The sequence below is a fragment of the Aestuariivirga sp. genome, from assembly GCF_041738905.1.
Classification (GTDB): Bacteria; Pseudomonadota; Alphaproteobacteria; order Rhizobiales; family Aestuariivirgaceae; genus Aestuariivirga.
On sequence record NZ_JBGSOZ010000185.1, the window covers coordinates 1 to 53,829 of the forward strand.

General features: G+C 62.6%; 55 protein-coding genes. 30 read left to right on the top strand and 25 right to left on the bottom strand.

The genetic code is table 11. From position 1 onward, the window contains the following. Positions 1-309: response regulator (locus tag ACEW8Q_RS17370; RefSeq protein WP_373505314.1), on the bottom strand; the 309-nt coding region annotated here is incomplete at its 3' end. Positions 310-500: 191 nt separating this feature from the next. Between ACEW8Q_RS17370 and ACEW8Q_RS17375 the strand changes: the two genes are divergently transcribed. From ACEW8Q_RS17375 to ACEW8Q_RS17395, 5 genes are read left to right on the top strand one after another with little or no spacing between them, the layout of a single operon-like run. After that, complete coding sequence (locus tag ACEW8Q_RS17375; RefSeq protein ID WP_373505315.1) at positions 501-1,694, top strand: aminotransferase class V-fold PLP-dependent enzyme; 1,194 nt, start codon at positions 501-503, stop codon at positions 1,692-1,694. A 12-nt stretch (positions 1,695-1,706) separates the two neighbouring features. After that, positions 1,707-2,903, top strand: a complete 1,197-nt coding sequence (locus ACEW8Q_RS17380) for a malate--CoA ligase subunit beta (RefSeq protein ID WP_373505316.1) — start codon at positions 1,707-1,709, stop codon at positions 2,901-2,903. Next, positions 2,900-3,787 (top strand): succinate--CoA ligase subunit alpha, encoded by an 888-nt coding sequence (gene sucD / locus ACEW8Q_RS17385; RefSeq protein ID WP_373505317.1) that lies wholly within the window; start codon positions 2,900-2,902, stop codon positions 3,785-3,787. Before ACEW8Q_RS17380 ends, sucD begins: the two co-directional genes overlap by 4 nt. A gap of 9 nt (positions 3,788-3,796) precedes the next feature. Beyond that, positions 3,797-4,174, top strand: coding sequence for a helix-turn-helix transcriptional regulator (locus tag ACEW8Q_RS17390; RefSeq protein WP_373505318.1), 378 nt, complete (start codon positions 3,797-3,799; stop codon positions 4,172-4,174). 20 nt (positions 4,175-4,194) lie between these two features. After that, a complete protein-coding gene (locus tag ACEW8Q_RS17395; protein WP_373505319.1) occupies positions 4,195-5,172 on the top strand; it encodes a CoA ester lyase in 978 nt (325 codons plus the stop codon). A gap of 22 nt (positions 5,173-5,194) precedes the next feature. On the opposite strand, the gene ACEW8Q_RS17400 is transcribed toward ACEW8Q_RS17395, so the two are convergent. Genes ACEW8Q_RS17400 through ACEW8Q_RS17410 form a run of 3 tightly spaced genes read right to left on the bottom strand, consistent with a single transcriptional unit; the run spans position 5,195 to position 8,347 of the window. Then, positions 5,195-6,229, bottom strand: coding sequence for an ELM1/GtrOC1 family putative glycosyltransferase (locus tag ACEW8Q_RS17400; protein ID WP_373505320.1), 1,035 nt, complete (start codon positions 6,227-6,229; stop codon positions 5,195-5,197). After that, complete coding sequence (locus ACEW8Q_RS17405) at positions 6,219-7,400, bottom strand: glycosyltransferase family 4 protein (RefSeq protein WP_373505321.1); 1,182 nt, start codon at positions 7,398-7,400, stop codon at positions 6,219-6,221. The genes ACEW8Q_RS17400 and ACEW8Q_RS17405 overlap by 11 nt, the downstream gene beginning before the upstream one ends. An 8-nt stretch (positions 7,401-7,408) precedes the next feature. Then, complete coding sequence (locus tag ACEW8Q_RS17410; RefSeq protein WP_373505322.1) at positions 7,409-8,347, bottom strand: hypothetical protein; 939 nt, start codon at positions 8,345-8,347, stop codon at positions 7,409-7,411. 103 nt (positions 8,348-8,450) lie between these two features. Here ACEW8Q_RS17410 and ACEW8Q_RS17415 point away from each other — a divergent pair, with 103 nt between their 5' ends. From ACEW8Q_RS17415 to ACEW8Q_RS17430, 4 genes are all read left to right on the top strand, one after another. Beyond that, entirely contained in the window at positions 8,451-9,563 is a 1,113-nt protein-coding gene (locus tag ACEW8Q_RS17415) for a mitochondrial fission ELM1 family protein (RefSeq protein WP_373505323.1), read from the top strand. A 45-nt stretch (positions 9,564-9,608) separates the two neighbouring features. Next, positions 9,609-10,922 carry a sugar-transfer associated ATP-grasp domain-containing protein gene (locus ACEW8Q_RS17420; protein ID WP_373505324.1) on the top strand — a complete coding sequence of 438 codons (1,314 nt, stop codon included), beginning with the start codon at positions 9,609-9,611 and terminating at the stop codon, positions 10,920-10,922. A gap of 86 nt (positions 10,923-11,008) precedes the next feature. Beyond that, entirely contained in the window at positions 11,009-11,923 is a 915-nt protein-coding gene (locus ACEW8Q_RS17425) for a sulfotransferase domain-containing protein (protein WP_373505325.1), read from the top strand. Between the two features lie 16 nt (positions 11,924-11,939). Continuing rightward, complete coding sequence (locus ACEW8Q_RS17430) at positions 11,940-13,655, top strand: ABC transporter ATP-binding protein (protein WP_373505326.1); 1,716 nt, start codon at positions 11,940-11,942, stop codon at positions 13,653-13,655. Here ACEW8Q_RS17430 and ACEW8Q_RS17435 read toward each other — a convergent pair. The 5 genes from ACEW8Q_RS17435 to ACEW8Q_RS17455 all read right to left on the bottom strand — a co-directional run bounded on the left by ACEW8Q_RS17435 (position 13,640) and on the right by ACEW8Q_RS17455 (position 18,545). Continuing rightward, positions 13,640-14,557: a sulfotransferase domain-containing protein gene (locus tag ACEW8Q_RS17435; protein WP_373505327.1), complete on the bottom strand. Its 918-nt coding sequence runs from the start codon at positions 14,555-14,557 to the stop codon at positions 13,640-13,642. The two genes, ACEW8Q_RS17430 and ACEW8Q_RS17435, sit on opposite strands and share 16 nt — an antisense overlap. 8 nt (positions 14,558-14,565) lie before the next feature. Beyond that, positions 14,566-15,432, bottom strand: a complete 867-nt coding sequence (locus ACEW8Q_RS17440) for a sulfotransferase domain-containing protein (RefSeq protein ID WP_373505328.1) — start codon at positions 15,430-15,432, stop codon at positions 14,566-14,568. Positions 15,433-15,445: 13 nt separating this feature from the next. Then, the gene (locus ACEW8Q_RS17445; RefSeq protein WP_373505329.1) at positions 15,446-16,360 is read right to left on the bottom strand and encodes a hypothetical protein; all 915 of its coding nucleotides are present in this window, start codon (positions 16,358-16,360) and stop codon (positions 15,446-15,448) included. An 89-nt stretch (positions 16,361-16,449) separates the two neighbouring features. Beyond that, positions 16,450-17,451 (bottom strand): ELM1/GtrOC1 family putative glycosyltransferase, encoded by a 1,002-nt coding sequence (locus ACEW8Q_RS17450; RefSeq protein WP_373505330.1) that lies wholly within the window; start codon positions 17,449-17,451, stop codon positions 16,450-16,452. 2 nt (positions 17,452-17,453) lie between these two features. Continuing rightward, complete coding sequence (locus tag ACEW8Q_RS17455; protein ID WP_373505331.1) at positions 17,454-18,545, bottom strand: site-2 protease family protein; 1,092 nt, start codon at positions 18,543-18,545, stop codon at positions 17,454-17,456. A 126-nt stretch (positions 18,546-18,671) separates the two neighbouring features. Here ACEW8Q_RS17455 and ACEW8Q_RS17460 point away from each other — a divergent pair, with 126 nt between their 5' ends. Beyond that, entirely contained in the window at positions 18,672-19,547 is an 876-nt protein-coding gene (locus ACEW8Q_RS17460; protein ID WP_373505332.1) for a phytanoyl-CoA dioxygenase family protein, read from the top strand. 20 nt (positions 19,548-19,567) lie between these two features. Next, on the top strand, positions 19,568-20,572 hold the full coding sequence (locus ACEW8Q_RS17465) for a LacI family DNA-binding transcriptional regulator (RefSeq protein WP_373505333.1): 1,005 nt from the start codon (positions 19,568-19,570) through the stop codon (positions 20,570-20,572). Position 20,573: 1 nt separating this feature from the next. Here the strand turns inward: ACEW8Q_RS17465 and ACEW8Q_RS17470 are convergent, their stop codons facing one another. Beyond that, on the bottom strand, positions 20,574-21,257 hold the full coding sequence (locus tag ACEW8Q_RS17470; protein ID WP_373505334.1) for a GntR family transcriptional regulator: 684 nt from the start codon (positions 21,255-21,257) through the stop codon (positions 20,574-20,576). 87 nt (positions 21,258-21,344) lie between these two features. On the opposite strand from ACEW8Q_RS17470, the gene ACEW8Q_RS17475 reads away from it, so the two are divergent. The 10 genes from ACEW8Q_RS17475 to ACEW8Q_RS17520 all read left to right on the top strand — a co-directional run bounded on the left by ACEW8Q_RS17475 (position 21,345) and on the right by ACEW8Q_RS17520 (position 31,488). Continuing rightward, positions 21,345-22,394 carry a sugar phosphate isomerase/epimerase family protein gene (locus ACEW8Q_RS17475; protein ID WP_373505335.1) on the top strand — a complete coding sequence of 350 codons (1,050 nt, stop codon included), beginning with the start codon at positions 21,345-21,347 and terminating at the stop codon, positions 22,392-22,394. Next, positions 22,394-23,536 carry a Gfo/Idh/MocA family protein gene (locus tag ACEW8Q_RS17480; RefSeq protein ID WP_373505336.1) on the top strand — a complete coding sequence of 381 codons (1,143 nt, stop codon included), beginning with the start codon at positions 22,394-22,396 and terminating at the stop codon, positions 23,534-23,536. Before ACEW8Q_RS17475 ends, ACEW8Q_RS17480 begins: the two co-directional genes overlap by 1 nt. A 132-nt stretch (positions 23,537-23,668) precedes the next feature. Beyond that, on the top strand, positions 23,669-24,760 hold the full coding sequence (locus ACEW8Q_RS17485) for an ABC transporter ATP-binding protein (RefSeq protein ID WP_373505337.1): 1,092 nt from the start codon (positions 23,669-23,671) through the stop codon (positions 24,758-24,760). A 47-nt stretch (positions 24,761-24,807) separates the two neighbouring features. Next, positions 24,808-26,241, top strand: coding sequence for an ABC transporter substrate-binding protein (locus ACEW8Q_RS17490; protein ID WP_373505338.1), 1,434 nt, complete (start codon positions 24,808-24,810; stop codon positions 26,239-26,241). 76 nt (positions 26,242-26,317) lie between these two features. Next, positions 26,318-27,379, top strand: a complete 1,062-nt coding sequence (locus tag ACEW8Q_RS17495; RefSeq protein WP_373505339.1) for a carbohydrate ABC transporter permease — start codon at positions 26,318-26,320, stop codon at positions 27,377-27,379. A gap of 2 nt (positions 27,380-27,381) precedes the next feature. Continuing rightward, the gene (locus ACEW8Q_RS17500; protein ID WP_373505340.1) at positions 27,382-28,326 is read left to right on the top strand and encodes a carbohydrate ABC transporter permease; all 945 of its coding nucleotides are present in this window, start codon (positions 27,382-27,384) and stop codon (positions 28,324-28,326) included. Between the two features lies 1 nt (position 28,327). Further along, positions 28,328-29,416, top strand: a complete 1,089-nt coding sequence (locus ACEW8Q_RS17505) for an ABC transporter ATP-binding protein (protein ID WP_373505341.1) — start codon at positions 28,328-28,330, stop codon at positions 29,414-29,416. Continuing rightward, positions 29,413-29,853, top strand: a complete 441-nt coding sequence (locus tag ACEW8Q_RS17510) for a hypothetical protein (protein WP_373505342.1) — start codon at positions 29,413-29,415, stop codon at positions 29,851-29,853. The genes ACEW8Q_RS17505 and ACEW8Q_RS17510 overlap by 4 nt, the downstream gene beginning before the upstream one ends. Before the next feature lies 1 nt (position 29,854). Continuing rightward, complete coding sequence (locus tag ACEW8Q_RS17515; RefSeq protein WP_373505343.1) at positions 29,855-30,799, top strand: carbohydrate kinase family protein; 945 nt, start codon at positions 29,855-29,857, stop codon at positions 30,797-30,799. Next, positions 30,796-31,488 (top strand): SDR family NAD(P)-dependent oxidoreductase, encoded by a 693-nt coding sequence (locus ACEW8Q_RS17520; protein ID WP_373505344.1) that lies wholly within the window; start codon positions 30,796-30,798, stop codon positions 31,486-31,488. Before ACEW8Q_RS17515 ends, ACEW8Q_RS17520 begins: the two co-directional genes overlap by 4 nt. Positions 31,489-31,574: 86 nt before the next feature. Here ACEW8Q_RS17520 and ACEW8Q_RS17525 read toward each other — a convergent pair whose 3' ends face one another. Further along, positions 31,575-32,345, bottom strand: coding sequence for an SDR family NAD(P)-dependent oxidoreductase (locus ACEW8Q_RS17525; protein ID WP_373505345.1), 771 nt, complete (start codon positions 32,343-32,345; stop codon positions 31,575-31,577). Positions 32,346-32,419: 74 nt separating this feature from the next. Between ACEW8Q_RS17525 and ACEW8Q_RS17530 the strand changes: the two genes are divergently transcribed. Further along, complete coding sequence (locus ACEW8Q_RS17530) at positions 32,420-32,749, top strand: L-rhamnose mutarotase (protein ID WP_373505346.1); 330 nt, start codon at positions 32,420-32,422, stop codon at positions 32,747-32,749. Between the two features lie 106 nt (positions 32,750-32,855). Here the strand turns inward: ACEW8Q_RS17530 and ACEW8Q_RS17535 are convergent, their stop codons facing one another. The 3 genes from ACEW8Q_RS17535 to ACEW8Q_RS17545 are packed head-to-tail and all read right to left on the bottom strand — an operon-like array spanning position 32,856 to position 35,839. After that, complete coding sequence (locus ACEW8Q_RS17535; RefSeq protein WP_373505347.1) at positions 32,856-33,782, bottom strand: SRPBCC family protein; 927 nt, start codon at positions 33,780-33,782, stop codon at positions 32,856-32,858. A 12-nt stretch (positions 33,783-33,794) separates the two neighbouring features. After that, positions 33,795-34,988: a Tm-1-like ATP-binding domain-containing protein gene (locus ACEW8Q_RS17540; RefSeq protein WP_373505348.1), complete on the bottom strand. Its 1,194-nt coding sequence runs from the start codon at positions 34,986-34,988 to the stop codon at positions 33,795-33,797. Beyond that, positions 34,985-35,839, bottom strand: coding sequence for a sugar phosphate isomerase/epimerase family protein (locus ACEW8Q_RS17545; RefSeq protein ID WP_373505349.1), 855 nt, complete (start codon positions 35,837-35,839; stop codon positions 34,985-34,987). Before ACEW8Q_RS17545 ends, ACEW8Q_RS17540 begins: the two co-directional genes overlap by 4 nt. Positions 35,840-35,938: 99 nt before the next feature. Between ACEW8Q_RS17545 and ACEW8Q_RS17550 the strand changes: the two genes are divergently transcribed. Continuing rightward, positions 35,939-36,691 (top strand): DJ-1/PfpI family protein, encoded by a 753-nt coding sequence (locus ACEW8Q_RS17550; RefSeq protein ID WP_373505350.1) that lies wholly within the window; start codon positions 35,939-35,941, stop codon positions 36,689-36,691. A 52-nt stretch (positions 36,692-36,743) separates the two neighbouring features. Here ACEW8Q_RS17550 and ACEW8Q_RS17555 read toward each other — a convergent pair whose 3' ends face one another. Then, complete coding sequence (locus tag ACEW8Q_RS17555) at positions 36,744-37,586, bottom strand: urease accessory protein (protein ID WP_373505351.1); 843 nt, start codon at positions 37,584-37,586, stop codon at positions 36,744-36,746. Positions 37,587-37,604: 18 nt separating this feature from the next. On the opposite strand from ACEW8Q_RS17555, the gene ACEW8Q_RS17560 reads away from it, so the two are divergent. Continuing rightward, entirely contained in the window at positions 37,605-37,841 is a 237-nt protein-coding gene (locus ACEW8Q_RS17560; RefSeq protein ID WP_373505352.1) for a hypothetical protein, read from the top strand. Positions 37,842-37,848: 7 nt separating this feature from the next. Here the strand turns inward: ACEW8Q_RS17560 and ACEW8Q_RS17565 are convergent, their stop codons facing one another. Genes ACEW8Q_RS17565 through ACEW8Q_RS17585 form a run of 5 tightly spaced genes read right to left on the bottom strand, consistent with a single transcriptional unit; the run spans position 37,849 to position 42,286 of the window. Continuing rightward, on the bottom strand, positions 37,849-38,592 hold the full coding sequence (locus ACEW8Q_RS17565) for an MBL fold metallo-hydrolase (RefSeq protein ID WP_373505353.1): 744 nt from the start codon (positions 38,590-38,592) through the stop codon (positions 37,849-37,851). A 4-nt stretch (positions 38,593-38,596) separates the two neighbouring features. Beyond that, the gene (locus tag ACEW8Q_RS17570; RefSeq protein ID WP_373505354.1) at positions 38,597-39,610 is read right to left on the bottom strand and encodes an ABC transporter ATP-binding protein; all 1,014 of its coding nucleotides are present in this window, start codon (positions 39,608-39,610) and stop codon (positions 38,597-38,599) included. Then, entirely contained in the window at positions 39,607-40,380 is a 774-nt protein-coding gene (locus ACEW8Q_RS17575; protein WP_373505355.1) for an ABC transporter permease, read from the bottom strand. The genes ACEW8Q_RS17570 and ACEW8Q_RS17575 overlap by 4 nt, the downstream gene beginning before the upstream one ends. Further along, on the bottom strand, positions 40,380-41,219 hold the full coding sequence (locus ACEW8Q_RS17580; RefSeq protein ID WP_373505356.1) for an ABC transporter permease: 840 nt from the start codon (positions 41,217-41,219) through the stop codon (positions 40,380-40,382). Before ACEW8Q_RS17580 ends, ACEW8Q_RS17575 begins: the two co-directional genes overlap by 1 nt. After that, positions 41,216-42,286: a spermidine/putrescine ABC transporter substrate-binding protein gene (locus ACEW8Q_RS17585; RefSeq protein WP_373505357.1), complete on the bottom strand. Its 1,071-nt coding sequence runs from the start codon at positions 42,284-42,286 to the stop codon at positions 41,216-41,218. Before ACEW8Q_RS17585 ends, ACEW8Q_RS17580 begins: the two co-directional genes overlap by 4 nt. Positions 42,287-42,367: 81 nt before the next feature. On the opposite strand from ACEW8Q_RS17585, the gene ACEW8Q_RS17590 reads away from it, so the two are divergent. The 6 genes from ACEW8Q_RS17590 to ACEW8Q_RS17615 all read left to right on the top strand — a co-directional run bounded on the left by ACEW8Q_RS17590 (position 42,368) and on the right by ACEW8Q_RS17615 (position 49,581). Further along, on the top strand, positions 42,368-42,994 hold the full coding sequence (locus ACEW8Q_RS17590) for a TetR/AcrR family transcriptional regulator (protein ID WP_373505358.1): 627 nt from the start codon (positions 42,368-42,370) through the stop codon (positions 42,992-42,994). Between the two features lie 138 nt (positions 42,995-43,132). Continuing rightward, complete coding sequence (locus tag ACEW8Q_RS17595) at positions 43,133-44,956, top strand: radical SAM protein (RefSeq protein ID WP_373505359.1); 1,824 nt, start codon at positions 43,133-43,135, stop codon at positions 44,954-44,956. 107 nt (positions 44,957-45,063) lie between these two features. Further along, the gene (locus ACEW8Q_RS17600; RefSeq protein ID WP_373505360.1) at positions 45,064-46,422 is read left to right on the top strand and encodes an aspartate aminotransferase family protein; all 1,359 of its coding nucleotides are present in this window, start codon (positions 45,064-45,066) and stop codon (positions 46,420-46,422) included. A gap of 103 nt (positions 46,423-46,525) precedes the next feature. Further along, positions 46,526-47,719, top strand: coding sequence for an EAL domain-containing protein (locus ACEW8Q_RS17605; protein WP_373505361.1), 1,194 nt, complete (start codon positions 46,526-46,528; stop codon positions 47,717-47,719). A 14-nt stretch (positions 47,720-47,733) separates the two neighbouring features. Further along, on the top strand, positions 47,734-48,561 hold the full coding sequence (locus tag ACEW8Q_RS17610; RefSeq protein ID WP_373505362.1) for a TIGR01459 family HAD-type hydrolase: 828 nt from the start codon (positions 47,734-47,736) through the stop codon (positions 48,559-48,561). Between the two features lie 12 nt (positions 48,562-48,573). Then, positions 48,574-49,581: a bifunctional riboflavin kinase/FAD synthetase gene (locus ACEW8Q_RS17615; RefSeq protein WP_373505363.1), complete on the top strand. Its 1,008-nt coding sequence runs from the start codon at positions 48,574-48,576 to the stop codon at positions 49,579-49,581. Here the strand turns inward: ACEW8Q_RS17615 and ACEW8Q_RS17620 are convergent. The 5 genes from ACEW8Q_RS17620 to ubiA form a co-directional block, all read right to left on the bottom strand. After that, entirely contained in the window at positions 49,578-50,474 is an 897-nt protein-coding gene (locus ACEW8Q_RS17620; protein ID WP_373505364.1) for a DMT family transporter, read from the bottom strand. The two genes, ACEW8Q_RS17615 and ACEW8Q_RS17620, sit on opposite strands and share 4 nt — an antisense overlap. Before the next feature lie 114 nt (positions 50,475-50,588). Continuing rightward, positions 50,589-50,867 (bottom strand): DUF4170 domain-containing protein, encoded by a 279-nt coding sequence (locus ACEW8Q_RS17625; protein WP_373505365.1) that lies wholly within the window; start codon positions 50,865-50,867, stop codon positions 50,589-50,591. After that, complete coding sequence (locus tag ACEW8Q_RS17630) at positions 50,864-51,649, bottom strand: 3'(2'),5'-bisphosphate nucleotidase CysQ (protein WP_373505366.1); 786 nt, start codon at positions 51,647-51,649, stop codon at positions 50,864-50,866. The genes ACEW8Q_RS17625 and ACEW8Q_RS17630 overlap by 4 nt, the downstream gene beginning before the upstream one ends. Beyond that, positions 51,636-52,958, bottom strand: a complete 1,323-nt coding sequence (locus ACEW8Q_RS17635) for a TldD/PmbA family protein (RefSeq protein ID WP_373505367.1) — start codon at positions 52,956-52,958, stop codon at positions 51,636-51,638. The genes ACEW8Q_RS17630 and ACEW8Q_RS17635 overlap by 14 nt, the downstream gene beginning before the upstream one ends. After that, positions 52,955-53,827 (bottom strand): 4-hydroxybenzoate octaprenyltransferase, encoded by an 873-nt coding sequence (gene ubiA, locus ACEW8Q_RS17640; RefSeq protein WP_373505368.1) that lies wholly within the window; start codon positions 53,825-53,827, stop codon positions 52,955-52,957. Before ubiA ends, ACEW8Q_RS17635 begins: the two co-directional genes overlap by 4 nt. Positions 53,828-53,829: the final 2 nt, after the last annotated feature.

The window sequence follows — 53,829 nt, forward strand, 5'->3', positions numbered from 1 at the left end:
GGCGGCGGCACCCGCAGCCATGGCGCGGCGCGGCACGTCCGGATCGTTCGAGGCGGCATAGACGATGATTCGCGGCGCCTGCGGGCGGTCGCGCAGGATGGCGAGCAACCGTTCGGCGCCCAGTTGCGGAATGGTCCATTCCACGATGCCGAGGTCGACCGGTACACGGAGGCAGGTCTCGAGAAAGCCTTCTGCCGTCTTGCTGGTGGCGACAAGGCTGAAGCGGCGGTCGCGCTCGAAGAGCTCGGCCAGGGCCTGAAGCATCAAGGTATTGGGATCAGCGACAATGAGGCTTCGGACGTCGGACATGACATACCTTATCAGGCAGGTGTCATTTCTGACAAGTGGAGTTTACAGCTATAAAGTATGGGAGAATTACAACACCTTTGGATGCCGAAAGGCTGGTACTTGGGGTGTTTTCAGATTGTCCCCACCCGGCCATAAGGGAAACATGGAGCCGGATCGATAGCCGGACAGAAGCCAACAATGGGAGATTAGCAGTGCCGGGACTCAAGGGACTTTTCATTCCGGGGCCGACCAATGTGCCCCAGGCCGTCCGCCTTGCCATGGATATCTCCATGGAAGACCAGCGCGCGCCGGATCTTCCCGCTTTCACGCTGCCTCTCTTCGAGGACGTGAAGAAGATCTTCAAGTCGAAGGATGGACAGGTGTTCCTGTTCCCGGCCTCTGGCACCGGCGGCTGGGAAGCCGCGATGCTGAACACGCTGTCGCCCGGCGACAAGGTTCTGATCGCCCGCTTCGGCCAGTTCTCGCTGCTCTGGGCCGACATGTGCCAGCGTATGGGCCTTGAAGCCGATGTGGTCGACGTGCCGTGGGGCGAGGGCGTCCCGGTCGAAATCTTCGCGGAGAAGCTCAAGGCCGATCACGCACATGATTACAAGGCCGTGCTCGTCACCCATAACGAAACCGCCACGGGCGTTACCAGCGATGTGGCAGGCGTCCGCAAGGCCATGGATGCCGCGAACCATCCCGCGCTGCTCTTCGTCGACGCCGTGTCGTCGCTGGCCTCGATCGACTTCCGCATGGATGAATGGGGTGTGGACGTTTGCGTGTCGGGCTCGCAGAAGGGCTTCATGATGCCGGCGGGCCTCGCCATCCTCTGCGTGTCGCAGAAGGCGTTGGCGATGCGGAAGCAGGCCTTGATGCGCCGCTGCTACTTCGATTTCGATGACATGATGCGCACCAACAAGGACGGCTTCTTTCCCTATACGCCGCCGCTCCACATGCTCCGTGCACTGAGGGCCGCGACCGACCTGCTGCTCGCCGAAGGCCTCGACAACGTCTTCGCACGCCACTTCCGCCTTGCGGAAGGTGTGCGCCAGGCGGTCGATGTCTGGGGCCTCAAGCTCTGCGCGAAGGAGCCCAGGTGGCATTCCGACACTGTGAGCGCCATCATGTTGCCCGAGGGCTTCGACTCGGCCGCACTCGTGCGCCATGCCTACACGGCCTACAATCTCTCGCTCGGCATGGGGTTGAACAAGGTGGCGGGCAAGGTCTTCCGCATTGGCCACCTGGGCGACCTCAACGAGATCATGTGCCTCATGGCCATCTCGGGCTCTGAAATGGCGATGCGCGACATGGGCATTCCCGTCGAGGCTGGTTCCGGCGTCGCCGCGGCCATCGAATACTACCGCGGCGCCGCAGCCAAGGCCGCGCTGAAGAACGCCGCATAAGGACCAACGATCATGGATATTCACGAGTATCAGGCCAAGGAAATCCTGGCCCGCTTCGGAGTGCCTGTGCCGAAGGGCGCGCTGGCCTATTCCCCCGAACAGGCGGCCTACCGTGCCCGCGAGATCGGCGGCAAGCTATGGGTCGTCAAGGCGCAGGTTCACACCGGCGGGCGTGGCAAGGCGGGCGGCGTCAAGCTCTGCCGCACCGAGGACGAGGTTCTCGAAGCCGCCGACGAACTCCTCGGCAAAAAGCTGGTCACGCATCAGTCTGGCCCCGCCGGCAAGATAGTCTATCGCCTCTATGTCGAAGGTGGCGTTGCGATTGCAAAGGAACTTTATCTTGGCTTCGTGCTCGACCGGAAGTCCGAGCGCGTGATGGTCGTCGCCTCCTCGCAAGGCGGCATGGAAATCGAGGACATCGCGGCCGAGAAGCCGGAATCGATCGTCAAGGTCAGCGTCGAGCCGGCTGTCGGCATGCAGGCCTTCCAGGCCCGTGAAGTGGCCTTCGCTCTTGGCCTTGCGCCGACGCAGATCCAGTCCGCAGTCAATGCCATCCTCGGGGCCTACCGCGCATTCGAGGAACTCGACGCGACGATGGTGGAGATCAATCCGCTGATCGTCACCGAGGACGACCACGTGATGGCGCTCGATGCCAAGATGACCTTCGACGACAACGCCATGTTCCGCCATCCGGCTCTGGCGGAACTCCGCGACAAGAGCCAGGAAGACCCGCGCGAGACTCACGCCAACGATCGCGGGCTTTCATACGTCGGCCTCGCCGGCAAGATCGGCTGCATTGTCAATGGCGCAGGCCTCGCGATGGCGACGATGGACATGATCAAGCTTGCGGGCGGCGAACCGGCGAACTTCCTCGACATCGGCGGGGGTGCCACGCCGGACCGCGTGGCCAAGGCCTTCAAGCTCGTGCTGATGGACAAGAACGTGGAGGCGATCCTCGTCAACATCTTTGCCGGTATCAACCGATGCGACTGGGTGGCGGAAGGCGTGGTGCAAGCGCTGGAGAAGAACCCCGTGAACGTGCCGGTCATCGTGCGCCTCGCCGGAACCCATGTGGAGGAGGGCCGCAAGATCCTGGCGCGCTCAGGCCTTCCCATCATTCGCGCAAACACGCTTGCCGAAGCCGCCGAGCGCGCAGTCTCCGCCTGGAAGAACAACAACGCCGTAGCCTTGAAAGTTGTGAACGCATGAGCATCCTTCTCGATCGCACGACGCCCATTCTTGTGCAGGGCCTCACCGGAAAGATCGGCTCCTTCCACGCGAGGGAAATGCTGGACTACGGCACCAACATCGTTGGCGGCGTCACCCCCGGCAAGGGCGGCACCAGCATCCATGGCGTGCCCGTGTTCGATACCATGAAGGACGCCGTGGCGAAGACAGGCGCCACGTCCTCGATCGTCTTCGTGCCGCCGCCCTTTGCCGCCGATTCCATCATGGAAGCGGCCGACGCAGGGGTGAGGTTTTGCGTGTCGATCACCGACGGCATCCCGGCGCAGGACATGATCCGGGTGAAGCGCTACATGCGCCGCTACCGTTCGGAAAACCGCATGCGCCTCATCGGGCCCAATTGTGCGGGCGTCATCTCGCCCGGCAAGGCGCTGCTCGGCATCATGCCCGGCAACATCTACCTGCAAGGCAATGTCGGCATTGTCGGGCGTTCGGGCACGCTGGGATATGAAGCGGCCGCGCAGATGAAGGAGCTCGGCATCGGCGTGTCAACCAGCGTCGGCATCGGTGGCGATCCCGTCAACGGCTCGTCCTTCAAGGACATCCTCGAACTCTTCGAGGCTGACCCCGAGACCCATGCCGTTGTGATGATCGGCGAGATCGGCGGCCCGCAGGAGGCCGAGGCTGCGGAATACATCCGCGACCACATGACGAAGCCCGTCATCGCCTATGTCGCGGGTTTGTCGGCGCCAAAGGGTCGCAAGATGGGCCATGCCGGCGCCATCATCTCGGCCTTCGGCGAGGGTGCTTCGGAAAAGGTGGAGTTGCTGCGCGACGTGGGCGTGGCCATTGCGCCGACGCCCGCCGAGATCGGCAGCACCGCCCACAAGGTTCTCAAGGCCGCATGAGGATTCGCCATGACATTGTCACTTGAACCTCCGCTGCAGGCAGGGCGCAAGCAGTCCGCGGCGGGTCCGGTGACGATCGTGCCGGACCTCCGCTCGTACCGTTATGACCCGAAGTCGGTGCGGCTCTCGCCCATGCAGATGCTCGTGGTGCAGCTCGTGTGCTGCGGGCTCGCCGACAAGGAGATCGCTTTTATAATGGGCGTCAGTTGCGCCACCGTGAAGGCGCATATGTCGCGCGCCATCAAGGACATGGGATTGTTCCGCCGCCATCAGCTGGTGCGCTTCATCTTCGAAAACGGCCTGTTCGATCCTGAGCGGGCGCAGTCTGAAATCCTGAAGCGCCGCTCCGCCAAACTTAATCCGCAGGACGCCGCGCGCGCCGCCTGACCCCGACACAAGGAATCGACATGAGTTTCTTCACGATCGAACAGGCGCCCGCACGCCTGAACCGCAGCGAGCTGGCCGTGCCGGGAAGCCAGCCGCAGATGTTCGAGAAGGCGGCAAAATCCGCTGCCGACGTCGTGTTCCTCGACCTTGAGGATGCGGTGGCGCCAGACGACAAGGCGCAAGCCCGCAAGAACATCATCCAGGCCATCGGCGATATCGACTGGGGCTCGAAGCAGCTCTCCGTCCGCATCAACGGTCTCGACACGCACTACATGTATCGTGATGTCGTCGATGTGCTGGAGCAGGCGAGCGAGCGCCTCGACCTCATCATGATCCCGAAGGTGGGCACGGCCTCCGACGTCTATGCCGTCGACATGCTGGTGACACAGGTGGAGACCGCCATGGGCCGCAAGAAGCGTGTGGGCTTCGAGCACATCATCGAGACGGCACTCGGCATGCAGAACGTGGCCGAGATCGCCGCCGCCTCGAAGCGGAACGAGTCGCTGCACTTCGGTGTCGCTGACTACGCTGCATCCACCCGCGCGCGTACCACGTCCATCGGAGGTGCCAACGCCGACTATGCGGTGTTGACCGAGCCGCTGGACGATGGCTCACGCCAGACCCATTGGGGCGACATGTGGCACTATGCGATTGCCCGCATGGTGGTGGCCGCGCGTGCCAACGGATTGCGGCCTGTCGATGGTCCCTTCGGCAATTTCTCCGATCCTGACGCATTCAAGGCCGCGGCGCGCCGTGCCGCCGTTCTGGGCTGCGAAGGCAAGTGGGCGATCCACCCCTCGCAGATCAGTCTTGCCAACGAGGTGATGAGCCCGTCGGAGGTCGAGGTGACGCGCGCCCGCCGCATCCTCGAAGCGATGAAGGAGGCGGAAGCGCAGGGGAAGGGTGCTGTCTCCCTCGACGGCCGCCTCATCGACTATGCGTCCATCCGCCAGGCCCAGGTGCTGGTGGAGAAGGCCGCGCAGATCGCGGCGAACTGACGGACGATTGATGGCGGGCAGGCTACTTCAGCATGGCCCGCAAGCTGTCCGCCGCCATGAGGAGGTCTTGACGGGACATGTCAGGATCTGGCGGGGGCAGGGGCATTCCAAACCAGCCGATGCGATTTTCCTCGACGAGTTTCGCGAAGAGCAGGTGGCGGTCGGCGCTCGCTTCCATGACACCCGCATCGAACAGCCATTTGACGGGCGCAAGAAGCGGAGACGGCGCGGCGACGGCGTGACGGTAGAGCCACTCCGCTGCGTGCCACATGACGGTTCGCTTCTGTGGCAGGCGATAGACCGCGACGGGCTTTGAAGCATCGAGCGCGTCTGCCACCATCGAGACCGAATCGCTGGTGACGACGATCTCGTCTGCGGCCATCAGCAGCGGACGGTAGAGATTTCCGCCTTCGCCGAAGACATGCAGCCGGTGCGGCGCCTTGATGGCCCGGCGGAAAACGTCGACTGACGCATGGTTCGTGCGCGGGCTGGTGTGAACAGCAAGCGTTCCGCCGCGCGTATCTGCGTGGGCTTGCAGCTCCGCAGCAAGACGTTCAGCCGTGGCGTCATCGAGCATATCCGGAAAAGCTGACCCGCCCACGATCAAGGCGATGAGCGGCCTGGTTCCAGAGAATTCATATGCTGATACCGTCTCGGAGAAACTCGCGCCCGCCAGCGGCATCTGGAGTTCGACGATGTTGGCGGCGGGCGGCAGCCTGTATTGCGCGGTGGTGAGCACGAGATCGAAATCCGCTGGGTCGCCCGCAGGCCTGCCAAGGCAGACGGTTCTGATCTTGCCGCCGGATTGCCGCTTCAACCGCCGTGCGATGGCACAGGGCAAGGCCTCCGCGCACATCACCACATCCGGCCAGGGCGGCGAAAGCGCGTCCGACGTGGGTTTCAGCAGAACGGGAGCCAGCGCGGGAATTTCAGGCTTCGCAAAGGAGAGACGCTTCACCTCGCAAGGCCAGCCAACAGCGTCCGCCAGGGCGAGCATCTGGTCGAGGTCGCCCTTGCGGCCCTTCGACAATATCCAGAGCCGGGGCTCAGCGCCCATGCTGCTCGGCGCGGGCTTCGCGCAACACCTGGCGGTAGCTGTCGAGCAGCCCGGAGAGGATCGCGTCCCAGCTGAATTGCAGGGCACGTTCCCGCGCAGCCAGCCCCATGCGCTGGCGCAACGCATTATCCATCACGAGCATTTCGATGCGCTGGCTCAATCCCTCTTCATCGCGGGCGCTGACGAGGAAGCCTGTTTCACCGTCCATCACCAGCGAATTGCTGCCGCTGGCAATCGCATTGACAGCGGGAAGGCCGCTCGCCATCGCCTCCAGCGTCACGTTGCCGAAGGTTTCGCTCTCGCTTGGAAAGAAGAAGATATCGGATGAGGCATAGGCCCGCGCCAGGTCCTCGCCATGCAGGAAGCCCGGGAAGACCCCCGCTGGCAGTCCGGCTTTCATCGCGGACATCTCGGGCCCGTCTCCGATGACGAGCGGCCGTACCCGAAATCCCTTTGCGGCGAGCTTGCTCAGCACACGGACGAAGATCGCCGTGTTCTTCTCCTTCACCAGCCGCCCGGCAAAACTGACCGCGATCTCGTCATCGGCAATGCCCAGCGATTGCCGCCACGCCATGTCGCGCTTCGCGGGCGAGAACAGCTCGCTGTCGACGCCGCGCGCCCAGACCTCGACGTGGCTCGACTGGCCATCCGCGCGGATGATCTCCGCCATCGATTCGGACGGCGGATAGACGCGCCGCACGCGGTTGTAGAAATTCCGCATATAGCGCCGCCCCAGACCTTCAAGAAAGCCAAGCCCATAGTGCCGGAGGTAAGTATCGTAGCGCGTGTGATATGACGCGACCACCGGCACGCCCCAGCGCTCCGCGAGCTTGAGCGCCCTGTAACCGGCGATATCCGGTACAGCGATATGGAACAGCGTCGGGCGGAAGGCCTTCAGCCGCTCCTGAGCAGCTTGCGGAAAGCCCAGCGAGATACGGTATTCGGATCGTGTCGGAATGGCCATCGACGGCACCGCCACAAGATCGCCCACCGATTCGAAGGCGGGCTTGTCCGCCACCGGCGCGAAGACCAGCACCGGCACGCCCCGCTTCAACAGGAAGGCGACAAGCCGGTTCAGCGTCAGCGCCACGCCGTCCTTGATGTAATTGTAATTGCCCGTGAACAGAGCCACCCGCAATTCGGGTTCCGCTGGCCCTGTGCTGGGGTTCACGATTGTGCTCAGGCCGCGGCCTTGACCGGCTGCAGCGGCGGCACCTGCTTCATCACCTCGTAGGAGTCGTGGCGGATGAAGTTCTTGCTCATCGCTTCCTTGATCTGCGCGTCGGAGACGAGGCCCTTCTCATAGGCTTCCTTGAGGAGCCCGAAGAAGAAGGCTTCCTGGTTGCGGTCCGGATGGCGCGAGTAATGGCCGAGCAGCGCGTGGTCGCCGAACAGCTTGCGGCGCATTCGCATGATCCAGCCGATCACCGGCACGAACTCGGTCGGCGTATAGTCGACCTTGAGGCCGGTCTTCCACGGCTGGGTGCGCCGGCGCGTGTTGTGGATCATCTTGGTGGCGGGCGTCAGCTTGTCGAAGTCGTTCCACTCGTCCTCGAACGTGCCGATGGTGTTGCGGTCTTCCATCAGCAGCGAGATCCAGTTGTGGTAGTCGCGCTTGCCCTCGAAAAGCTCGTTGAAGCCCTTCTCCACGTCCCAATGCTTCAGCTTCTCGCAGTCGAGAAGCATCACGCTGGAGGCAAACGCCCCGTTCTTGAACTTGGAGCCGCGGCACATGATGGCCTTGCCCTGCATGTCGCGGGTCAACAGTTCCCACACATCCTGCACGGCGAACACATCCGGATCGACCACGAGGGCGCGGCCCTTGTAGCCCATCAGCTGCGGCGGCAGGAAGCGCGTCAGCGTGAAGGACTGGAGATCGTTCTCGTGCCATGTGCGCTGCACGCCATGGCGCATGTAGGTCTGCCCTTCACGCTTGGCGAACCACGGATAGTTCTCCTGCTGCATGACGGTGACGTCGAACTTGTCGGCATGCGCGGAATTGCGCTTCATCGAGAAGGCCGAGACGATCGCGCCGATCGACTGCTTCGAATTGGTCTGGATGAAGATATGCGGCCGGACTGCCGCATCGCTCTGGGCCGGTGCCTGGTTGGCTTCCATGGGAATCCCCGAAACTATTGCTTACAGGCCGCCCCTGTATCATGTACTCCCCCAAGGTTCAAACGCCGCGGTTGCGCGGCTCTCTGTCACAAGGTTCAAGTCTTTGCATATCCAAGGGAATCCGGCTCCCGCGCAGCATCAGCCGACGGTCTGGATCCTGGCGAGTCCGCATTCGGGCGACAATACCCAGCTGATGGCGCTGGCGGAAGCGCTCGGCTGGCCTTTCGAGGTGAAGCGGATGGTCTACCGGAAACGCGAGGAACTCCTTCGATTTCTGGGGCTTGCGACACTCGCGGGCGTGAATGCCGCAAAATCCAGCCCATTGTCGCCACCCTGGCCCGACGCCGTCATCTGCGCCGGCCGAGGGGCCGAGGCCGTGGCCTTCTGGATCAGGAAACACGGCAATCCCTCGCTACGCATCATCTTCGTGGGAACGCCCTGGAACGATCCGAAGCACTTCGACCTCGTGATCACGACACCGCAATATGGTTTGTCCGACGAGCCGAACATCCTGCACAACATGTTGCCCGTCCATGGCGTGACGCCCGCGCGTCTCGAAGCTGAGGCCGCGCGCTGGGCCAGCCGTCTCGCGCATCTGCCGAAGCCTCATCTAGCCGTGCTCGTTGGCGGCAGCAGCGGGCCATATATCTTCACCAGCGAAGCAGCAGCACGGCTTGGCCGCGAGGCAAGCCGCATGGCGGCCGAAACGGGCGGTTCGGTTCTGGTCACCACCAGCGCCCGCACGCCGGTGCCCGTGGCCGATGCACTTGCCGCCGCGCTCTCGGCCCCGGCCTTCATGTTCCGCTGGAGCCGGAACGCGGAGGACAATCCCTTCCATGCGTTCCTTGGCCTTGCAGACCACATCATCGTGACCGCCGATTCGATCTCCATGCTGGCGGAAGCCTGCGCCACCGGAAGGCCGGTCTCGCTCTTCGACATCGAGCAGGGCCCCTATGCCATGCGTGCGGAGGAAGGTTCGAAGGAAAGCCTGCCGCCCATCCATGCCAGAGGGCGCACGCTCGACGCGACCGCGTTCCGCCTGCTGATGAACCATGCGCCCGTGCGCTGGTCGCGAGACCTTCGCGTGGTTCACCGGCAACTGGTGCAGAGTGGACTGGCGAATTGGTTGGGAGACGAGCCTGCCCGCGCCCGCGCGCCTATGGAGGCGGGGCTCGGCCGCGCGGTCACTCGCATCCGCGCGCTTTTTGACATATGAGCCCCACCGATGACTGACACGATACACGACAGCAGCAAACGGACAATGGGCGACCGACTCACGTCGATCCGTGGCGCGGCATGGAAAGGTTTCCTGCGCTGGGCGGAGGACTTTGCCTATGATGTCTCGGGCCTGCCCATGGCGCTTCGCCATATCGGCAAGGGCCAGACTTCTGAAAACATTCCGCCTGCGGATTATCTTCATCGGTTCTATGCCGCGCAATATTGGCGGCTGCCGATGGGACCGCTGAAGGCAGCAGTTTCGGCGGTCACATGGCCCCTGGCACTCGGCGTTGCAACGACGATCTTCACCAGCCGCAATGGGAAACTCATCGCCGCGCGTTCCGGCGTCAGCGTGGGCAAGCAGGTGATGGGCCAGGTCGAAATGGCCGCCAGACATGCCATCGCGCCCTTCTGGTATTACATGTTCGAGCTGCACCTCCCTGAAAGGAAGAAGCAGGCGGCGCTGTACCTGACAGCCCACGAAACCATCGGCCCCGCCTATTCGCTGCTGCAGCCTCAGCCCGGTGCCGATGGCATGGACGACAAGATCTGGTTTGCCGAGCATTGCCATGTGTCAGGCGTGCGGGCCGTTCCTGTGCTCATGCATTTTTCTGGTGGCGAGCGTCAGCCGCTGAAAGGCGGCAGCGATGTGTTGCCCGAATCCGATCTCTTCGTGAAGCCGCGCTCAGGCTCGGGCGGGCATCGCATGGAGCGCTGGGACTATCAGGGCGATGGCCGCTATCGCAACGCCTTCGGAGACGTTCTCTCGCGTGACGAATTGATGGACAAGCTGGCCCGGCAGTCTCTGAAGGATGACTATCTGGTTCAGCCGCGTCTTGCCAATCACCCGGAGCTGGACGACATCTCGAATGGCGCGCTGGCGACGGTCCGCCTCCTCACCTGCCGCAACGAGCAGGGCAGGGCGGAGGCCACCAATGCGGCGTTCCGCATGGCCATCGGCAATTCGGTGGTCGACAACTTCCATCAGGGAGGACTGGCGACCGCCGTCGATCTCGAGACGGGCCGCATCGGCATTGCGTCCGACATCGGCATCAGGCCGGATGTCGGCTGGCGCGATACACATCCTGTGAGTGGCGCAACGTTTGCCGGCCGCATCCTGCCGCACTGGAGGGATGTAATGGACCTCGCCGTCCGCACCCATGAGGCTTTCCCCCATCGCATCGTGGTGGGTTGGGACGTCGCCATGCTGAAGGATGGCGCCTGCATCATCGAGGGCAATGGCAAGCCCGATCTCGACATTCACCAGCGTGCCGAGCGGGGTCCGCTGGGCCAGAGCCGCATTTCCACGCTTCTGGCCTTCAACGTGCAAGAGGCCCTGAAGGCCGGGAAGGCTTGATGCTGCGGTGCAGCAGGACATTGAACCGCAAGCCCTGAGGTGCTAACCCGCTGCCGTCACGCGTCAAAAAAGCAGCCAGCCGTTCAATGCAATTGCCCACCGTATTCCATCTGCGCACCGGTCTCCGGCATGTGGTGTCCGCCGCCTCATCCGTGGCGATGCCGCGCGATGCCGGCGTCCGGCTGGAGCGGCGCCTGCGGGGCTGGGAAGACGCGAAGAAGCTGCCCCATGCCGATGGCGTCATCGTCTCCTTCGGCAAGAGCGGCCGCACCTGGTTCCGCGTCCTCATCTCGCGCTACTTTGCGCACAAGCATGGCTTGGCGGAAGGCAGCATGATGGAGTTCGACGAGTTCCATCGCGCCAACCCGAAGATCCCCGTCCTGTTCTTCACCCATGACAATTACCTGAAGGACTATGTGGGCCACGACCGCAAGTTCGAGCTTTATGGCAACTCGCGCGTCGTCCTCATGGTGCGCGACCCGCGCGATACGGCTGTCTCGCAATATTTCCAGTGGAAGCACCGCATCGTTCCGCGCAAGAAGGTCATCAACGGCTATCCGCTGGAGGAAATGGACGTCCACTCGTTCATCACCGGCGAGGCGGCGGGCATCCCCAAGATCATCGAGTTCATGAATGCCTGGGGCCGCGATCTGGCGCGTTTCCCCAATCTGCTGCTGGTGAAATACGAAGACCTCAAGTCCGACACGGCGGGCCAGCTTGGCCGTGCGCTGGTCTTTCTGGGGCAATCTCCCACCGATGCCGAACTCGCCGATGCCGCTGAGTTCTCGTCGGTCGAGAACATGCGGAAGATGGAGCAGGACAATGCCGGCAAGTTCATCGCCAATGCGCGGCTGAAGCCGGGCGATGCCAGCGACCCGTCGAGCTTCAAGGTCCGCCGCGCCAAGGTTGGCGGCTGGCGTGACTACGTGACTGCGGAACAGGCGGACGCCATCGACGCCATGGTGCGCGAGCGCCTCGATCCCGTCTTCGGCTACAAGTGAGCGGGACAGCCGTTACATGCTGAAGACGCTGAAGCTCTTCTTCACGACCAAGGAAACCAACCCCTATCTCGTGGTGCTGTGCCTGCTGCTGGCGAGCCTCGCTGAAACCGTGGGCATCGGCACGCTGCTGCCCATCATCTCGATTGCCTCCGGTGGCGGAACCACCGGCAACTCGCTCCTCGGAAACATAGTGAGCGGCTTCTTCGGCAAGCTCGGCCTCGACATGAGCCTCGGCACACTGGTGCTTGTCGTCGCCGGCTTCATGGTCCTCAAGGCCGGGCTCGCCTTCACCGCCATTTCCTATGCGACCTATTCGGCGGCCCGCGTGGCGATGGGCCTCCGGCACCGCTTGGCGAATGCCATCTTCAATGCGCGCTGGAGCTATTTTTCCGACCAGAAGAGCGGGCGGCTTGCAAATGTCATCGGCGGCGAGACGAGCCTTGCCGCCGAGTCCTATGTCAATTCCGCGAACATCGTCGCGGCGTCGATCCAGGCCGTGGCCTATACGGTCATCGCCTTCATCATCAGCCCCACGCTCGCCGTGCTGGGCATCGCCACCGGTATCACGCTCACCTTCATCCTGCAGCGCTTCGTGAAGGCGGCGCGCAAGGCCGCCTACCGGCAGACCGACACCACCGGCATCCTGCTCAACGACATGGTCGATGCGCTGGCCAACATCAAGCCGCTCAAGTCGATGAACCGCCAGCAGCCGATGCTGGAGACGATCTCGCGCAACTTCAACAAGCTGCGCAAGACCTTCATCGCGCGCGAACTGGCAAAGACCGGCCTTGCCAACAGCGGCGACGCGATCATCGCCGTCATCGCGGCGGTGGGCATTTTCGTGGCCAGCACCTATCTCAAGGTGCCCTTCGCGGAACTCGTGGTGAGCGCTCTCATCTTCAACCAGATCGTTTATGTTTCGGCCCGCCTCCAGCGCATGATCCAGATCGCCGCGCGCTTCGAGAGTTCCTATGTGCGGACCATGGAAGCCATCACCGAGGCCGAGTCCTCCCGCGAGCCTGCGAGTGGCCTTGGCGTTCCGGAGATCGGCGAAGGCTGCCGCTTCGAGAACGTGAACTTCTCCCACGGCACCCGCCGTATCCTCTCCGACGTGAGCCTCGATATCCCCGCCAATGCCATCACCGTGCTGAGCGGGCCGTCGGGAGCGGGCAAGACCACCATCATTGATCTGCTGATCGGCCTCTACAGGGCCGAAAGCGGAAAGATCTTCATCGGCAACGCGCCGATCGAAGAAGTCGACCTTGCAGCATGGCGAACCCAGATCGGTTATGTACCGCAGGAGCTGAGCCTGCTGCACTCGACTGTCCGCGCCAACCTGACGCTCGGCGACACGCGCATCGGCGATGCTGCCATCGCCGCCGCCCTCGAACAGGCCGGGGCGACCGACTTCGTCTCGCAATTGCCGCAGGGGCTCGACACCGATGTGGGTGAAATGGGCAGCAAGCTTTCGGGTGGACAGCGCCAGCGCATTTCCCTTGCCCGCGCGCTGGTTCACGCGCCGCGCGTTCTTGTGCTCGATGAAGTGACGAGTGCGCTCGATCCCGAGACGGAAGCCGGCATCGTGCAGAACATCGGGCGCCTGCGCGGCATCTACACGATCGTCGCCATCACTCACCGGCCGGCCTGGACGGAGATTGCCGACAGGCTCTACCAGGTCTCGGGCGGTCAGGCGGAGCTTGTGCCGGTGAGGGCGCTTCAGCCGGGAGGCTGACCTTCGCCGCCAAAGCTGTAGCCGAATGTGGGCGAAAGCAATTCCGCGGCGATCCGTTCTACTTCCGCGATGGTCTCGGGCTTCAGGTAATCCACATAGCCTCCAACCTTGCCGCGCCGGACCTTGAACGAATTGGGATCATCGGCATTGCGGGGCTTCAGCGCGGCATTGGCGATGGTGCCGCTGCGCTCCTGCTCCTTGAGGTTTTCGAAGCTCGACGCGGCCACGGCCTTCGCGATGGTCTCAGCGCTGAAGCCGCCGCCCAGGAACTGGTTCACCCGTTCCATTTCGCGGGCGGCATCCGCGCGCATGTCCTCGTAGCGGACCATCAGCACCTGCGGATTGCCGTCGAGCAGTGTCGCCCATTCGTTCATGAAGGTGACGATGTTGCGGACCGACCATTTGGAGGTCAGCACGAACTGGTCGATGGGCAGCTCGTCCATCGAGGCGGGAATGCCCTGCATGGCCCGCTTCTCTGGCTTCGCGCGTCCGCCGAAGAGATGGAAGTAGGTCGATATCGTCACATCGATCGGATTGCGGACGAGGAACACGATCTTCTTGCTGTCGAGGAAAGCCTTCGGCTCCTGTGAGCCCGCGATCTCGGCGATGAACTTGCCGTGGAACCACGAGATGACCGGCACCTGCGCATTGAGGCGATGGAAATTGTCGTCCTTGAGGAGCGTGTTCCCGTCGAGCCCATGGGTGCTGGCGTAGCAGCGCGACAGCATGATGCGGAACCATGTGCGTCCGCTCTTGGGGTAGGAGATGACGACGATTCCCGACTGCCCGATCCTCTGGCGCAGGATGCGGGTCTTGAACCACTTGTAGACCTTGACCTGCTGTTCGGCGGGAAGCAGCCCGACCAGCCTGTGCCTCAGATTGGATGCCCTGGAGGATGCCATGGGATGCTTCAGCCGGCCGCGGCAGGCGCAGCCGCGACCTGCCCGTATCCGAGCCGTGGCGCCAGCGTGTTCTGCACCAGCGTATCGATGGCCTTCACTTCGTCAGCCGAGAAATAGTCGACATAGCCGCCGACCTTGCCGCGCCTCACCTTGTAGGAGTCCTGATCCGACTGGTCGGTGGGCGTCAGGATGTCGACGCCGAACGAGCCCTCGGCCTCCATCGCCTTCATCTTCTCGAAGGCCGCGAAGTCGACGGCGCTCCGGATTTCCTCCGCTGTGGCGGCCGCATCGACCACGCTCATCACCCGCGTGAATTCCTTGACGGGATCGGCCTTGAGGTCCTCGTAGCGCAAGACCAGCGCTTGAGGGTGCGTCTCCAGCGCGGCGCTCCAGAAATTCATGAAATCGATGATCTTCGGCAGGCCATAGGCCGGGTTCATGACGAAGGCGAACATGCCAGCCGTCTCGATGTTGTCCGGAATGCCGAAAGCCGTACGCTCGAAATCGGTCGACCGCTTGGCGAAATGGAAATACAGCGACACGACGACATCGCGCGGGTCGCGCAGCAGCATCACCACCTTGCGGCCCTCGATTCCTTTCAGGAACCTGTCGCGTGGCAGGCCGAAATTGTCCATGGCGACGAAGATTTTCGGTGCCGCCCCGGCGAGCGCGCCGAATTTCCGGCTGCCGATGAGATGCGACCGTGGCAGGTCAAGCCGCGCGCGGTAGACCTGCGTGATCATCACCCGAAGCCAGGTGACGCCGCTTTTCGGATAGCGCAGCAGGATCACGTCCGCCTGCGCGAACTTCTCCAGCTTCTTCCGGTTCCAGCGCTTGTACTTCAGCCACCGCGAGAGGCTGGAAAACAGGTTCACTCTGTCACCGCTCTCACGCCGCAAACAGCGGCCGCTCGTCGAGCGTCGGCGTCACCCTGATGAGGTCGAGCGCATCGTGGCGCACATGGTTGTGCTTCATCTCGTTGCGGATCATCGCTTCCGTCACGATGCCCTTCTCGTAGCACTCCTTCAGCAACGCGAAGAACAGCCGTTCCTGGTTCGGGTCCGGGTGGCGGTCATAGGTGCCGAGCATGCCATAGTCGCCGAACAGCGCGCGGCGCACGCGATGATAGATGTTCTTGGGCTTGAGCGATCCCTTGGACTCCGGCGGGCGGTAGTCGACGGGCAGGCCCGACTTCCACGGCTGGGTCTGGCGCTTGGTGTTGTGGATCATGCGCGTCTGGGGGGTCAGCTTGTCGAAGTCGTTCCAGAAGGTCTCGAGCAGGCCGATCGAGTCCTGCGGCTCGGTCTGCAGCGTGATCCACTTCATGTAGTCGCGCTCGAAGCGGAACATCTCCTCGAAATTCTGCTCCACCTTCCAGTGGGTGAGCTTGGCATTGTCGAGCAGCATCACGCTCGAGGCCCAGACATCGGCCTTGGTGCCGGCGCGATGCCGCGCGAGGATAGCTTTTCCCTGCATGTCGCGGGCAAGCAGGTCCTTGATGTCGCTGATGCAGAACACATCGGGATCGACCACCAGCGAGCGGCCCTGGTAGCCCATGATCTCGGGCGGCGTGAAGCGCAGCACGGTGAAGGACTGGAGGTCCTCGTTCAGCCATTCGCGCTTCAGCCCGTCGCGCAGGTAGAGTTGGCCTTCCTTGGCCCGCATCCAGGGGTGGGTGCGGGTTTCGACGAGCTTCACCTCGAAGCTCGACGGGTCGGAGGCAAAGCGCTCGAAGGAGTATTTCGAGACGATGGCGCCGACGATCTGCTTTTCGTTGGTGTGGATGAAGACGCAGGGTTTCATGGTTCAGGCTTCCTGTGATCGTCCCGGGCGTGTGGCCGCAGCCGGGGTTGAATCTCGCGCATGCTGCATAGCAAAATGCGGCCTCCCGCTCAACCTCGGCTCAGGACAAGTTGTCTCAGCCTCTCCGCCACTCTGTCCGTATCATCGGGCGGCGGGGCAACGGGTGCACGGAGCGGTTCGCCCAGCATCACGGCATGGCCGCCGTCGATCAGGTGGCGCGCGGCGGCATCGAGGTCGCGGGCGCGGCCCAGCCCAACCGCATCCAGCATTCGGGTGAAAGCGGAATTGCCCTCCGGCGCGGCAATGGCAATGGGTTTGCCGAGGCGCGCCACCTCGGTCAGCATGGACAGGCTGTCGGACGTGATGGTGAAGCTGTCGCCATGCGCGAGGAGGCCCATATAGGGGTTGTCCCTGGCATCCGGCGACCAGCGGAACATGGCATCCGCAGGCGTGAGTTCAGCTGCCACGGCATCGGCAGCGGATGGCGGTGTTCGCCGCGAGGTGCTGACATAGATGCTGCCGGACCCGGCATGCGAGGCCCGCATGCGCCGCACGATGCCGGCGGCAAAACCGGGATCGAGCTTGCCACGCCCCATGTCGCCTCCGAGCAGCAGCACATGCAGCGGCTTCGGCATCCGGCCAAGAGTCTCGGCAAATTCCACGCGGCCTTGCTCGATGCGCTGCGGGTCGGCTGCGATGAGCGGCAGGCCGATGCGGCAGAGGCGGGGCGTATCGGCCAGCTGGTAGTAGGTGGGGGCCACGATCAGGTCGAACTGGTCATGCTGGCCCTTGGGCGCATTGAAGAGTGCGATCTTCGTCAAGCCGCCCGATTGCTGCTTGATCCACAGGGCGGGAAGCGACAGCCGCCGCCCGATGGTGATGACGAGATCGGGCCAGGGCGCCTGAAGCGCGTCTGACTTCTGGAGGTCGACGATGTCGAGCGAGGCCGTGACCCTGGGCTTGGCCGTCTCGAATCCGGGCTTGAGCACGATGCGCTTTAGCTCATGAGGAAGCCCCACGGCATCAACCGCGCGGAGTACCTGGAGATTGTCGCCGGTCTTTGAGCCGGCCAGCACCCAGATCGCGGCCAAGCTCAGCTCCGCCGCTTGAAACGCCAGCCGGGCTGGGCGCTTTCCACCATCATCATCTCGGCAATGTTCTCGAGCGTCAGGATGCCGGTCACCCGGCCAGACGCATCGGCCACCACATCCGCCCTGGCGCCGCGCGACCGCATCCGGGCAAAGGCCTCGACGAGAGGCTGTTCTCCGCTGATCGTTGCGCATTCTCGCATCACCTCGCCCACGGCCACCGTGGGGCCATGGTCACGCAGGCCGGCGAGCATCATGTCGCGGTCGAGAAGCCCGATCACGCGGGAGGATCCATCCATCACCGGAAACTCGCGCTGCGGCGAGGCCAGCAGGTTGTCGACGGCAAGCGACAGTGGCGCTGTGGCGGGAAGGGTCAGCGGTGCCGGTTCCATCGCGTCCTTCACCCTGAGGCGCGAGGCGAAGCCGGTGAAGGCGGCGGACTGCGCTTCGGAACCCGCTGCGAAATATATGAAGAAGCCCACCAGCATGAGGATCGGATTGTAGAACAGGCCAAGCAGGACGAAGAGAAAGGCAAAGCCCTGGCCGATCCGGGCGGCAAGTGCGGTGGCCCTCGGCTTACCCATGTTCATGGCGAGCAGCGCGCGGAGAACCCGCCCGCCGTCCATCGGAAAGGCGGGAATGAGATTGAACAGGACGAGCATGCAATTGACCAGCAACAGGCGCTGGGCGAGACTCGCCGTGTCGAAGTCGATGACGAAGGCGTTGCGCAGTCCCAGCCCGAAGACCGCCATCAGTGCGAGCGCGATCACCACGTTGACCAGCGGCCCGGCGATGGCGACCAGCAGTTCCTGCACGGGTTTGTCCGGCATGCGCTCCATGTTGGCGATGCCGCCGATGGGCGACAGGATCACCTCGGGCGTTTTCACGCCGAAGCGCCGGCCCATCATGATGTGCCCGAACTCGTGCAGAGTGACGCACAGGAAGACGAGGATGATGAACACGACGGAATCGACAGCCGCAGCCGTTCCCCCGGCCAGGTAATCCGCAGTCCCGATCCAGACCAGGAACAGCAGGAAGGTGAAATGCAGCCGGATGTTCGTCCCGGCAATGCGTCCGATAGTCAGTGACCAGCCCATGCGCCTTACATAGACCTCCGCAGCCACAGTGCAACAGGCAAGGTTTCGCTTGACGAAACGTTTAGCTAAACGTTTAAAGTAAACTCAGCGACAAGACTGAAGACATTGCAACCGGGAGGAATCACCATGTACACGAGGCAGGCCCTGAGGGAGCTTGGCGTCACGCCGGACACGTTGTCGGCGGCGCAGAAGAAGCAGTTCGACGAGCAGGGCTTCTTCATCGTGGAGAACGTGCTGACGCCTGAGGACTGCGAGGCGATGCGCGCCGAATTCGAGCGCATTCACGCCGCCGAGAACGAGAAGGGCGGCCACGAGGTTCATGTCGAGCCGGGCGCGCGCCGCATCTCCAACATCTTCAACAAGACCGAGGTGTTCGACAAGTGCCTCTGGGTACCGGAGGTTCTGGCAGCGTCCGCCTATCTGCTGGGCGAGATCAAGCTGCATGGCGCCAACATGCGCGACCCCGTGAAAGGCTACGGTCACCAGGACCTTCACGTCGACGTGCCGAAGAACTTCGATGACGACTGGTGGGTCGTGAACTCGATGATCATGTTCGACGAGATGACGCTCGACAATGGCCCGACCCGCGTGGTTCCGGGCTCGCATCTCTGGGCTCCCATCAACGTGCCCTATGTCAACATCGGCGACTGGGAGCCGGCCCCCTTGTCGCCCGAGGAGGAGGCGCGCATCCCCAAGGATCTCTCTGCGCCCTATCCCGGCGAAGTGCTGGTGCAGGCGCCGGCGGGTTCCGCCATCATCTGCAATTCCTCCATGTGGCACGCGGGCACGCTCAAGAAGACCGACAATCCGCGCCGCATGCTGCACCTCACCTATACGCGCCGCGATCTGCCGCAACAGCTCACCCAGCTCGACTACCTGACGCCCGAACTCTACAACCGCATGAGCCCGGTGAAGCGCTATCTCATGGAAATTGAACCGTCGAAGCCGGGCGACGGAATCCTCCGCCAGCCCAAGAAGGACCACAAGGGCTGGTGGAACTGATGGCCTGAGGGCGCTGCGTCATGGCAACGATGAAGGACGTGGCACGCCTCGCGGGCGTGTCGATCGCCACCGTGTCCTCCACCCTTTCGGGCCGCAACTTCGTGAGCCCCGAGCTGAAGGAGCGGGTGCTCGCCGCCATCGAGGAACTTGGTTACGCGCCGAACGCGATGGCAAGCGGATTGAAGCGCGGCACGTCTTCACTGATCGGCCTCGTCGTTCCGGACATCACCAATCCGTTCTTCACCGAACTCGTTCACCACATTCAAAGCCGTGCCTTGGAAAACGGCTTCAACGTCATTCTGGGCGTAAGTGACAACGATGCCGTGCGCGAGGCGGAATTGCTGCGCCACATGCGCACGCAGCAGGCCGCGGGCAGCATCGTCATTCCTTGTGGCGGCGAAGAGGATTGCCGGAGGCTCGGGCAGAACGGGAGCGGCATGCCTCTCGTTGCCGCCGATAGCGCGCCGCTTGGAATGAAACTCGATACCGTGGTGCTCGACAATCGCAAGGCCGCCGGGATTGCAACCGCGCACATTCTGTCACATGGCCATGAGCGCATTGCGATTCTGGTTGGCCCCTCACATCGCTTTGTCAGTCATGAGCGGTTTCTGGGCTTTCAGGCCGCTCTCGAACAGCGCGGCGTCGCCTTCAGCGAGTCTCTGGCGAAGCGCGGCAACTTTCAGGTCGATGCCGCCCGGGAAGCTGTCCTGGCATTGCTCGCCAGCAGGCCGCGGCCCACCGCGATCTTCGTGTCCAACAACCTGATGATGATCGGCTTGCTGCAGGCCGTGGCGCAAGCAGGCTTGAGCGTGCCGAAAGACATCTCGGTGGTGTCGATCGATGATTTTCCCTGGGCCACCGGCGTGACGCCCGGCCTCACCACGGTTCGCCAGCCGGTCAAGGCCATCGCGATCTCTGCCTTCGATTGCTTGGCCGCGCGCATCGCGGGCGACGAGGGCGAACCGCGCCGCATCGTCCTCGATCCTGAGCTCGTGGTGCGTCAGTCGTGTGCCGCGCCCGCGTGACCTATACCAGTCCTGGGCCGTCCAGTTCGGCCAACGTGCTGCGGTAGGCGGCATCGAGATGGGCCTTCATGGCAGCGCTCGCCTTGGCGGGGTCACGGCTGTTCAGTCCACGGATGATCTCGCGATGCTGTTCCAGCGTGGCTTCCGCCTGGCCCGCACGCGGCAGCATCAGGTGGCGGCAGCGGTCAAGCTGCGCCTTCGAGATCTCGATTGTTTCCCACAGTCGCGGCAGGCCGGGAATCCCGGTGATGTAGCGATGGAACTCGTCGTCGCGTGAGATGGCCTCAACGAAATGCCGCCGCTCCAGCGCGCGGGCATGCATCATCAGGATGTCGGCCAGCCGGTCGGCGTGGTCCTGCGTCATGCGGGCGGCGGCCTGCGCAGCACTTTCCATTTCGAGCGCCCGCCGAATCAGGAAGGATTCCTCGATTTCCTTGCGGTCGATCCTGGCTGCGCGGGTGGCGGACTGTGCCACTACGTCGACCAGGTGCTCGTCGGACAAGCGCTTCACCGCTTCGCGCACCGGTGTGCGGGAGACATGGAGCTGGGCGGCGATGGCCTTCTCGTCGATCACTTCGCCGGGCTTGATGGCGCCCGTCAGCAGCAGGCCTCTGACCATCGGATAGATCTGCTCGCGCAGGGGACGCGACCGGTCGAGGCGGATCGAGGAGAGATCATAGCTCATTCTGTCATACTAATATAACAGTTCTGGACAGCAAGCGGGATTCCTGTCTAAGATTTCAAAAAACATTGATCCGCACGGGAGGACTGTATGGCGGCGAAGAACAATTTTCCCAAGCTTCACAATGCGATGTGGCCTGGTTTGGTGGGGCGTGGTTCGCCTGATATTCCGGCGATCGACCTCGACACCATGATCGACATGACGGTGAAGGCCGAGGTCGATGGCGTCAAGTTCGACGGGATCGACATCTTCCACGCCGCGCCCCACACCAACATCGACTTCACCGACGACGAAGTGAAGAAACTCGCCGCCAAGGCGCAGAAGAACAATCTCTCGATCGGCTCCATCGTTGCGCCGGTGTGGCCGCCCGTTGGCGGTGGCTCTGCCATGGGCTCTTCGGCTGACCGCAAGAAGTTCGTCGCCAATGTCGAGAAATCCTGCCGCCTCGGTGCCCGGCTGCGCGACCTTGGCGTGCGCCATTACGGCGTGATCCGCATCGACTCCGCGACCAGCACGGCGGAATGGGCGAAAGACCCTGTGGCAAACACCAAGAAGATTGCTGCCACCTTCCGCGAGGCCTGCTCGGTTGCCGCGGATTATGGTGAGCGGCTCGCCTGCGAAGGCGAGATCTGCTGGGGCGGCATGAACTCCTGGAGGGACATGGTCGACACGCTGGAGGAGACCGATCGCCCGCAGACCATCGGCTTCCAGGCTGACATGGCGCACACGCTGCTCTTCACCATGGGCTACAACGCCCCGAAGTCCCGCCTGCTGCCCGCCAAGTATGACTGGAAGGACAAGAGCCTTCTGGATGAAGCGCTGAAGAAGATGACCGATGCGCTGAGGCCGTGGACCATCGACTTCCATGTCGCCCAGAACGACGGCACCGTGAAGGGCCTCGGCTATCACGACAAGACCGGCCATCACTGCACCGTTGATGACAGACAAGGCAAGCTCAACATCACCAAGCACGCTGGTTACTGGCTGCGCGACGGCAATGGCGAACTGGTCAAGGCATTCCGTCACATCTGCTGGGACGGCTGCATGTTCCCGCCGGACGTGATGATGAATTCCAAGACCTGGACAAACATCCTCACCGCCATGATCAAGGTGCGCGACAAGCATGGTTGGGTGGCGTGATGGCGAAGAAGAAACTCAATATCGGCATGGTGGGTTATGGCTTCATGGGCCGCACCCACTCCAACGCCTTCTCGCAGGTGCCGCACTTCTTCGACCTCGGCTACCAGCCGGTTCTGAAAACCATCTGCGCCCGCAGCGCCGACAAGGCCAAGGCCTTTGCCGAGCAATGGGGCTATGAGGGCAGCGCCACGGATTGGCGGACACTCATCGATGACAAGTCCATCGACCTGATCGACATCGCAAGTCCCAACGACACGCACATGGAAATTGCCATCGCCGCTGCTCAGGCCGGCAAGATGGTGATGTGCGAGAAGCCGCTCGGCCGCTCTGCCGCCGAATCGCAGAAGATGGTCGATGCCGTCGAGAAGGCCGGCGTCGCCAACATGGTATGGTACAACTATCGCCGCGTTCCGGCCGTGACGCTGGCAAAGCAACTGATCGACGAGGGCCGCCTCGGAAAGATATTCCACTACCGCGCCAAGTTCCTGCAGGACTGGACCATCTCGAAGGACTTGCCGCAAGGCGGCCAGGGCCTCTGGCGGCTCGATGTCGGCGTTGCGGGCTCGGGCGTGACGGGCGATCTTCTCGCGCATTGCATCGATACCGCGATGTGGCTCAACGGCGGCATCAAGAATGTCTCGGGCCTGACGGAAACCTTCATCACCGAGCGGCACCACACCATCACGGGCAAGACCGAGAAAGTCGGCATCGACGACGCCAGCCTCTTCCTCGCGCGGTTCGACAATGGCTCCCTCGCCACCTTCGAGGCCACGCGCTATGCCCGTGGCCACAAGGCGCTCTACACGCTCGAGATCAACGGCGAGCATGCGTCCATCGCCTGGGATCTGCACGACCTGCACCGCCTTCAGTATTTCGACCATCGTGATGAAGGCCGCACGCGCGGCTGGCGCTCCGTGCACATCACCGATGGCGACCATCCCTACATGGCGAAGTGGTGGGTGCCCGGACTGCAGATCGGCTACGAGCACACGTTCATTCACCAGGCGGCCGATTTCATCGATGGACTGACGAGCGGCAAGCCCGCTGCGCCCACCTTCCGCGATGCGCTCGCAACCGATCTCGTCACCGATGCGGTGTTGAAGTCGGCGCGCACCGGGCAATGGGAGAATGCCAAGGGATAGCAATCCCTTGCATGAATATTGTGCAAGCGCCTCCTGCGTGTTTTTACGTGAGAGGCGTCTTGCAAATCGTGAGAGACAATATAGTCTGCCGGTTCAAACAAGAGCCGACAGGCCGTTCGACGGGGAGTGGGAATGACAGCAAGCGACAAATCGGCATTGCGCCTTTCCGGGATTTCGAAATCCTATGGGAAAGTGCGTGCGCTGAGCAACCTGTCATTCGATGTGGCAGAGGGCCGCTTCTTCGTGCTGTTCGGGCCCAGTTCCGTCGGTAAGACGACAGCGCTCCGCACCATCTCCGGCCTTGTGCCAACCGATGCCGGACGCGTGGAAATTTTCGGCAAGGACGTGACCACGGCGCCGATTGCAGGCCGCGGTGTCTCGATGGTGTTCCAGTCCTTCGCGCTCTATCCGCATCTGACGGTTTACGAGAATTTCGCCTACCCCTTGAAAGAGGAAGGCGTGGGCCGCGAAGAAATCGACCAGCGGGTGAAGGAAACCGCTGCAATGCTGAAGCTGACGCACCGTCTGGAGCGCAAGCCCAACACGCTGTCGGGCGGCGAGCAGCAGCGCGTGGCACTCGGCCGCTCGTTGATCCGGCGCCCGAAGATCCTTCTCCTTGACGAGCCGCTGACCAATCTCGACGCCAAGCTCCGCCACGACATGCGTGCCGAGCTGAAGCGCCTGCATCGCCAGTTTGGCATGACCATCGTCTACGCGACGCCCGACGAGCTCGAAGCCCTCTCGATGGGCGAGGAGATCGCGGTGATGCGCGATGGTGCCGTCGTGCAGCGCGGCACGCCGGATGAACTCTACGAGCAGCCGTTGGACACCTATGTCGCGGGCAAGATCGGTTCGCCGCACATGAACATGATCAAGGCCACAATCGGCAATGACATGGAAACCTTCGATACGCCGCTCGGCAAGATCGTCTCGACGCGCAAGGTGAAGGCGGGACATGCGGGCGAACAGGCCCTTGTCGGCATCCGCCCGAACGATCTCAGGATCGCCGCAGCCGGTGAGGCGTCGATCGCCTCGAAAATACATCTGATTGAGCCCTTGGGCGACGTCACCGTGGTTTCGGTCGATGCCGGCGGCGAGACGCTCCGCATCGTGCTGCCAGAAGCCAGCGCCACGTCGCTGAAGCCGGGCGATGCGATGCCGATCACCTTTGACCACAACAAGATCCACATCTTCCGTGCCGCAAGCGGACAGGTAATGACCTGACGTAAAGGGCCTGAAGCAATCCGGTTAACCATGGGAGGAAACCTGACATGACCGTGATGACGAAACTGAAAGCGCTCGCGACAGCCTCTGGCTTCGCGGCCACTCTGCTGGTGGGAGGCGCAACCATCGCCTCCGCCGAGGAGATTACCCTGACGATGGCAGTGCCCGACTGGCCGCCGACGCGCATCATGAAGAAGATGTTCGACGAGCAGTACAAGCCAGCCTCGGGCAACACCGTGAAGCTCGAAGTCGACTTCATTCCGTGGCCGGACTTCTACACCCGCGTCAATGCTTCGCTCACCTCAGGCGAGCAGAAGTACAACTTCGCGGTGTCGGACTCGCAGTGGCTCGGCGCCTTCGTCGAAGGTGGCTACTTCCGCAAGGTGAACGATCTCATCGACGCCGATCCGGAACTGAAGGCGACGATGGACCAGATGCATCCGGCGGTCGTCGCGGCCTACTCGACCTATCCGCACAAGACGCCGAACTACTACGGCTTCCCGCAGTTCCCCGATGTGATCGTGAACTTCGCCCGCAAGGACGTGATCTGCAACGAGGAAGAGCAGGCGGCGTTCCAGGCGAAGTTCAGTGTCAAGCTGCCCTGCACCGGCGAAGAGCTGGATGACATGGACTGGGACATGTTCGAGAAGGTCGGCCAATTCTTCATGCGCAAGAAGGGCGACAAGCTTGCCGGACAGGTGCTTGACGACGACTTCTACGGAATCGCCTATCAGGCCGGCAAGGGCTACGACTTCTCGTCGATGCAGATCAACGGCTTCATCTGGCAGTATGGCGGCAACACCTGGGATGAAACCCAGATCCCCAACGGCCAGGCCGAAGGTGTCGTGAACTCGGAAGCCGCCGTGAAGGCTCTCGACCACTACCTCCGCCTGATCCAGTACATGCCGCCGGTGGCCAAGACCGGCACCATGGACATCTTCAAGTCGGACGAGCTGTTCCGTGAAGGCAAGGTCGCCATGAACCTTGACTGGATCGGCCTCGGCGAAGCCTCGCTTGACCCGAAGTCCTCCAAGGTCTCCGACAAGCTGGTGTTCGGCATGATGCCGGGCCTCCGCGGACCGGACGGCAAGATCATTCGCTGGTCGAACATCGGCGGTCAGCCCTTCGTGCTGACGACCTGGACGACCGACGCGCAGATCAAGGAAGCCATGGGCTTCGTGAAGTGGTGGCTGTCGCCTGAGATCCAGCACCAGTTCGCAGCCGGTGGTGGCCAGTCTGCCATCAAGGCCGTGTACGAGGATCCGAAGTACGTGACCTATCGTCCCTGGAACCGTGCATGGGCTGCCTCGCTCGATTGGCAGAAGGACGTCTGGCATGTGCCGCAGTTCTTCGAACTGCTCACCCAGCAGCAGGACCAGTTCGACCTTGCCATCACCGGCAAGCAGGACGCCAAGACCACGCTGGATAACATCGCCAAGTTCCAGCAGAACCTCCTGAAGGAAGCTGGCCTGATCCAGTAACACGCTTAACCGGTGACGCGGGGAACGCCATGTTCCTCGCGTCTTCCTTGTTCCCTTTCCGAGAAGAACTCCGCCGATGACCTCGACGACCGCGACCGCCGCACCTCCAGCCTTCATGAGTGTATCGCCCGACAACTGGAGGCTCGCGCTCGTTGCCGGCATCGTCGTGTCGATCGTCGCCATACTCGTGCTGCCAGCAGCCGCCTCGTTCTGGGTGGTCGGCATCATGGTGGCGCTCATCGCCGCGGCCTCGGCCATCAATGCCTATCGCCGCCGCTACTATGGCGGCCTCCTCGTGGCCCCGGCCATCGCCGTGCTCTTCGTCATGAACATCTTCCCGCTGCTGTGGTCGCTTGGGCTTTCGTTCTTCGCCTATCAGTCGAACCAGCAATCGATCCGCTTCGTCGGCCTCAACAATTACATCAAGGTCCTCACCAACGAGCTCGCTGCCAAGGACAACTGGGACGCGCTCACCAACACGGCGCTGTTCGTGGTCCTCACCGTGTCGGCCCAGATGGTGATCGGCTTTCTTCTGGCGCTTCTCTTCGCCAAGCAATTTCCGCTCCGCAAGTACCTGCTCATCCTGGTGCTCACGCCCATGATGCTGTCGGTCGTCGCGGCTGGCGTGTTCTTCACCTACTACTATGATCCCACATTCGGCATTCTCAGCTACGTGATGGGCGAGATCACCGGGAACCAGTTCATCCTCATGGACAACAAGGCCGGTGCCGTCGGCGGCATCGTCTTCGCTGACGCCTGGATGTGGTCACCCTTCGTGATGCTTCTCGTTCTCGCAGGCTTGGTCTCGGTGCCGAAATATCTCTACGAGGCCGCAGCCATCGACCGCGTGTCCGGCTGGCGCCAGTTCTGGACCATCACCTTCCCCTATATCCGCGGCCTGCTCATGCTTGCGCTGCTGTTCCGCACCATCGAGGCCTTCAAGATTGCCGACCTGGTGATCCTGCTGACCAAGGGCGGCAATGATACGATGACCATTTCATATCATCTGATCCGCATTGCCAATGAGCAGAACAAGACCAGCGAAGGCGCTGCGATTTCCTACGTCATGCTGTTCATGGTGATCGTGCTGACCAACCTCTATCTCTACCTGGCCAATCGCCGCAGCCACGGAGCCTGATCATGTCCTCATCAACCTCTTTCATGGAACGGCTGGGTTTCCGCAAGGCGAGCGGAGTGGGTGAAGCGGGCTGGGGCCACACGCTGATCGTGGCCATCGTCTCCCTGATATATTTCATCCCCGTGCTCTTCATCATCTTCACCGCGATCAAGCCGCAGGATCTGGCGCTGTCAGTTCCGCCAACCCTGTCTCCGACCTCGCTCTTCGGCCTGATCCCTGAGAAATATGTGTTCTCGCCCACGCTCGAAAATTTCGGATCGGTCTTCTCGCGGTCGATGACGGTCGGTGGCGCACCCGAGAACACCGGCTTCGACCGCTACTTCTTCAATTCCATTGTCATTGCCACGGTGTCGGTGTTGCTGGCGCTGGTCATCGGCACGCTGGCGGCCTTCGGCTTCTCGCGCTACCCGCTCAAGGGCAACGACACATATCTCTTCATCATCCTGACCACCCGCATGCTGCCAGCGATCGTGGTCATCATCCCTGTCATCCTGATGTTCCGCGTCGTGGGCCTGTCGGGTTCGTACATCGGCATCATCTTGCTCTACACCGCCTTCAACCTGGCCTTCACCATCTGGATGATGAAGAGCTTCTTCGACGAGTTGTCGCTCGATGTGGAAGACGCTGCGCGCATCGACGGGTCGTCGGACGTCAAGGTGTTCTTCAAGATATGCCTGCCGCAGGTGGTCGCTGGACTTGCCGCCACCTTCGTCTTCGGCCTCATCCTCACCTGGAACGAGTTCCTCTTCGCCCTGCTCCTTTCTGGCACCGACACGCGCACCGTGCCCGTCGCCATGAACCAGGCCGTGTCCTCCGGCGGACGCGGCACCGACTGGACGCTGCTTGCGGCAATCGAAACCCTGTTCCTCATCCCCGTCTTCCTCGTCACGTTCTTCCTGCAGGACCATCTGCTGCGCGGCGTGACATTCGGAACCGTAAAGCGCTGACATGTCGACGATCGAAATCAAGAAAGTCACCAAGAAGTTCGGCGATTTCACCGCCGTCAAGGACGCCGACCTAGCGGTTGCCGCGGGCGAGGTCGTCTGCCTTCTCGGCCCCTCGGGCTGCGGCAAGACGACGACGCTCCGCATGATCGCGGGCCTCGAGCGCGCTACCTCGGGCGACGTCATCATCGCCGGCAAGCGCATGAACGAACTGCCGCCGGAAAAGCGCGACATCGCCATGGTGTTCCAGTTCTACGCGCTCTATCCGGCACTGACAGTCGGCCAGAACATCGCCATGCCGCTTCACTACGAGCGTCTCTCGAAAGACGAGACCGACAGGCGCGTCATGAAGGTTGCCAAGATCATGCATCTCACCGAGGTGCTGGACCGCATGCCGGGCCAGGTCTCGGAAGGCGAAAAGCAGCGCCTCGCGGTCGCCCGCGCGATCGTCCGCGACCCCAACTGCTTCCTCTTCGACGAACCGCTCTCGCGCCTCGACGTGGAACTCCGCCATTCCATGCGCGGCCAGATCAAGGAAGTGCTTCAGGGACTTTCAAAAGCGACCGTCATCGTCACCCACGACCAACTCGAGGCGCTCACCATGGCAAGCCGCATCGCCATCATGCGCGATGGCCTCATCGAGCAGGTGGGAACCCCGCATGACGTGTTTGCCAAACCGGTCAACGTCTTCGTGGCAAGCTTCATCGGCACGCCGCAGATGAACCTGGTAGAAGCCGATCTCAAGAGCTTCAATGCCGGCACCGCCAGCGTGAAACTCGCCGGAAGCGATCTGCAGATCGCGGCAGACCCAGCGGTTTCGCGTCTCAAGGCATCCAAGGTCACCGTCGGCATCAGGCCGCGCGCCTTCACAGCGGTGCAGGAGAAGGCACCCGACACCATTGCGGCACAGGCGGAACTCATCGAGCCGATGGGCGCCGAAACGCTCATTCATGCGCGAACGGCAACGGGCGGCGACATCCGCGTCGTGGTGCCACGCGACAAGCGTGTGAAGGTGGGCGAGGCAATGAACCTCCGTCCCGATCCAAAGCAGACGCATTTCTTCGGTGAGGACGGAAAGGCGGTGCGCGCATGAGCCAGAACACCCAGGGCATGACGCGCGAGGGCGCACTTCGCCTCGAATATTTCATCATCGGGCTCGGCATTTTTGCGCTCATTCTCATCTTCCAGCCCTTTACCGTTACGCTTTTCACCATTGGCAGCATTCTCGTGGTGCTGGCAGGCCTCATCAACAACCTGCTTCCCATGGCGCAGCCGGGCGTGAAAGTGCGGAGCGTCATCACCGTCGGCATGGTTGTCGCGATGATCTTCTGCATCGTGCTGCTGGTTGCCATCACGGCCGCGCATCTCTATGGCGTCTTCTTCCTGAAGCCGCCGGACCCCAACACGCAGATGGGCAAGATCCAGCTCGCCACGCCACCATTCTGGCAGCAGTCGCTGGTCTGGGGCATTGCGGCGGTGGCCGTCGTCCTTGCCGGGCTCATCACCATGATGTCCAAGTCGAAGGACTGACATGCGCTACGACGTTTCTGTCATCGGGCTCTACATTCTCGATGTGCTGGGCCGCCCGGTCACGCGCATCCCGGATCGTGGCAACGTGGATTTCATCGAGGAAATCCGCCTCACAATCGCGGGCACCGCCGGCGGCACAGTGGTCGATACCGCGAAGCTCGGGCTGAAGAGCCTTGCCGTGGGCGCGGTCGGTGACGACGAGAAGGCGGACTGGGTGCTCATGACCATGCAGAAGCATGGCATCGATACATCCGCGATGCAGCGCCTGAAAGGCATCCCCACATCCGCCACCATCCTCAACGTGCGCCCCAACGGCGACCGGCCGGCGCTTCACGTGCGCGGCGCGTCGGATCATTTCGACGTTGCGCCCGACATGTACGATCAGGTCTTCGATGCGCCGATCATTCACCTCGGCGGCACAGGCCTTCTGAAGAAACTCGACGGACCGGCTTCCGTCACGCTGCTGAAGGAAGCCAAGCGGCGCGGCCGCACCGTCACCTTCGACCTGATCGCCGCGAGTGCCGAGACCATCGGCATCGTGGAGCCGCTTCTGCCTTTTATCGACTACTTCATGCCCTCGATCGAGGAAGCAAAAGACATGTCGGGGCAGGGCACGCCCGAGGACTGCGCCGCGTTCTATCTCGACCGGGGTGCGACGGCCTGCGTCTTCACGCTCGGTGGCGACGGCGCCTATTATGCCCACAAGGACGGAACCCGGCTCAAGTCACCCGCCTATGAGGTGAAGGTTATCGATACCACGGGCTGCGGCGATGCCTTCGACGCAGGATTTATCGCAGCACTCCACCACAAGATGGATACCGAGACCGCATTGCGTTTCGCGCAGGCCTCCGCGGGCCTCGTCGCCACTGGCTTAGGCTCCGACGCTGGCATAGTGTCCTTTGAAGACACGCTCAAAACCATGAAGAACTGGAAGATCAAGTCATGAGATTTGCAGGACGGCGCGCAGTTGTGACGGGTGGCCTCTCAGGCATCGGCGAGGCCGTCGCCAAGAGGATCGAGGCCGAAGGCGGCAAGGTCGCCATCTGGGACATGAACGGCGGCATCAAGACCGATATCGCGAACTGGGATTCGGTTCAGGCTGCGGCGGCCGAGACCGTGAAGCAGTTGGGCGGCATCGATATTCTCGTGAACAGCGCCGGAATTGCCGGCCCCACGGCCACAGTCACCGATCTCAAGATGGAAGACTGGCACCGCACCATCGCCATCAATCTCAACGGCACGTTCTTCACCAATCGCGCCGTGGTGCCGCACATGGTGGCGCAGAACTATGGCCGCATCGTCAACATCGCTTCGATCGCGGGCAAGGAAGGCAACCCGAATGCCTCTGCCTATTCAGCCTCGAAGGCAGGCGTCATCGGCTTCACCAAGTCGCTGGCGAAGGAACTCGCCAAGTCCGGCGTTACGGTGAACAGCGTCACGCCCGCCGCCGTGAGAACGCCCATCTTCGACCAGATACCCCAGAGCCACGTGGACTTCATGCTCTCGAAGATCCCGATGGGCCGGCTGGGCAAGATCGAGGAGGTCGCAAGCCTCGTCTGCTGGCTGGCCTCCGAGGAATGCTCGTTCTCAACCGGCGCTGTCTTCGACGTCTCGGGCGGCCGCGCCACCTATTGAGCGCGGGCCCGGCCCCAACAATCATCGGCATAGTCAGAATGACAAGGCCGGGCGCGCGACGAGCATCGCGGCCCGGCCCTGATGTTTCAGACGGCGGTAAATCCGCCATCGATCAGCAGGTCGTGGCCGCAGATCATGTCGGATGCCGAGGACGCCAGGAACAGAATGGCGTCCGCCACTTCAATGGGCTTGCCAAAGCGCGCGCCCGGAATCTTGGCGAGCATCGGCCCGCCCTTTTCCGGCGGACCCCAAGCCCGCTCGCCCATCGGCGTCAGGATCACCGTGGGGCACACCGTATTGATCTGAATATTGTGCTTCGCCCACTCGACGGTCATCACCTTGGTCAGCATGTTGAGGCCACCCTTGGACGCGCAATAGGCGGCATGCGCATCGAGGCCCGCGACACCGGCCTGCGACGAGACATTGATGATCTTGCCCGCCTTCTGCGCGATCATGCCGGGAGCGATCTCGCGCGCCAGCAGGAAGGGCGCGCGGAGATTGACCGCCATCGTCAGGTCCCAGTCGTCCACCGTGGCCTCGAGGAGATGGCCGAGCAGCGCCACGCCCGCATTGTTCACCAGAATGTCGATGGTGCCGAAGGCGGCGAGCGCTTCCCGTGCAGCCTTCACCGGGCCATCCGCAGTGCCCATGTCGGCAGAGACAGTCACGCAGCGGCGCCCCAGGGCTTCAACGGAGGCTTTGACTTCGGCAAGCCCTTCGGCGTCACGGCCGACGGCGACGATATCCGCACCGGCATCCGCCAGTACCTGGGCCGCCACGATGCCGATCCCCTTGGTGGCGCCTGTCACAAGCGCGCGCTTTCCTGTCAGTGCAAATCGTTCCGTCCACTTAGGCATTGTCTCTTCTCCCATTTTTGGCAATCTTTGCCGTGAAGAACAAATCGGTCAATTGAATTGGAAGGCGCATCGCCATGCAGAGAATGGGACGGGTCATCAACCTCAAACCGGAGATCATTCCGGAGTACAAGCGCATCCACGCCGCCGTGTGGCCGGAGGTGCTGAAAGCCATCCGCGACAGTAACATCCGCAACTACACGATCTTCCTGAAAGAGCCTGAAAACATGCTCTTCGCCTATTGGGAATATCACGGCACGGACTTCGATACCGACATGCGGAAGATGGCGGAAGCCCCGCGGATGAAGGAATGGTGGGCCATCACCGACCCGATGCAGGTTCCCTTCGAAACGCGGAAAGACGGCGAATGGTGGGCCGCCATGGAAGACGTGTTCCACACCGATTGAAGTGCTTCAAGTTCAGGCACCCCGTCATGGCCGGGCCTGTCCCGGCCATCTTCTGGCGCGAGAAGAAGATGCCCGCGTCAAGCACGGGCATGACGACATTGGTGAACTATTTCTTCTTCCCGAAGAAGTTCTTCTCGATCGTCGCGAACGCCCGCTGGTAGACGTTCTCTTCGGTGCGCGGAATGAGGATGACATCGTCCTGCGGGCTCGCCACCCAGTCACCGGTCCACACGCCGAATGTCGTGTTATCGGCAGTGACGGGCCAGATGCGGGGGCCCGAGACGTAGTTCATCCACGGGATCTCACACTTGGTGATGCGGTATGAAAAACTCCGCGTTATGTCGCAGAGATGCAGCAGTTCCTCGTTGAGGTGGCCCTCGCCGAAATAGAAGTCGCGGATGCTGCCCACCTTGTCGGAGCGCTGGCGCTTCAGCATGTGCATCTTGGTGATGTCGTCATGCCACCCGCCCATGCCGGCAAAGTCGCGCATGATCGTCCACACCTCGTCCACCGGGCCCTTGATGACGCGGGAGGTCCACACCTTGTTGGGCTGGAAGCCCTTCCAGCGCTCGGCGCCTGCGGGCTTCTGCGGCTTTGTCTTCGCGATGATGGCGGCGAGGTTCTTGAGGTTCGCGGTGAAGACATTGGCCGAGATGTGCTTTTCGTACTTGCCCTCGTCGCCCGGGCCTTCGTCGAATGTGGCCTCCCATTCCGCGAAGGTCTGGTCGGTATGTGTGACGGGATAGAGCCTCACCGTCGCAATGTAATTGCGGATCGGAAAGGCGGGTTTTTCGAAATTATAGGTGAAGCTCCGCCGTGCATCGTCCAGCATGAGAAGGCGCTCGCGGATGTGTCCGCCATCATGCGCGTGGAAGGAGCGCACACAGCCCACGACATCGGCATCGAGGCCGCCTTCGATCTTCGACTTCGCGATTGCCGGAGCCCATTTCGGGAGTGCGTTGAAGTCGCGCACGAGGCTCCACACGGTTTCGACGGGTGCCTTGAGGATGATGCTGGCGTAGGCGCGGGCCATTGATGAATGCTCCTATGTAATCTCGCGGAAGGCATGGACTGCGGCCTCGGCGAAGGCCGGGTCGTTGATGTGGGCATCGATCTCGACAAGCTTGCGATGGGGCGCTGGCACCCAGCTTGACCGGATCGCATCGAACAGCGCTGCGTCGGCCGCAGGATCATGGAACGGTTTTCCCGGCGCATCGAGAGCGGATACGCCCTGTAGTGGTAGCAGGAAACGCACCGGGCCATCCATCCGGTTGAGGCGTTCCGTGATCCAGCGCCCGATCGCTACATTCTCTGGCCCCGTCGTCCGCATCAGCGTCACTTGTGGATTGTGGACATAGAGGTTTCGCAAGGCGTGTTGGGCAGGCACCGTCTCGCGCCCACCGAAATTCACCATGTCGCATGCGCCGACCGAGCCGACATAGGGAATGCGGCCGCGGATCACGGAGCCGAAGCGGTCCTCCGTGCACGGAAGAACGCCCCCAAACAGATGGTCCGCCACCTCCGTCGTGGTGATATCGAGAACGGCAGTGAGAAGCCCTGAATCGACAAGCTTCTCCATGCATTGCCCGCCGGTGCCGGTGGCGTGGAACACGAAGCATTCGCACTCCTGATCGAGAAGATGCCGGATCTGCGTGATGCAGGCCGTAGTGACACCGAACATGGTGAGGCCCACGGCGGGCTTGTCCTGCATGGTCTCCGGCACCGCATTCAACGCCATGCCAGCAGCGGCATGGGCCGCATTGCCGATGACCTTCCGCGTGATGGCATTGAGGCCCGCGACATCCGCCACAGCATGCATCATGGCGATGTCGGTTGGCCCCACGTAGGGCGCGACATTGCCGGACGCCATGGTCGAGACCATCAGTTTCGGCACGCCGATGGGAAGCACCCTCATGGCAGCGGTGACGATCGATGTATTGCCGCCGCCACCCAGCCCCAGCACCGCCCCGATATCCGGGCGTGAGCGGAGATAGTGCGACAATGCCTCGCCCATCGCCGTCACCGCGCGGCCCCGGTCGGCATGGCCAAGCACGGCATCGGCCCCATCGGGGTGATGCCGCGCCACCATCTCGGGCGTCACGTCGGCCGTCGCCGTCGAAGGCGTCGTCGAGATATCGACCAGAACGGCATCGGCACCCGCCACCGACACACGCTCGGCCGCATAGCGAAGCTCCGCTTCCTTCGTGTCACAGGTGCCGATGACGTAGATCTTGCTCACTTGGCGGAAGCCTTGGCCCAACCCTGCTTCATGTTCTTGTAGCCCAGCTTGTAGACTTCCTCCTGACTGGGGAAGAAATCGCGCCACACCCGCGTTGCCGCAGCAAGCGCCGGAAGGGCCCGTCCGAAGGCTTCGATCGTCATCCAGCCATCGTATTTCGCGGTCTTCAGCGCCTTGTAGGTCTGGTCCCACGGCACATGGCCCTTGCCCGGCGTGCCCCGGTCATTCTCCGAGATATGCACATGGATCATGTGCTTCTTGATGGTCTTGACTGCGGCGACCGGGTCCTTCTCCTCGATGTTGGAGTGGAACGTATCGTACATGGCCTTCACGTTCGGATGATCGACCTCATCAAGGTGATCTGAAAGCTGCTTCATGGTGTTGAGGAAATAGCATTCGAAGCGGTTCAGGGCTTCAACGGCGAAGCGCACGTCGCGCTTCGCGGCATGATCGCCCGCCTTGCGGTGGAACGTCACGCCGCGCTTCTTCTCGGCGGCCGTAGCCGGGTCACCGGTGAAATAGCCGATCTCCGAATGCATGGGGCCTGCGAGAATGGAAGCGCCAAGGGCAGCGGTGCAGTCGATGGCCCATTTGGCCCGCTCCAGTGCGGCCTGCTGCTGCGCCTTGTCGGGCGAAAGAGTATTGTGACCCGCACCCAGCACGCTCACCGTCGTCACCTCGAGCCCGTGCCTGGCGATCAATTCTCCCAGCCGCTTGTAGTGATCGACGTCGCCCTCGAACAGCGGGATCTCCACACCGTCGTAGCCGGTCTTCTTGAGCGCCTTCAGCAGGGGCTCATGCTCAGCCGTCACATGGCCCGTCCACAAAAGAAGATTAAACCCCAGTTTCATTCGAATTGCCTCCCTGCAACCTGCGCAGGACAAACCGTCTCGCGCGTCTTGTCAATTCCTGATATACGCCTTTCAAACCAGAAAACACGGAGGACCCATATGAACAAGCCGCACGAACCCGCATCCGCCACCAATGCAGCGCTCCTGAGGGCGCAGGCCTTCATGACGCCATCGCCCGTTCCGTCGATCTCGACCGAACTCCTTGTCAGCGCCGATGGCGAACTGAACCGCGAACTGCATCATTTCCTCTTCGATCCGCCATCGAACCCCGAGCTTCTCAAGGGCAAGAAGATCGCCATCTGCTGCACCAACGGCGTTGAAGAGGTCGAGATCACTGGCGCCATGAAATGGCTGACCGAGCACGGCGCGACCGTCCATGTCGTGTCTCCGCGCATTGGCGAGTTCCACCCCACTTTGGGCCTGCGCTTTCCGCCGCTGACGAAGACCCACGTGCTGGCGATTCGCCTGATGGAAAATGCCGGCTGGCTCAAGATCGACACCTACATGGATGAGGCGAAGGTCGCGGACTACGACGCCTGCATCTATCCCGGCGGCTGCTGGAACCCGGATGCGCTCCGTGCCGACAAGCACGCCCGCGACTTCGTGCGCGACATGCACGACTCGGGCAAGCCCACCTGCGCCATCTGCCATGGCCAGTGGGTGATGGTCAGCGCCGATATCCTGCGCGGCAAGAAGGCCACCGCCGTATGGAACATCCAGGTCGATCTCGCCAATGCCGGTGCCACCGTGCTGGACGAGCCCTGTGTGGTCGACGGCAACCTCATTACGGCGCGTTTCCCCTACGACCTGCCGCGCATGGTCGATGCGCTGGTGAAGCAACTGGTGAAGTGAACTTTCGCGATTGACGTCATGGCCGGGTTCGTCCCGGCCATTTTCATGTGGCTCAGCCGAACAGCGCCGTGCCGGTCTCGACCATGATCCGGAGACCGAAGCCGACGGCGATGACGCCCGCGAGCGCCTGCATCGCGCGGTTGGCCCAAGTGAGAGTCTTGGCGGTCAGGGTCAGCGGCACCGCGATGACGGCTGAGAACATCGCCATGCCGAGCACCGAGCCCAGCCCGAACAGCAGCATGAAGACAATTCCGAGGTTGACCGACGAGGCCGTCGAGGCAGTCAGAGCCACGAGTGCCGCCGAACCGGCGAGCCCGTGCATCATGCCCACCGACAGACTCCGCACCCAGCCGTGGTGCGGATGTTCATGGGCGTGAAGGCTCATGCGATGGTCGGCAACGTCGCCTGCATGGCTGTGGGCGTGGAAATGCGCCTCCGGCCCGTGGCGATGCACATGAAAATGAATGCGCTCATGCACCACCTTGTAGAGGGCGCGCCCGCCCAGCAGCACCAGCATGATGCCCACGGCGAATTCGAGGCCGTTGGCCAGCCGGTCGTCCAGCGCGATCTTCAGGGCATAGACGATGCCGCCGAATGCGCCGAGCGTCAACGCGTGGCCCATGCCCCAGATGGCGCCATGCCGGGCGATGCGGCGGAAGCCCTTCTTGTCTGAGGCGATCGAGGCCACGGCGGCAATATGGTCTGCCTCCAGCGCATGCTGCAGGCCGAGAAGGAATCCGAACATGATCCAGGTTAGCATGGGGCCAGCTATACCGCCGATGTTGGCACGCTGCGAGGAACGTTTGCGGCGTGCAACGGCCGAAAGCGTCCTTGCCTGAATTTGCGGCATCTGGGGCGTGGCCCGCGTCTTGCTGGTGTCTTGCGGATTGACCATTCCGGGACTCGACGCATCATGCCGTTCGACACGACCACGCTCTACATCCTCATTCTCACGGTCACCAATACGCTCGCCATCGGTGGCGCAGCGGCGCTGCTGCTGTTTCCAAAACTTCTGGGCGCGCCACCGCGGCGCGACGGGTCTGCCGATGGCCTCGACATGCCTGGCATACATCCGCAACCGGAAGAGCCTCAGCCGCAGATTTCGGCCTCCCGGATCACATGGAGCCTCGGCGGCTCCGTGGCTAAGTAGACGCCGGTCACCCCAGATGGCAGCCGGGCTTGCGGTGGCCGGCCAGATATTCGTCGATCAGTTGCCGGTATCGCGTGGGCCCGCAGCTCGGGAAATGACCACCGTGGATGACGGACACCGGCAAGCCGCGCAGCTGTTCCATGGTCTCGACATACGTACCGATATCGGAGTGATACGCATCGTCGATCAACGGCCCGTCATAGACGATGTCACCCGAGAGGAAGATGCCGGTCTTCGTTTCGAACAGTCCGATTCCGCCCGGTGAATGTCCCGGCGTATGCACCACCTCAAAAGCCCTGTCGCCGAGATCGATGACATCGCCGTGGTCGAGAACGCGGCCCACAGCCGCGGGCTTCACATGATAGGCCGACTGGTCCCAGCCTTGCGGGAAGGCGTCGAACATCTCGTCGGTCGCATAGCGTCCCGCGAGCGTCCAGTCATTGCGTGGGTCGGCGAGGATATGCGCCTCTGCATGATGCACGCAGCAGCCCGGAAACTCGTGGTGACTGCCGATATGGTCGAAATGCGTGTGGCTCGCCACGCAAGTGAGCGACCGCTCCGTCACCAGCGGCACATGTGCCCGCAAGCTGAAATGCCCGAGACCTGAATCGAACAGCAGGTCGCTGTCACGCCCGCGCACATGCCAGATGTTGCAGCGGTAAAAGGGCTTGATCCACGGTTCATGGATGAGCGTCACGCCATCGCCCATGCGGATCGTCTCGTACCACTCCGTCGCTCTGATGGTCAGCATCACTTCAGTCCTTCAAGGCGATTACATGCGCCGCGTCGATGGTCAGCCGCAGATCATCACCGGGTTTTGTGGTTGCATCGGCGGGCAGCCGCGCCAGCAAGGTAATGTCCGGTGCACTCTGCAGAACGGCAGTCACGCGCTTGAAGCTGCCCTGGTAGACGACGTCCACCGCGCGCGCGGCAATGTCGTGCCCGATCGACACATGCTCCGGCCTGATCGCAACATGGGTCGTCACCTGCGGCGCCGCGAAATCTCCCACGGCGGTCCCGATCATTCCGTTGGCCGATACGCCGGCGATGATGGTGCTTTCGCCCATGAAGGTGGCGGTGAAGCGCGTGGCGGGCCGGCCATAGACACGCTCAGGGCTGCCTTCGTCCTCGATCCGTCCGTGGTTCATCACCACCACATGGTCGGCCAGCGCCATTGCCTCTTCCTGGTCATGCGTCACATGAACGAAGGCCGTGCCGACGCGTTTCTGGATCGCCTTCAGCTCATCCTGCATCTGTCGACGGAGCTTGAGGTCGAGCGCGCCCAGCGGTTCGTCGAGCAGCAATACGGCGGGCTCGACGACGAGTGCCCGCGCCAGTGCCACGCGCTGCCGCTGCCCTCCCGAAAGCTGGTGCGGTTTCTTGTCGAAGGATTGCGCCAGTCCCACGAGGTCGAGCATCGCGCGCGCCTTCGAATCGCGTTCGGCCTTGGCGACACCCTTCATGCGAAGGCCGAAGCCCACGTTGCTGCCGATGCTCATGTGCGGGAACAGCGCATAATCCTGGAACACCGTGGCGGTCGGGCGCTTCGCGGGCGCCATCGCGGTACAGTCCTCGCCCTTGATCAGCACGCGGCCTTGCCCGGGCTGAAGGAAGCCACCGAGGATCGACAGCAGAGTCGTCTTGCCTGAACCCGATGGCCCGAGCAGCACGGTATAGCTCGCAGGCGCAATGGCGAGCGACACATCGCTCAGAACCCTGGTTGCTCCAAAGCTGTGCGTAATGTTCTCGATCGACACCAGCGCGCTCATGCCGCCCGCTTTCTGAACATGCCCAGTTCGAAGACGATGGCCAGCACGATCGAGACGCCGAAGACGAGGGCACCGACTGCGTTGGTCTTGGGGTTGAGGCCAGCGCGTAGCATGTTCCAGATTTCCACGGGAAGTGTCGTGTCGAAGCGGGTGAGGAGGAAGGAAATCACGAATTCATCCCATGAGAAAGTCATCGAGAGGAAGAACGAAGCGAACAGGGCGGGCCACAGCATCGGCGCGGTGATGAGCGTCAGCACCTGCCATTCCGCTGCACCGAGGTCACGCGCAGCGCGTTCGATGTTGGCTTGATGTTCTCCCATCTGGCTGTAGACGATGGCAAAGCAGAGCGGCAGGTTGATCACCACATGGCCGATGCCCGCGGCAACCAGCGACTTTGGCAGCCCGATCCAGTTGAAGAAGATCAGCAACCCCATCCCGATGATGAGATAGCTGACTGTTAGGGGAAGCGTGATGAGACCGCGGAGCACGGCCGATGCAGGCAAGTGAAACCGCGCGAAGCCCCAGGCGGAGAGAAATCCCAGCAGCGTGGCGATAGCCGACGTGACGACCGCGACGAGAATGGAGTTCAGGAGACCAGTTGTCAGCCGTTGATCGCCCAGCACCGCGCCGTACCACCGCAAGCTGGGGCCATTGAACGGCGGAATGGGAAACAGCGAGCCCTGGAACGAGAACAGCACCAGCACCGCGACAGGCAGGAAGATGAAGCCATAGAGGGCCGCGGCATAAAAGGTCGCAATCAATTTCGTCATCACGCCCGCTCGATCTTCAGCCAGCGTGCGCAGGCGAGATAGGCGACGGTGACGACCGCCATCAGGATGATCGACAGTGCGGAGGCGGATGCGAAATCGCCGCGCCGCCCGATCTGCATCATGATCAGTTGCGGCATGAGGAGTTCATTGTTGCCGCCCAGGATTTGCGGCGTGATGTAGTCCCCGATGGCCAGCACGAAGGTGAGGAAGGCTCCGACCATGATGCCGGGCAGCGTCAGCGGCAGGATGACATGAATGAATGTCTGGAGGGGGGATGCGCCAAGGTCCATCGCGGCCTTGCGATAGTTGGGCGAAAGCTGCTTGAGATTGGCGTAGATCGTGAGTGTGAGAAGCATCACGAAGAAATGCACGAAGCCGATGACGGTCGCCGCCCGCGTATTGGCAAGCTGGATGGGCTCGGAGAGAAGCCCCATGTTCATCAGCGTCGCGTTGACCACGCCCTTCTCCGCCAGCACCAGAAGCCACGAGTAGGACCGGACCACGTAGGACGTCCAGAACGGCAGCACCGCCACCATGAGGGCCAGCCGCTGCCAGCGCCCGGGCACGACGAAGGCCAGGATCCACGCGAAGGGATAGGCGAGCAAGACCGAAAGGAAGGTGACGATGAGTGTCACCTCGAGCGAATTTGTCAGCGCCCGCCAATAGCTCGGGTTGGTGAAGAACTGCGTGTAGTTCGCGAAGGAAAAGCCGTCGCCGCCCTTGGGGTAAAGGCTGGCGACGGCCATGGCGGCAAATGGCACGGCAAAGAAGACCAGCGTCCACAGCAATGCCGGTGTGACGCTGGCCCAGCCGATCCGTGTGTTGGCCGAGACGCTCACTGCGCCTGGATCATCTCGGTCCACACATCCTGCATCTTCTTGTCGAGGTCTTCCGAAGGTGCTGGATAGCCTTGCGCGCGGCTCAGGTAGCCGGGCTGCTCGTCAAAGCGCAGCGTCTTCTTCTGCTCGTCGGTCAAGGCCGCCTTGGTGCTGGCGGGCATGCCCCAGTAGCACGATGAGGTGGCAAGCCGCGCCTGGCCCTCGGGGCTCATGATGTACTGGATGAACTTCATCGCCATGTCCTTGTTCTTCGAATCCTTGAACATGGCGAGCGACTGCGACCACAGCACGGCACCTTCCTTCGGCACCGAGAAATCGAGGTCCGGGTTTTCCTTGGCGATCCCCGCCGTCACCCATTCACCCCCGCCGACGAGAATGTCGACTTCGCCGGTGGCGAGTGCGGTCTGGCTGGCGACGACGTCGGTCACCGCCTTGGCATTGCCCTTCATCTTGATGAGAACGTCCTTTATCTCCGGAAGGTCGGCTTCGGTCAGGTCCGCCGTCTTCTTGCCGATGGCCATGGCGGCCATCCCGATCACCGGAAGGTAGTAGTCATAGATGGCGATGCGGCCCTTGTATTTGGGGTCGGTCAGGGCCGCGAGCGAGTCCATGTCCTTCACGTCCACCTTCGACGTGTTGAAGCCGATAGTGTTGTAGCCGAACTTCTCGGTGATGCCGTAGCGCTTGCCGTCGATCTTCGTATGCTGGTCCATCACCACTTCGGGGAAGAGGTCGGCGACCGGCAACTGGTCATCGGCCAATGGCTCGAACAGCCCGCGCTCCACGCCCCGGCGAATGTCGATCGAGTCGATCACCATCACGTCCCAGTCGCCGGGTTGCGATTGCTCGACGATGCTCAAGCCGGCACCCGTGCCTTCGAACTCTTTCACGTTCACCTTGATGCCATTGGCATCCTCGAAGGGCTTCAGGAGGTTCGGGTCGGAGTGGTCACACCACACGAGTGCATTCAGATCCGCGGCGGCAGCCGGAGCGTACGAAGTGCCAGCCAATGCAAGTGCAGCAAGAGAAGCGCCGAAGAGACGGCGCGTGAGACGGCTGAAGGTCATGGTGCGTTTCTCCCTGTTGTAAGCAAAAATTGAACCAAATCTAAACTTGAGTCAATTCCAAATTTCTGGCAACCTGCTGAAATGTCAGGCCTTCGGGAGAAACAGAAAGCCCATCGCCACGACCGCATCCTTGAAGCTGCGGCGGTGCTCTTCCGCGAAAACGGCTATGAAGCCGTCAAGATGGAGGCAATCGCGGCGGCAGCCGAAGTCTCGATCGGGACGATTTACAACTACTACCAGAACAAGGGTGACCTCCTCGTCGCCATCGTCTCGCTCGAGGTGAGCGAGGTGTTGCGGGTAGGAGAGGAGGTCATCGCGACGCCGCCCCAGAGCGCCGAAAAGGCAATTGACGCCCTGATCGGCGGCTACGTGGAGCACTCTCTCCACTATCTCTCGAAGGAGATGTGGCGTCAGGCCATGGCGATCTCCACCCAGCAACCGGTCAGCCCTTTCGGCGAGACCTATACGGCCCTTGACGCAGCACTGGTGCGCCAGACTTGCGCCCTGATCGAGAAGCTTCAGGACTTGGGACTTCTATCGCGTGAGGCCGACGCGCAAAGCCTGGGCGAAGTCATCTTCAACAACACCAACATGAACTTCATCAGTTTCGTGAAGGCCGAAGCGATGAGCATGCTCGAATTGAGGGGCATTCTTCGCCGCCAGCACCGCGCCATCCTGCAAGGCTGGAAGACCGTGGTTGTCCTCTGAATTGAGCCCATCCAACGGTTTCTGCCGTAAATATTGCGCTGCAGAATCAATCCTTGCCCCCGCGGCTGAGCTAAACTACCATTTGCATCAGGCTTGCGCCAACTTACGGGCCTTGCTGCCCAGTCCAGGGACATGATGATGACCGATCCAGTTAAGCAGGGCGTGTTTCACCTGATCCTGATCAAGCCGACGCACTATGATGACGACGGCTATCCTCTGCAATGGCGCTACTCGACCATTCCATCGAACGCGCTCGCCTGCGTCAACGGCATCGCGCAGGACTGCCGCGACCGGAACGTGCTGGGCGAAGGCGTCGATATCCGCATCCATGCACAGGACGAGACCAATTCGCGCGTCAGGCCGCAGCGCCTCATCGACATGATCCGCCGTGATGGCGGCAGGGCCATGATCGGCCTCGTCGGCGTGCAGTCGAACCAGTTTCCGCGCTCCCTCGACCTGGCGAGGCCCTTCCTGAAAGCTGGCATTCCCGTCTGCATCGGCGGCTTCCATGTCTCGGGCTCGCTTGCCATGCTCGACGGCACGCCGCCAGAAATCGCCGCCGCCGAAGACCTAGGCATCAGCTTCTTCATCGGTGAGGCCGAGGAGGGCCGCCTCGACGAAGTGCTGCGTGACGCATGGGACGGAAAGTTGAAGCCCCGCTATGACTGGCGCGACAAGCTGCCCAATCTTCAGGGTGCGCCCGTGCCGCTCCTGGGCCGTGATGAAGTAAAGCGCACCTATGGCGCCTATTCGAGTTTCGATCTAGGGCGTGGCTGCCCCTTTCAATGTTCGTTCTGCACCATCATCAACGTGCAGGGCCGTGTCAGCCGTTTCCGTTCGGCCGATGACCTCGAGCGCATCGTCCGCGCCAATCACGCGATCGGCGTTCATCGCTTCTTCCTCACCGACGACAACCTCGCGCGCAACCGCAATTGGGAGCCGTGTTTCGATCGCCTGATCGAACTTCGCGAGAAGGAGGGGATCGACGTCCGCCTTCAGGTGCAGGTCGATACGCTCTGCCATCGCATTCCCAACTTCATCGACAAGGCCGTGCGCGCCGGCGTCGACCAGGTGTTCATGGGGCTGGAGAACATCAACGCCGACAATCTGGCGGCGGTGAAGAAGGGCCAGAACAAGATCGGCGAATACCGCGAGATGTTCCTCGCCTGGAAGAAGCATCCCGTGGTGATCACGGTGGGCTACATCATCGGGTTTCCGAACGACACGCGCCAGTCGATCCTGAACGACATCGAGGTTTTGAAGCGCGAACTGCCGATCGATCTCATCTATTTCACCAACCTGACGCCGCTGCCCGGCAGCGAGGATCACCAGACGCTCACCCGCAAGGGCATCTGGATGGACCCCGACCTCAACAAGTACGATCTGAACCACCGCGTCACCCATCACCAGAAGATGTCGGATGCGGAATGGGACCAGGTCTATGACGAGGTGTGGGACCGCTTCTATACCTTCGATCACATGGAGACGATCCTCCGCCGCATGACGGCGCTCGGCTCCAACAAGCGCTTCACCACCGTCTACCGCCTCTTGTGGTACCGGGACTTCCGCCGGTTCCACGGCTGCCATCCGCTCGAGGGCGGCTTCTTCCGGGTCAAGGTGCGGCGTGACCGCCGGTCGGGACTGCCGGTCGAGAACCCGGTCAGCTTCTACGCAAAATATGTGGCGGCTGAGTCGCGGAACCTGATTGGCATGGCGTGGGACTATTTCAAGCTGCGCCGCGCCATGAAGCGCATCTGGGCCGATCCGAAACGGTTCGAGTATGTCGACCAGGCGATCACGCCGCCCGGTGCTGCCGAAGCCGAGCTCGGCCTTTACGCCAACACGCGCGGAACGGCGGCAGAACTGGAAAAGCAGAAGCGCCAGCGCGCCATCATCGATGCGGCGCGGGCGGGGATAGTGAAGGACGCAAAGCCGGCGCCGCCACCCATCGCCGCCGAGTAGACGTGCTGAAACGCTTGCTCTGGCTCCCGGCAACGCCGGAAGCTGGTCCATTTCCTCTTGTGCACCCTTTCTGCTATCAGGGGATATCGCTCGGAGGAGTATGACCGATGAACAAGCCGTTGAATCTCGAAGGCGCCACCGCATGGGAGGCCTCGCCCAACAATCTTGAGCCGTTCTGGATGGGCTTCACGCCCAACCGCGCCTTCAAGAAGCGCCCGCGCATGATCGCCCGCGCCAAGGACATGCACTATTACGACATGACCGGACGCCCGATTCTCGACGGCTCTGCCGGTCTCTGGTGCTCGAACGCCGGCCATTGCCGTGGCCCCATCGTCGAGGCGATCCAGAAGTCCGCCGCCGAACTCGATTTCGCGCCGACCTTCCAGTTCGGCCACCCCAAGGTATTCGAGCTCGCATCGCGCCTTGCCACCATGGCGCCGGGCGACCTGAACTATGCCTTCTTCTGCAACTCCGGCTCCGAAGCCGCAGACACCGCGCTGAAGATCGCGCTCGCCTATCACCGCGCCAACGGCCAGGCTTCGCGCACCCGTCTGATCGGCCGCGAGCGCGGTTATCATGGCGTGAACTTCGGCGGCATTTCAGTGGGCGGCATGGTCGCCAACCGCAAGTGGTTCGGCGCCATGCTGGCCGGTGTCGACCACCTGCCGCACACTTACAATCGCAAGGAGCAGGCCTTCACCCGCGGCGAGCCCGACTGGGGCGTGCATCTCGCTGACGAGCTCGAGCGTCTGGTGGCGCTGCACGATGCCTCCACCATCGCCGCCGTCATCGTCGAGCCGATGGCAGGTTCCACCGGCGTGCTGCCGCCGCCCAAGGGCTACCTCAAGCGGCTTCGCGAAATCTGCGACAAGCATGGCATCCTGCTGATTTTCGACGAGGTCATCACCGGTTTCGGCCGTCTGGGCGCGCCCTTCGCAGCCGAGCGTTTCGGCGTCGTTCCGGATATCCTGACTTTTGCCAAGGGCGTTACATCGGGCACCGTGCCGATGGGCGGCTGCATGGTGCGCCAGGGCATCTACGACAAGTTCATGAATGGCCCCGACCATGTGATCGAACTGTTCCACGGCTACACCTATACCGGCCACCCGATGGCAGCCGCCGCCGGTGTTGCCTGCATGGACCTCTACCGTGACGAGGGTCTCTTCGAGAACGCCAAGAAGCTGGAGAACGTGTGGGCCGATGCCGCCTTCACGCTGCAGGGCCATCCGCTGGTCGAGGACATCCGGACGATCGGCCTCGTCGCGGCAATCGACCTGAAGCCTATCGAAGGCTCGCCGGGTTTGCGCGCCTACAAGGCCATGGAGAATGGCTTCCACGACGTCGGCATGATGGTCCGCATCACAGCTGACACCATCGCGCTGTCGCCGCCGCTCATGATCAACGAGAACCAGATCGACGAGATCTTCAGCGACAAGATGCCGAAGATCCTGGCCTCGGTCGCCTGAAGCCTGCCGAAAACCTTTTCTGCTCGATAGTCACACGCCAGAGACTCCGTTAGTCTCTGGCGTGCTGATTCGTGGCAGGGCGAAGGGGGAGGCAAATAGGGCAATGTCGCGTCACATGCTTCCGGTGATGGCTGGGCTGTCCGTCTTTCCGCTCGCCTCGATTGCCATTGCGGCCTACCTGCTGACGTCGGCTGGCCCGGAGATGACGGCGGTCGCCGGTGCCATCATGGTGCTTTCGGCTTGCGTCTTTGGGATCGCCCTTGTGGTGATGATCAAGCTGTCGCGCCAGGACGATCTCCTGTGGTCCCAGCAGGATGCGATCCGTGATCTTGCCGGCAAGGCCGACGCTGCCGAAATCCGTTTGAATGACGTCGAACAGCAGGCTTTGGCGCCCGCTCATCGTCTTGACGACATCGCCGCCGACGTGAAGACGCTGCGCGATGGCGTGCGGAGCCTGATGCAGGCGCGGGAGAAACCCGTTGCCGCCAATCCTGCTCCGGCCCGGGCAGAGCAGGCGGCCGCCTTGCAGCAGCCCGTCCTTGCCGCGCAGGACGCCACGGCAGGCGGCGCCGAGCATCTCGAACTGCTGCTGGAGCCGGTGATCGAATTGTCCTCCGGCTCGACCGCGCATTATCGCGCAAGGCTCGACTTGACCGACGAGCAAGGCAATGTGGTGCGCCATGCCGAACTGATGCAGAAGGCCGACCAGGGCGGCATGCGCCCCGCGCTCGATGGTCACATGGTGAAGCTGGTGGTGCCGGTCCTGCGGCGGCTCAGGGTCAAGAATCCCGGCCTCCGCATCATCGTCCCGATCGGACTCGCCACACTGGGGTCGCGCGAGGAGACGGCACGGATCGCCGGCAGCCTCGAACGCGATTCGGACGTCGCCAATGGTATCGTCTTCGAATTCGAGTACCGCGACCTCGGTGCGCTGGACATGTACGGCATCGAGAACCTGGCGCGGCTGGGCCGGCTTGGCGCCACCATGGCGCTCTCCAACGTTCAGGTGGCGGGTCTCGATCTGGCCTCCCTCCGCCAGCTGGGTGTCCGGTTTCTCACCGTCCCGCCCAGTGCCGCCGATGCCGGATTCGGACCCGCTTCCGCCTGGCGCGAGTTCGTGCAATATGCCCGCGCCATGCAGTTCCAGATCATCATTTCCGACATTGTCACACCGCAGCAGGCGACAGCCGCTACGAAACTCGCCCGCTTCGGCTATGGCTCCTTCTTCGCGCCGCCGCGCAAGGTCCGCCAGGGTGCCGGCATCGCGTCAGCACTCCGCAGCGCCAGCGCTGCCTGACAGACCAGGCTACCATGCAGCATTTCTCCGAGTCCTACCCCGTCTGGTTCTGTGACATCTGGGGCGTGGTCCACAATGGCGTCGAGCCTTTCCCGATCACCGTCGCGGCACTGAAGCGCCATCGAGAGCGCGGCGGCACCGTCATCCTCGTCACCAATTCGCCGCGCAGCAACATCGGCGTCGAGAAGCAGCTGGTGGAAATCGGCGTCGATCCCGAAAGCCATGACCGCATCGTCACCTCTGGCGATGTGACGCAGGTGCTGATGAAGCTTCACGGCGGCGGCAAGGTCTTTCACCTTGGGCCGTCGCGCGATCATTCGATCTACGTTGGAACAGGCGTCGAGCGGGTGCCCGTCGGCGAAGCCCATGCCGTGCTCTGCACCGGGCTGTTCGACGATGTGAACGACAAGCTTGAAGACTATGACGCGCTGCTCGACGACCTGAAGCGCCGCGGCCTCGTGATGATCTGCGCCAATCCGGACAAGATCGTGCGGAAGGGTGACCGCATCCTCTATTGTGCCGGCAAGATCGCCGAACTCTATGCGGCGAGGGGTGGCGAAGTCCTGATGGCGGGAAAGCCGTTCCAGCCGATCTACGATCTTGCCATGGCCGAGGCCGGCCGCCTCCGCAACGCACCCGTTGACCGGGCCGAGGTTCTCGTCATCGGCGACGGACCGGAAACCGACATCCGCGGCGCGGCAGACTATGGCCTTGACGCCCTTCTTGTTGCAGAAGGTGTCACCGACGCGAGCGAGGGGCTCCACGTTGCCGAGGCAGCCGTCCTGGCTGCCGTGCCCCATGCCCGCATCGTGGCAACCGTCCATGACCTGTCATGGGCGTGAGAAGGGTTTGGAATGAAACTGATCGCCGGGACCGGGCCGGTTCCTGAGAGCTGCCGTGGCGCCGTCATCGCCATCGGGAACTTCGACGGCGTGCACCGTGGCCACCAGACGCTGCTGGAGATTGCGCGCGCCGAAGCCCGGCGGCTGGGAAGGCCCTGGGGCGTCGTCAGCTTCGAGCCGCATCCGCGCACCTATTTCAAGCCGGACGAGCCTGTCTTCCGCCTCACGCCCGAGGCCCTGAAGTCACGCCTCATGGCCGCACTTGGCGCGTCCTTCATGGCGGTCCTGCCCTTCGATCAGGCCCTGTCCGACCTCAGTCCGGAGGACTTCGTCACCCGCCATCTGGTCGAGCGCATGGGGGCAGCGCACGTGGTGACGGGCTATGATTTCCACTTCGGCAAAGGCCGCAAGGGCAGCCCTGTCATCATGGAGGAATTGGGCGGTCGCAATGGTTTTGGCGTCACCATCGTCGACCAGGTGACGGACGAGGGCGACCAGCATTCGCCTTTCTCGTCGAGTTCCATCCGCCAGGCGCTCCGCCATGGCCATGTCACCGCAGCGGCCCGTGAGCTGGGCTATCACTGGACCGTGCTGGGCGAAGTGGTGCGGGGCGACCAGCGTGGCCGCACCATCGGCTTCCCGACGCTCAACATCATCCTCGACAAGGGCGCGGACCCGTTTCGCGGCATCTACGCCGTGCGCGTGCGTGACGCAGCACTCAAGGGCGCCATCGCCTGGCCTGGTGCCGGCTATTTCGGCGACCGTCCCACCTTCGATACGGGCCGCACCTTTCTCGAAGTCTTTCTCATCGGTTTCGAGGGCGATCTCTATGGCCGCCAGATGCTGGTTGAATTCATCGATCTCATCCGGCCGGACAAGCGGTTCAACTCGATTGCCGAGCTGATCGGCCAGATGAACGTGGACTGCGCCGATGCCTTGGCAAGGCTTGATGCCGTGAAGGCCGACGATCCGCTGGCGGCATTCCCGCTGGGCCGCCTGCAGGCCGAGGGAAAGATCTAGACGGAAACTTCCGCTGCCGCTGCCGTTCTTCGTTGCCGTCCATCGAGCATGATGATCGAGAGCCCCGCAAGCACCACGATCGTCATGCCGGCAATGGCGAGCGCATTCGGAATGTCCCCGAACAGGATCACGCCCGAGAGCACCGCCCAGATGGTGAGCGTGTACATGAAGGGCGCCACGGTCCGCGCCGGCCCGATGCGGTAGGCGACGTAGATCAGAACGTGCCCCGTGATCAGCAGTGCACCCGCCAGCATCATCAGCACGACATGGTGAGTGCCCGGCACCATCGGCGTCTCGAACGCCAGCATGCCGATGCCGCCCGCGGCCATCAGCAGCACCAGAACGGTGAGCGCCACGACGAGCGCCGGAATATCCTGCGGTACCTTGCGGGTGATGAGGTCACGAATTGCCGCGAAGATCGCGGTCGCGAAACCGAGGAGCGCATAGGGGGATGCGGCCGTAGCGCCCGGTTGTGCCACCATAAGCGAGCCGATGATGCCGACAATGACGAGGAATACCCGCACCGACCCCAGCCGCTCGCCATAGATCAGCCGAGCGCCGACCAGCACGAAGAGCGGGCAGGTCTGGGCGATGGCTGTCATGTCCGCAATCGACATGTAGATGATGGCGATGGTGAAGCTGAAATTGGCGCCGACCTCAAGAAGCCCGCGTGCCACCAGCCACGGATTGAACATGCGGGAGAAGCCGCTTGTCTGGCCCATCGCCACCAGCAGGACGAGACAAATGGTCACCGCCGCAAAGCCGCGCATGAACATCAGCTGGAACATCGGCGCATCGGCAAGCGCAATCTTCATGCAGCTGTCGCTGCCAATGAAGACACCCATGGCGACGACCATCGGAATGATGGCGCGCAGATGCGAAGGGATAATCATGCTAAGCCGGGAGATCGCAAAGGATTGCTCTCCCTAGCTGCGTCGGCGGACCTGCGCAACGGGTGCAACGCACATGGCTCCTGTGCACACCAGCGAGGCTTCGCGAATTCAGGTCTACTTCTTCTTCGCCGGAGACTTCTTCTTCGTCACGTCCGTCGAGGGGTCGAGAAGCCGGTGCATATGGACGATGAAATAGCGCATTTGTGCGTTGTCGATCGTCTCGCGGGCCTTGCCCAGCCAGGCTTTGTGGGCTTCGGCGTAGTTGGGGTAGAAGCCCACCACGTCGAGCTTGTGGAGGTCCTTGAAGGTCACGGCCTTCAGGTCCTCCAGTTCGCCCCCGAACACCATGTGGAGCAGTTGACTGTCAGGTTTCGCGGCGGGGGCTTTGGTCATGGGGTCCTCAGATGCTTGACGATCGCCGCATGGCGCTTCGCACCTGCAGCAACAAGGCCTTGCTGCCATGGCTCAGGCCGGTTGTAAATGTATCCTTCGCCGGAGGTGCCTGAGACAGCCCCTCCTGCCTCGAGGACAAGCAATTCGCCCGCCGCAAGGTCCCAGTCATTGCGGTTTCCAATCGATACCGCGCCATCGAGCCGGCCCGCCGCAACATAGGCGAGCCGAAGTTGGAGGGGCAGGGCGCCGCTCGGATCGCCTCTGATACCCAGCGCTTCGAGGCTGCTGAGCGCCTTGCGGTTGCCCGCCAGCCTGGCACCCGCCAGTGAAATGGAATCGGGGATCACCAGCGCTCCGCCATTGAGGAAAGCGCCCTTTCCGGCAATCGCGGTATAGAACTCGTCCACCATGGGTCGGAAGACCGCGGCTGCGACCGGCCGCCCGTCCTCGATCAAGGCTGCTGCCACGCACCATTCGTCGCGGCGCTCGATGAAGGCCCGCGTTCCGTCGATCGGGTCGATGATCCACAACCTGTCATGCGCCATCCGGGCGTGATCGTCGGGGGTCTCCTCCGAAAGCCAGCCATAACCGGGGCGCTGCGGCTTCAGAGTAGCCTCGAAGAGATCGTTGATGCGGAGATCGCCTTCCGTCACCTGCGAGCCGTCGGGCTTCGTCCAGCGCTGCACGTCGGTTCGGGCCATCGAGCGGCCGAGTTCACCCGCCTCCCGCACGGTTTCAAAAAGCAGCCGGGCGTCCTGCTCCCGCGTCTCAGAGACCTGCAATGGTGAGGCCCTCGACAAGGCAGTTGGGCGCATTGACGGACGACCGGAACTCGAGGTTGCTTGCGGGTACGATGGTCTTGAACATGTCCTTCAGGTTTCCGGCGATGGTGATCTCGCTCACGGGGAACGTCAGTTCGCCGTTCTCGATCCAGAATCCGGAAGCGCCACGGCTGTAGTCGCCCGTCACCATGTTGATCGACGAGCCTATCAGCTCGGTGACGTAGAGCCCTTGCGAAATCTCCCTGGTCTGCTCGGCGGGTGATTGAGCGCCTGCGGGCAGGTACACGTTCGACGATGATGGTCCCCCGCGCGAGCCCTGTCCGGTGGGCGCGAGGCCCAGTTGCCGTGCCGCACGGAGGTCGAGGATCCAGTTGGTCAGCACGCCGGCCTCGATCAGGTTCCGCTTGTGGCAGGCAAGTCCTTCGCCATCGAAGGGCCGCGACCCGAAGCCCCGCCTGATGAACGGGTCTTCGACGATAGTGATGTGGCTGCCGAATATCTGCTGTCCCAGACACTCCTTCAGGAAGCTGGTGCCGCGCGCGATGGCAGCGCCGTTGATGGCGCCGAGGAGATGCCCGATGAGGCCCGATGCAACGCGGCGGTCATAGATGACTGGCACGGATTGCGACTTCACCTTTCGCGGAGCAAGACGCCTCACGGCGCGCTCGCCTGCCTCGCGGCCCACAGTTTCGGCCGAGCGAAGGTCGGCGAAGTGGATGGCGGAGGCATAGTCGTAGTCGCGCTGCATGGAAATGCCCTCGCCGGCGATGGCCGACATCGAAACCCCCATGCCTGTGCGCCGGTAGCCTTGCGCGAAACCGTTGGACATGACGATGGCGACGGCACTGTCGGAGGCGGACGCCCCCGCGCCGGATGATTTCGAAACGCCTTTCACGGCAAGTGCTGCAGCTTCCGCATCCCGCGCCAGGCGTTCAAGGCCTTGCGCATTGGGAAGATCGTTCGCCGCGAGGTCGAGGTCGGGGATGTCCTTTGCCAGCAGGCCGGGCTCGGCCAGTCCCGCATAGGGGTCGGGCGGCGCCAGCTTCGCCATGCGAAGCGCATTCTCGGCCAGCCGGTGGATCGCCTCGGAGGTGAGCACGCTGCCCGAGATCGTCGCCGACGACTTGCCCGAATAGACCTTCAGGCTGATGTCGCGCGCTTCCGACTGCTCCACCTTTTCGATCTTGCCGTCGAGGATCGAGATTTCGGTCGAACGGCCATCGGCGGCGACGGCGTGGACGGCATCGGCGCCGAGTTTGCGGGCATGGGCAACGGCATCGCCCGCCAGCGAGAGGAGGTCATCGATCATGTGAGAATGGAATCCAATGCGAATGCGAGGGTGAGGATGAGCCCGAATATGCGGTTTGATCTGAAAAGTTCAAGGCAGCGGGCGGAATCGGCATGGTCAAAGCGCGCAAGCTGCCATGCCGCATGCATGGCGGCACCGGCAACGCCCACATGCGCGATGAGGCCGCCGCCCGCCGTCCACACGGCCGTATCGATGAGGGCCAGGGCCGCGAAGAAGAAGAAAACCAGCCAATGCAATGAGCGCTCGCCGAATTTCAGCGCCGTCGACTTCACCCCGATGAGGATGTCATCATCCTTGTCCTGATGCGCGTAGATCGTGTCATAGGCGAGCGTCCAGGCGATGCCGCCCGCATAGAGCAGCAGCGGTGCCGCCGACAGCGATCCGTGCAGCGACGCCCAGCCCACAAGTGCTCCCCAGTTGAAGGCAAGGCCCAGCACCGCCTGCGGCCAGAAGGTGATGCGCTTCATGAAGGGGTAGACGGCAACGATCACGAGCGAGGCCGCGCCCGCAAAGATGGTGAACCAGTTGAACTGGAGCAGCACCAGAAGGCCCAGCAGGCACAACGCCACGAGAAAGACAGCGGCTTGTTTTGCGCTGACCTGGCCAGACGGAATGGGCCGCAGCTTCGTGCGCTCCACCTTGCCGTCGAAGTTGCGGTCGGCAATGTCGTTCAAGGTGCAGCCGGCGCCCCGCATGATGATGGCGCCCACGACGAACAGCAACGCATACCATGGATTGGGCAGGCCGCCGCCCAGCGCGATCTGGCCCAGAGCCAGCCCCCACAGACAAGGCAGCAGCAACAGCCACCAGCCGATGGGCCGCTCCAGCCGCATCAGCCGCGCGTAGGGCCGGAATGCGGCGGGCAGCAGCC

Bases quoted from the DNA above. Each gene is read 5' to 3' on its own strand.
- ACEW8Q_RS17380 (WP_373505316.1), top strand. From the start codon at position 1,707: ATGGATATTCACGAGTATCAGGCCAAGGAAATCCTGGCCCGCTTCGGA.
- sucD (WP_373505317.1), top strand. From the start codon at position 2,900: ATGAGCATCCTTCTCGATCGCACGACGCCCATTCTTGTGCAGGGCCTC.
- ACEW8Q_RS17390 (WP_373505318.1), top strand. From the start codon at position 3,797: ATGACATTGTCACTTGAACCTCCGCTGCAGGCAGGGCGCAAGCAGTCC.
- ACEW8Q_RS17395 (WP_373505319.1), top strand. From the start codon at position 4,195: ATGAGTTTCTTCACGATCGAACAGGCGCCCGCACGCCTGAACCGCAGC.
- ACEW8Q_RS17400 (WP_373505320.1), bottom strand. From the start codon at position 6,229: ATGGGCGCTGAGCCCCGGCTCTGGATATTGTCGAAGGGCCGCAAGGGC.
- ACEW8Q_RS17410 (WP_373505322.1), bottom strand. From the start codon at position 8,347: ATGGAAGCCAACCAGGCACCGGCCCAGAGCGATGCGGCAGTCCGGCCG.
- ACEW8Q_RS17420 (WP_373505324.1), top strand. From the start codon at position 9,609: ATGGGCGACCGACTCACGTCGATCCGTGGCGCGGCATGGAAAGGTTTC.
- ACEW8Q_RS17425 (WP_373505325.1), top strand. From the start codon at position 11,009: ATGCAATTGCCCACCGTATTCCATCTGCGCACCGGTCTCCGGCATGTG.
- ACEW8Q_RS17430 (WP_373505326.1), top strand. From the start codon at position 11,940: ATGCTGAAGACGCTGAAGCTCTTCTTCACGACCAAGGAAACCAACCCC.
- ACEW8Q_RS17435 (WP_373505327.1), bottom strand. From the start codon at position 14,557: ATGGCATCCTCCAGGGCATCCAATCTGAGGCACAGGCTGGTCGGGCTG.
- ACEW8Q_RS17445 (WP_373505329.1), bottom strand. From the start codon at position 16,360: ATGAAACCCTGCGTCTTCATCCACACCAACGAAAAGCAGATCGTCGGC.
- ACEW8Q_RS17455 (WP_373505331.1), bottom strand. From the start codon at position 18,545: ATGGGCTGGTCACTGACTATCGGACGCATTGCCGGGACGAACATCCGG.
- ACEW8Q_RS17460 (WP_373505332.1), top strand. From the start codon at position 18,672: ATGTACACGAGGCAGGCCCTGAGGGAGCTTGGCGTCACGCCGGACACG.
- ACEW8Q_RS17465 (WP_373505333.1), top strand. From the start codon at position 19,568: ATGGCAACGATGAAGGACGTGGCACGCCTCGCGGGCGTGTCGATCGCC.
- ACEW8Q_RS17470 (WP_373505334.1), bottom strand. From the start codon at position 21,257: ATGAGCTATGATCTCTCCTCGATCCGCCTCGACCGGTCGCGTCCCCTG.
- ACEW8Q_RS17475 (WP_373505335.1), top strand. From the start codon at position 21,345: ATGGCGGCGAAGAACAATTTTCCCAAGCTTCACAATGCGATGTGGCCT.
- ACEW8Q_RS17480 (WP_373505336.1), top strand. From the start codon at position 22,394: ATGGCGAAGAAGAAACTCAATATCGGCATGGTGGGTTATGGCTTCATG.
- ACEW8Q_RS17485 (WP_373505337.1), top strand. From the start codon at position 23,669: ATGACAGCAAGCGACAAATCGGCATTGCGCCTTTCCGGGATTTCGAAA.
- ACEW8Q_RS17490 (WP_373505338.1), top strand. From the start codon at position 24,808: ATGACCGTGATGACGAAACTGAAAGCGCTCGCGACAGCCTCTGGCTTC.
- ACEW8Q_RS17495 (WP_373505339.1), top strand. From the start codon at position 26,318: ATGACCTCGACGACCGCGACCGCCGCACCTCCAGCCTTCATGAGTGTA.
- ACEW8Q_RS17500 (WP_373505340.1), top strand. From the start codon at position 27,382: ATGTCCTCATCAACCTCTTTCATGGAACGGCTGGGTTTCCGCAAGGCG.
- ACEW8Q_RS17505 (WP_373505341.1), top strand. From the start codon at position 28,328: ATGTCGACGATCGAAATCAAGAAAGTCACCAAGAAGTTCGGCGATTTC.
- ACEW8Q_RS17510 (WP_373505342.1), top strand. From the start codon at position 29,413: ATGAGCCAGAACACCCAGGGCATGACGCGCGAGGGCGCACTTCGCCTC.
- ACEW8Q_RS17515 (WP_373505343.1), top strand. From the start codon at position 29,855: ATGCGCTACGACGTTTCTGTCATCGGGCTCTACATTCTCGATGTGCTG.
- ACEW8Q_RS17520 (WP_373505344.1), top strand. From the start codon at position 30,796: ATGAGATTTGCAGGACGGCGCGCAGTTGTGACGGGTGGCCTCTCAGGC.
- ACEW8Q_RS17525 (WP_373505345.1), bottom strand. From the start codon at position 32,345: ATGCCTAAGTGGACGGAACGATTTGCACTGACAGGAAAGCGCGCGCTT.
- ACEW8Q_RS17530 (WP_373505346.1), top strand. From the start codon at position 32,420: ATGCAGAGAATGGGACGGGTCATCAACCTCAAACCGGAGATCATTCCG.
- ACEW8Q_RS17535 (WP_373505347.1), bottom strand. From the start codon at position 33,782: ATGGCCCGCGCCTACGCCAGCATCATCCTCAAGGCACCCGTCGAAACC.
- ACEW8Q_RS17545 (WP_373505349.1), bottom strand. From the start codon at position 35,839: ATGAAACTGGGGTTTAATCTTCTTTTGTGGACGGGCCATGTGACGGCT.
- ACEW8Q_RS17550 (WP_373505350.1), top strand. From the start codon at position 35,939: ATGAACAAGCCGCACGAACCCGCATCCGCCACCAATGCAGCGCTCCTG.
- ACEW8Q_RS17555 (WP_373505351.1), bottom strand. From the start codon at position 37,586: ATGGTCAATCCGCAAGACACCAGCAAGACGCGGGCCACGCCCCAGATG.
- ACEW8Q_RS17560 (WP_373505352.1), top strand. From the start codon at position 37,605: ATGCCGTTCGACACGACCACGCTCTACATCCTCATTCTCACGGTCACC.
- ACEW8Q_RS17565 (WP_373505353.1), bottom strand. From the start codon at position 38,592: ATGCTGACCATCAGAGCGACGGAGTGGTACGAGACGATCCGCATGGGC.
- ACEW8Q_RS17570 (WP_373505354.1), bottom strand. From the start codon at position 39,610: ATGAGCGCGCTGGTGTCGATCGAGAACATTACGCACAGCTTTGGAGCA.
- ACEW8Q_RS17575 (WP_373505355.1), bottom strand. From the start codon at position 40,380: ATGACGAAATTGATTGCGACCTTTTATGCCGCGGCCCTCTATGGCTTC.
- ACEW8Q_RS17585 (WP_373505357.1), bottom strand. From the start codon at position 42,286: ATGACCTTCAGCCGTCTCACGCGCCGTCTCTTCGGCGCTTCTCTTGCT.
- ACEW8Q_RS17590 (WP_373505358.1), top strand. From the start codon at position 42,368: ATGTCAGGCCTTCGGGAGAAACAGAAAGCCCATCGCCACGACCGCATC.
- ACEW8Q_RS17595 (WP_373505359.1), top strand. From the start codon at position 43,133: ATGACCGATCCAGTTAAGCAGGGCGTGTTTCACCTGATCCTGATCAAG.
- ACEW8Q_RS17600 (WP_373505360.1), top strand. From the start codon at position 45,064: ATGAACAAGCCGTTGAATCTCGAAGGCGCCACCGCATGGGAGGCCTCG.
- ACEW8Q_RS17605 (WP_373505361.1), top strand. From the start codon at position 46,526: ATGTCGCGTCACATGCTTCCGGTGATGGCTGGGCTGTCCGTCTTTCCG.
- ACEW8Q_RS17610 (WP_373505362.1), top strand. From the start codon at position 47,734: ATGCAGCATTTCTCCGAGTCCTACCCCGTCTGGTTCTGTGACATCTGG.
- ACEW8Q_RS17615 (WP_373505363.1), top strand. From the start codon at position 48,574: ATGAAACTGATCGCCGGGACCGGGCCGGTTCCTGAGAGCTGCCGTGGC.
- ACEW8Q_RS17620 (WP_373505364.1), bottom strand. From the start codon at position 50,474: ATGATTATCCCTTCGCATCTGCGCGCCATCATTCCGATGGTCGTCGCC.
- ACEW8Q_RS17625 (WP_373505365.1), bottom strand. From the start codon at position 50,867: ATGACCAAAGCCCCCGCCGCGAAACCTGACAGTCAACTGCTCCACATG.
- ACEW8Q_RS17635 (WP_373505367.1), bottom strand. From the start codon at position 52,958: ATGATCGATGACCTCCTCTCGCTGGCGGGCGATGCCGTTGCCCATGCC.